Here is a 55638-nt window from a genome sequence, read left to right on the forward strand (position 1 = left end):
GTGCTCGGCGTGCTCGGTGTGCTCGGTGTGCTCGGCGTGCTCGGCGTGCTCGGCGTGCTCGGCGTGCTCGGCGTGCTCGGTGAGAGGCTCCCCGTCGCGTGCCGGGTCCAGCCGCCCACCGTCCGGCCGTCCTCGCCGGGGCGCGAGTACACGTCCAGGGTGCGGTGTCCCGTCTCGTGCGCCGCACCGACCACGATCCGCACCTGCACGTCGCCCGAGCGTGGCAGGACCAGGGGCACTTCCAGGGACAGTTCCTCGATCGCGGCACACCCGACGAAGTCGCCCACCGACAGCGCCAGGTCCAGGTAGGCCGTCGCCGGTACGACGACCGTGCCGAACACGCAGTGGTCGGCCAGCCAGTCGTGGGTCCGCAGGGACCACCGGTCGGTGAACACCACCTCGTCGGTGCCGGGGTGGTCCACCACAGCCCCCAGCAACGGATGTCCCGGAGCCGAGAGGCCGGCGGAGGCCACGTCCGCCCCGGCCGTCCCGGCCAGGAAGTCCAGCCAGTACCGCTGCCGTTGGAACGCGTACGTCGGAAGGTCCACCCGTCGGCGCGTCCCGAACAGGGCATCCCAGTCCACCTCACCGCCCCGGACGTGGAGTTGGGCCAGGCAGCCGACGAGCGCCTCCACCGCCCCGCGGTCCCGCCGCGACGACGACAGGACCACCGCGTCCTCCACACCCTCGCCGGCGAAGGCCTCCTTGGTGATGCTCGCGAGCGTCGAACCCGGCCCCACGTCGAGGAAGACGTCCGCCCCGGCCGCGCGAGCGCACTCCACCGCGTCGAAGAAGCGCACGGGCTCCCGGACGTGGTCCACCCAGTGCGCGACGGACGTCAACTCCTGGAGCGTGGCCGCGCGGCCCAGCAGGGACGAGACGACCGGGATCGACATCTCACCCGCGGAGAGCGTTCCGACCGATGCCGCGAACTCGTCCAGGATCGGGTCCATGAGCGGGGAGTGGAACGCGTGGTCGACCTCCAGCAGCTTCGCCGACCTGCCGTCGGCGACGAGGCGTTCCCGGAGTTCGTGGACCTGGTCGCGGATGCCCGACACGACGACCGACTCCGGGCCGTTGACCGCGGCGACGCCGACACGGTCGTAGCGGCCGAGCAGAGCGCTCACCTCGTCCTCCGAGGCGCGTACCGCCAGCATGGCGCCCCGCTCGTGGACCGTCTGCATGACGCGTCCGCGAGCGGCCACGAGCCTTGTCGCGCTGTCCAGGTCGAGGGCGCCGGACACGTGGGCGGCGGCGATCTCGCCGACCGAGTGACCGATCAGGTGGTCCGGTTGCCTGCAGTACCGCGCCATGAGCCGGTACAGGCCGACCTGCAGAACGAACAGCGCCGGCTGCGCGATGTCCGTTCGGTCGGCCCGGCGTTCCCCGGTCTCCCCGGAGAGCAGCACGGGCTTCAGGGCGAACGGGAGGAGCGCGTCGAAGCGTTCGCAGATCTCGTCGAGGCTCCGCGCGAAGACCGGGAAGGCGTCGTACAGCTGCCGCGCCACACCGGCCCACCGCGACCCCTGGCCCGGGAACATGAACACGACACCGCCGAGGTCCCCGGCGACACCGCGCACCACCCCGGCGGACTCCGCGCCGTCGCCGAGCGCCGCCAGACCGCTCAGCAACTCGTCCCGGCCCCGGCCCAGCACCACCGCACGGTGCTCGAACCGGGCCCGGCCCGACACCAACGACCAGCCGACGTCGACGACATCCAGATCCGCATCGGCGGCGGCGAACTCACGCAGTTTCGCCGCCTGCGCACGCAGCGCCCCCGCCGACCGCGCCGACACCACCCACGGCACCGGAGCGAGGGCCGCGCCCGGCACGTGCTCCGCGGCGTCGGACACCGCCTCTTCCGGGGGCGCCTCCTCCAGGATGAGGTGTGCGTTGGTGCCGCTGGCCCCGAAGGCGGACACCCCCGCCCGCCGGGGTCGTCCCGGGGTGCTCGGCCACTGCACGGCCCCGGTGAGCAGCTCCACCGCCCCTGCCGACCAGTCCACATGCCTGGACGGGCGGTCCACGTGCAACGTCTTGGGCATCGTCCTGTGACGCATCGCCATGATCATCTTGATGATGCCGCCGACGCCCGCAGCCGCCTGCGCATGGCCGATGTTCGACTTCAACGACCCGATCCACAGGGGCCGGTCGGGATCCCGCTCCTGCCCGTAGGTGGCGAGCACCGCCTGCGCCTCGATCGGATCGCCCAGTTTCGTACCGGTCCCATGGGCCTCCACCACGTCCACATCGCTCGCCCGCAGGCGGGAGTTGGCCAACGCCGCCCGGATCACCCGCTGCTGAGCCGGTCCGTTCGGCGCGGTCAGCCCGTTGGACGCCCCGTCCTGGTTGACCGCCGAGCCCCGGATCACCGCCCAGATCCGGCGCCCGTTGCGCCGGGCGTCCGACAGCCGCTCCAGGACCAGGACGCCGACGCCCTCCGAGAAGCCCGCGCCGTCCGCCGCGTCGGCGAACGCCTTGCACCGGCCGTCCGCCGCCAGGCCCCGCTGCCGCGACATCTCCCGGAACACCTGCGTCGTCGCCATGACGGTGACGCCCCCCGCCAGGGCAAGCCCGCACTCGCCCTGCCGCAGCGACTGCACCGCCTGGTGCACCGCCACCAACGACGACGAGCACGCGGTGTCGGTCGACACCGCCGGGCCCTCCAGGCCCAGCGCGTACGCCACGCGACCGGATGCCACGCTCAGCAGGGAACCGGTCTGCCCGTAGCCCGAGATGGCCTCGGGGGTGACGTGGTGGTTCCCGTATCCGAAGTAGGCCAGACCGGCGAAGACGCCGGTGTCGCTGCCGCGCAGGCTCCGCGGGTCGATCGCGGCTCGCTCCAGGGACTCCCACGAGGTCTCGAGCAGCAGCCGCTGCTGCGGGTCGGCGGCCAGCGCCTCACGCGGGTTGATCTGGAAGAACTCGGCGTCGAAGTCGCCCGCGTCGCGCAGGAACCCACCGGATCGCGTGTAACAGGTACCCGGCCGATCCGGGTCCGGGTCGTACAGCGCCTCCAGGTCCCAGTTGCGGTCGTCCGGGAAGTCCGACACCGCGTCCCCGCCCGCCTGCACCAGCTCCCACAGGGCCTCCGGGGACGCCACCCCGCCCGGGAAGCGGCAGGCGACACCCACCACCGCGACGGGCTCGGCGGCGGCCTCCGTCAGCTCCCGCAGCCGTCGGCGTGTCTCGACCAGCTCGATCGACGTCCGCTTGAGGTAGTCGAGAACATCGGCGTCGTTGTCGTTCGTCATCGCTCTCCCCTAGCCGAGCTCTTCGTCCAGCAGCGAGAGAAGTTCTCCAGCTGATGCCGCACTGATCCGGTCGACGATGCCGCCCGGTGATTCATGGCCCGTCATCGAACGGACTCGGCCCTGCAGGTCGCCCAGGAGCGTGGAGATGGTGGCCCTGTCGTCGTCCGCGAGGCCGAGGAACGCGTCCTCCAGCCGGGCGCCCAGTCCTTCGATCTCCTTGGCGAGGCGCTCCGCCGGGGATTGCGCGTCGGTACCGGAGTCGGGCGTGATACCCGCGTTCAGGAACTCGGCGAGGGCGCTCGGGTTCGGGTAGTCGAACGCGAGCGTGGCGGGCAGCTTCAGCCCGGTGACCTCCGCCAGCTTGTTGCGCAGCTCCAGCGCCATGAGCGAATCGATGCCCAGATCCTTGAACGCGACAGCGGGACCGACCTGCCCGGTGTCGGGGTGGCCGAGGACGATCGCGGTCTGCGCCCGGACGGCGTCGAGCAGCACCGCCTCCGCGTCGGCCCGCGGCAGCGACCTGACCTGCCGCGCGAATCCTGCCTCGGTGACCTCCCGCGTCCCGGGGCCGCCAGGTGCGGCAGGGGTCCCGGTCAGACCGCGCAGCAGCGGTGAACCCGCCTGGCCGGCACTCGGTGCGCCCAGTGCCGCGAGGTTCAGCCGTGCGGGCACCAGCACCGGCTCCTCCCGGGCGATCGCCGCGTCGAAGAGCGCGAGCCCTTCCTGCGACGACATCGGCTGCACGCCCTGCCGTCGCAGACGCACGATGTCCGCCGCGCCGAGGCCGGCGCCCATCTCACCGCGTTCCGCCCAGTAGCCCCAGCACAGCGAGCCGGCCGCCAGCCCCTGGGCGCGGCGGGCCTCCGCGAGGCCGTTGAGGAACGCGTTGGCCGCCGCGTAGTTGGCCTGCCCCGCCGTCCCGAGCAGACTCGCGATCGAGGAGAACAGGACGAACGCGGCCAGGTCCAGGTGCCGGGTCAGCTCGTGCAGGTACCAGGCACCGCGCGCCTTCGGTGCCAGGACCGAGTCCACGCGGTCCTCGGTCAACGCCTCGACGACCCCGTCGTCCAGTACGGCCGCGCAGTGGATCACCGCCGTCAGCGGGTGCTCGTCGGGCACCGCGGCGATCAGCTCGGCGACGGACTCACGGCTCGTGACGTCGCAGGCCACGATGTCGACCCGTGCTCCCGCCGCGGTCAGTTCCTTCCGCAGCCCCGGCGCCGCCGGAGCCGCCGGCCCTCGTCTGCCGGCCAGCACCAGTCGGCGTACCCCGTGCCGCTCCACGAGGTGGCGGGCCAGCATCGCCCCCAAGCCGCTCGTACCTCCCGTGATCAGCACCGTCCCGGAGCCCAGCGCGGGAACGCCCTCGGTGCGCCCGGGGGACGCGCCGGCGGACGGGCCGTGGGCGCGTGCCAGTCGTGGGGTGGTCACGATGCCGGCGCGGATCTTGAGCTGGGGTTCTCCGGTGTCGGCCGCCGTCGGGACGAGGGCCCAGGAGCCGGGCCGGTCGTCCGTGTCCACGAGCGTGAACCGGCCCGGGTTCTCGGTCTGCGCGGTGCGCAGGAATCCCCAGATCGCGGCCGCCGCGGGGTCGGTGCGGGGAACCTGGTCGTCATGGATCGCCTCCCGCGTCACGAAGACCAGGCGTGAGTCGGAGAACCGGTCGTCGGAGAGCCAGTCCCGCGTCCACCGCAGCACACGGTGGAGGTTCCGCTCGGCGACGGCCGGTGGGTCTTCGGCGTCCGCGCCCGCGCGGTCGACGCGGGCGATGACGACAGGGGGTATCCCCGCATCCGAGGCGGCGAGTGCCTGGAGGTCGGCGAAGACCTCCGCGCTCCGTCCCGGAGCTGCGGTGACCGCTTGGGACGCGGTGGCCGCGTCGGGTGCGGTGACCGCGTCCGCTGCTCCCAGCAGGGCGTACCGGCCTGTGGCCTGCCCGGAGGGGACCGACAGGGGCACCCAGTCCACGCGGAACAGCGAGTCCCGGTGGTCGAAGCCCAACTCGGTCAGCTTCTCGATGTCCACGGGCCGCAGGGTGAGCGACTCGACGCCGCCCACAGGTGCACCGTTCTGATCCGCGACGGTCACGGAGAGGGCGTTCTCCCCGGCGGGCGCGAGACGCACGCGCAGCGCGGTCGGCTCGGCGTCGCGCACGCGGATCCCCGTCCAGCGGAACGGCAGCCAGCCTTCGGGTCGGGTGTTGTCGACGAGCGGTCCCAGACCGATCGGGAGCAAGGCCGCGTGGAGCAGGGCCGGGTGGATCCGGAACCGGCCGGGGTCCGCGCCCTCGGGCACCGGCGGTTCCACCTCCGCGAACAGGACGTCGTCGAGGCGCCACACGCCCTTCAGGCCGCGGAACCGGGGCCCGTGGCCGAACCCGAGGGCGGCCAATCTGGCGTACTCGTCCTCGAAGGGCACGCCGACCGCACCCGCGGGGGGCCATACGACCAGGTCGTCCGGCCGACGGATTCCTCCGGCGTCGGACCCGACGGCCCCGACGGCGTTCCGCGTCCACCCGAGTTCGCCCTCGCCCCGTGAGTGCACGCTGACCGCACGCCTGCCGTCGATCACGACACGGATCTCGCGGTCAGCCGTTCGGGACAGCACCAGCGGTGTCTCCAGCGTGAGTTCCTCGACGACGTCACACCCGACCCTGCTCGCCGCCCACACCGCCATCTCCACCAACACCGTGGCCGGCACCACCACGGCGCCGTGGACCACCTGGTCGGTGAGCCACGGGTGGCGCCGCGCCGACAGGCGCCCGCTGCCCACGACTCCACCGCGCTCTCCGTCGCCGGGCACATCGATCACGGCATCGAGCAGCGGGTGGTCCGACGTGCTTCGGGCGGTGCTCCCGGCGGTGGTCTCCTCGGGGGTGTCGAGCCAGTAGCGCTGCCGCTGGAAGGCGTACGTGGGCAACTCGACCCACCGGCCGTCCCCGCCCGGCAGGGCCGCCTCCCACCTCACCGCGACGCCCGCCACGAAGGCCTCGGCAGCCGACCGGTACAACCGTGCCGGCCCGCCGTCACCGCGGCGGAGCGAACCCACCACCACCCTGGCGGCACCGGGGGTGGTGTCGAGCATCTCCTGGATGTTGACCGTGAGCAGGGGGTGCGGGCTGACCTCGATGAACGCGCCGTGCTGCCGGTCGAGGAGACTCCGCATGGCGGCTTCGAACCGGACCGGTTCCCGCATGTTGCGGAACCAGTAGGCCGCGTCCAGCTCCGCGGTGTCGATCAGCCCGCCGGTCACCGTCGAGTAGAAGGCCACCGGCGAGGAGACGGGGGTGATCCCGCCCAGTTCGTCCCGGAGCGTCCTCGAACCGGTCCATCAGGGGGGAGTGCCCGGGGACGCTCGCCGGGATCCACCGCGCGCGAACGCCCTCGGCCTCACACGCCGCGACCAGCTCCCTGACCGCCGAGGCCTCACCCGAGACCGTCGTCGAGTACGGTCCGTTGACCGCGGCGATCACGGCCCGGGATCCCGTCCGCTCCAGCAGGTCCCGCACCCGGCCTTCGGTCGCCACGATCCCGGCCATGCCGCCGTCCTGGCCGGCCGTGGCCAGCAGCCGGGAGCGCAGGGCGACGATCCTCGCCGCGTCCGGCAGCGTCAGGGCGCCCCCGACGCAGGCCGCGGCGATCTCACCCTGGGAGTGACCGATCACGGCGTCCGGGGTCACCCCCAGCGAACCCCACACCCGCGCCAGCGACACCATCACCGCGAACAGCACGGGCTGGACGACGTCGATCCGATCCAGGTCCGCCGCCTCCGGCCCCCCGCGCACCGTGTCGATCAACGACCAGGACACCCATGGCTCCAGCGCCTGCGCGCACGCGCGCACCTGATCGGCGAACACCGGGCACGAGTCCCACAACTCGCGTCCCATGCCGACCCATTGACCCCCCTGGCCCGAGAACACGAACACCGTCCTGCCCACCGGCCCCGCGACGCCGGAGACCACACCGGCGGGAGGCCTGCTCCCCTCGGCGACGGCGGTCAGGCCGGCGAGCAGCTCATCCCGGTCGGCGCCGATGACCACGTGGCGGTGTTCGAACAGCGATCGCGTCGACACCAGGGCATGCCCCACCCCCGCGACGGGCAGGTCCGCGTCCGCGGCCACACTGTCGCGCAGCCGCCGCGCCTGCTCCCGCAACGCCTGGGCGGACCGCGCAGACAGCACCCACGGCACCGCCCCGGGGACACCGGTGGACAGCCGTCCGGCCGCCGGGTCGACGGCCGCACGGGCCAGGGCGTCCTCCGCCTCGGGCGCCTGCTCCAGGACGAGGTGCGCGTTCGTGCCGCTGACCCCGAAGGACGACACGCCCGCGCGCCGGGGCCGCCCCGGTGCACCGGGCCACTCCCTGGCCTCGGTCAGCAGTTCCACCGCACCGGCCGACCAGTCGACGTGCGGGGTGGGACGGTCCACGTGCAGGGTCCTGGGCAGCACTCCGTGCCGCATCGCCATGATCATCTTGATGATCCCGCCGACGCCCGCCGCCGCCTGCGTGTGGCCGATGTTCGACTTCAGCGAGCCCAACCACAGCGGGCTGCCGGGATCCCGGTGCTGCCCGTACGTCGCCAGCAGTGCCTCCGCCTCGATGGGGTCGCCCAGCTTCGTGCCGGTCCCGTGCGCCTCCACCGCGTCCACGTCGCCGAGCGAGAGCCCGGCATCGGCCACGGCTGCTCGGACGACCCGCTGCTGCGCCAGTTCGCTCGGCGCGGTCAGCCCGTTGGACGCCCCGTCCTGGTTGACCGCCGAGCCCCGGATCACGGCCAGGATCCGGCGCCCGTTGCGCCGCGCGTCCGTCAACCGCTCAAGGACCAGTACGCCCGCGCCCTCGCCCCAGCCGGTCCCGTCGGCCGCCTCCGCGAACGACTTGCACCGCCCGTCCGCCGACAGCCCCCGCTGCCGGGCCACCTCGACGAACAGTCCCGGAGTCGGCAGCACCGACACCCCGCCGGCCAGCGCCAGCGCGCACTCGCCGGACCGCAGGGACCGTACGGCCTGGTGGACGGCGACCAGCGACGACGAGCACGCGGTGTCCACCGACACCGCGGGCCCTTCCAGACCCAGCACGTACGCCACCCGGCCCGAGGCCACGCTGGTGTACGTCCCCGCGATCCCGAAGCCCTCCACCTCGCCGGCCGCCCCGCCGCCCATCCGGGGGCCGTAGTCGACCGCGTAGATCCCGGTGAACACCCCGGTCGCCGAACCCCGTAACCCGACCGGGTCGATGCCGGCCCGTTCCAGCGCCTCCCACGACGTCTCCAGCATCAGCCGCTGCTGCGGATCCATCGCCAGCGCCTCTCGCGGGCTGATGCCGAAGAACGGCGCGTCGAACTCCGCGAGATCATGCAGGAAGCCGCCCGAGCGTGTGTACGTCTTCCCGTGCGCCTCGGGATCAGGGTCGTACAGGGCCTCCACGTCCCACCCGCGGTCCAGGGGGAAGCCGCCCATCGCGTCCACACCGCCGGACACCACGCTCCACAGTCCTTCGGGGGACGACGCCCCACCCGGGAAGCGACACCCCATACCCACGACCGCGACGGGCTCGCGAGCCGACTCCTCCAGTTCGTGCACCCGCCGGCGCAGGCTCTGCGCGTCGCCGACGGCGCGCTGCAAATAGGACCGGAGCTTGTCGACGTCCTCCACCAGGGCCTCCCCGAACTGTTGCTTGGACGAACAGGTGGTGCTACATGTAGCCGCGCTCGATCAACTCGTACAATTCGTCATCACTGCGACTTTCCGCGGCCGTTTCCGCCACCGGCTCCGGGGCGGCGTGCTCCTGCGGCCCCACGAGGGAGAAGAGGTGGCGGCCGAGCTTCTGCGGCGTGGGGTACGTGAACGCGACGGTGGCCGAAAGCCGCACACCGGCGGCCGCGGTGAGCCGGTTGCGCAGCCGCACAGCCATCGAGGAGTCGAACCCGAGGTCCTTGAAGGTGTCGGCCGACCGTGCCGCGAGGTCAGGGCCCGTCAGACCCGGGCTCTTCCTGCTCAGCACCGCCGCCGTCTCGGCGCACACGAGCCGCAGGACCGAGGATTCCGAGTCCAGGTCCGCTGCCCCGCCGTCGGCGACGGCGGGCCGGTGCGGGCCCTGTTCGGCCGTATCCGCAGGGAAGTCCGTGCCGGCGTCGTCGGGTGCCGTGAGCCAGTAGCGCCGCCGTTGGAACGGATAGGTGGGCAGGTCGATCCGGCGCGGCCGTCCGGCGGCGAACAGCGCCTCCCAGTCCACCGGTACACCGCGCACGTGCAGCTCGGCCGACGACTCCAGGACCCTGCTCATGCTTCCGTCGTCCTTGTGCAGGGTGCCCACCACCACCGGCGAGGCCGCCAGCGCGTCGGCGGTCTCCGCCATCGCCACCCCGAGCACCGGATGCGGACTGACTTCCACGAACACACCACCGCGGGCACGCATCAGGTGCTCGACGACCTCGCCGAAACGCACCGTCGAACTCAGATTGTCGTACCAGTACGAGCCGTCGAGCACGTGTGTGTCGAGCGGTCCCCCGGTCACCGTGGAGTGGAACTCCACCGCCGACCTCCTCGGCGTGAGGCCCGAGGTGGCCGCGAGCAGACGAGCACGGATGCGTTCGACGTGGTGGGAGTGCGACGCGTAGTCCACCTTGACCCGTCTCACCCGGACACCGTCCTCGACCGCCGTCGCGGCGAACCGGTCCAGCGCCTCGTCGTCCCCCGAGACCACCACGGACGAGGGCCCGTTGACCGCGGCCATGGAGAGCCGCCCGGACCACTGCCGCAACCGGTCCCGAACCCATGCGGGAGACGCGGACACCGCACTCATCCCGCCCGAGCCGGCCAGATCGGTCAGGGCCCGGCTGCGCACGGCGACGACCCTCGCCGCGTCCTCGAGCGAGAGCGCACCGGACACGTACGCCGCGGCGATCTCGCCCTGCGAATGCCCCACCACGGCGTCGGGGACTACGCCCAGCGACCGCCACACCCGCGCCAGGGACACCATCACCGCGAACAGCACCGGCTGCACCACATCCACCCGGTCCAGCGACGCGGCCGACTCCGCACCGGTCACCACGTCCACCGGTGACCAGTCCACCCACGGCTCCAACGCCTTCGCACACGCGTCGATCGCGCGCGCGAAAGACCTCCGACTCCGCGTACAGCTGCCTGCCCATGCCCAGCCACTGCGACCCCTGGCCGGGGAACACGAAGACGACCGGGCCCACCGGCCCCGCGGCCACCCCGCGAACCGCCCGCTCCGCGTCACCGCCCGCCGCCACCAGGTCGAGACCGGCCAGCAACTCCGCACGGCCACCGCTCAGCACCACCGCCCGGTGCTCGAACAACGACCGCGTCGACATCAGCGAGTACCCCACATCGGCCGCCGACAGCGACGCGTCCGCGGCCACGACATCCCGCAACCGTGCCGCCTGCTCCCGCAGGGCCGGCTCCGACCGTGCCGACAGCACCGCAGGCAGTAGCGCGGACCCACCCGCGGAGGTCGGGTCGCCGCCGTCGGCGGGAGGTTGCTGCCGCTCCCGCGGTGCCTGTTCGAGGATCACGTGCGCGTTGGTGCCGCCCATGCCGAACGCCGACACCCCTGCCCGGCGCGGCCGGCCGGGCGTGCTAGGCCAGGGCCGCGCGGCGCGCAGGACCTCGAAGTCCTCGTGGAAGTCGGGGACGGCCGGGTTCGGCGACCGGAAGTTCAGGCTCGGAACCAGGTGGCCGCGATCCAGGCAGAGCGCGGCCTTCACGAAGCCGACGACTCCCGCGGCCGGTTCCAGGTGCCCGACATTCGTCTTCACCGAGCCGATCACCAGCGGGCGGCTCCGGCCGGTTTCCCGGAACACCTCGCGCAGGCCGGACAGTTCGGCCGGATCGCCGAGTCGGGTGCCGGTGCCGTGGGCCTCGACGTAGTCGACGCCGTCGAACGGAACAGCCGCGCGTTCGAGAGCGGACAGCACCGTCGCCGCCTGTGCGGTGGGGCTGGGATCCGGCATCCGGCTGGTCGCGCCACCACTGCCGACTCCCCAGCCGCGCACCACCGCGTAGATGTGGTCGCCGTCGGCGACGGCGAGGTCGAGCCGCTTCAGCAGGACGAACGCACCGCCCTCTCCCCGGACGAACCCGTTGGCCCGTTCGTCGAAGGTGAAGCAGCGGCCGTCGGGCGACAGGGCGCCCAGATTGGCCAGGCCGAGTCCTTGTTCCGGGTCGACGATCAGTTCCACGCCGCCCGCGATCGCCATGTCGACGGCGCCGCTGCGGATGCGGTCGCACGTCAGCGCCAACGACACGAGCGAGGAGGACTGGCCCGAGTCCGCGCAGAGACTCATGCCGCGGACGTCGAACAGGCTCGAGATCCGGTTCGCGATCAACGCACCGCTCGATCCGAGCGCGGCGTAGTGGTCGTCCCGGTCGCTGCCGGACAGCTTGCGCAGCAGTTCGTACCCGGAGGGCGCGGCGCCGACCACGACGTCGACCTCACGGCCCGCGAGGGCGGTCGCCGGTATCCGGGCGTCCTCCACGGCCTCCCAGGCCAGCTCCAGCCCCAGCCGCTGCACGGGGTCCATGGCGGCCGCCTCCGCCGGACCCGTGCCGAAGAACGCGGCGTCGAAGGCGTCGATGGAGTCGAAGAACGAACCCGAGTTCAGGGTGGCGGCGTCCGGGTGGGACGGGTGGCTCGAGTCGGCCGCCCGCTGCCCGGGAAACTTCCCGACGGTCGACTTCCCGTCGAGCAGCAGGCGCCAGAACTCCCCCACGTCGTGCACACCGGGGAAGCGGCACGACATCCCGATGACGGCGATGTCGGTGGCTGCGGCACTCATACGAATCCCTTTCGGTTCCCTCGGCGTACCGCACTCGGGGGCTGCACCGCCGTCACCGCCAAGAGGTCAGCGACTTCCGCAGCCCGTCCGGCGCGTGCATGAAGTCGTAGCGGCCGCCGTCGACGACTCGGATGTCGACCGCGTCCGAGTACTGGCGCCATCCCTCGAGCTGGTCGAGGCTCACGTCGGGGTCCTCCCGCCAGTGCAGGACGACGATGGGGCACGACACCACGACCGGCTCCGCCCGCCGGTATCTGCCCGCGGCGGCGTGATCACGGAGCAGCAGGGCCATGCCCATGTCGATCATGTCCGACCGCGGCTCGATCCCCCGGCCGCGGAGGAAGGACTCCAGCCCGGCGCGCAGTTCGGACTCGCTCATGGTGAGCATCGGGTCGCCCGAGGCGTGGTGCGGTGCCGGCTGGCCCGACACCAGGAGGCAGTCCGGCTGGGGCAGCCCCCGTTCGGCGAGCAGCACCACCGTCTCGAACGCGGGCAGCGCACCCGCGCAGTGCCCGAAGAACGCGAACGGCCGGTCGAGCAGCGGCATCAGCGGCGGGACCAGGCCGGCGGCGAGGTCCTCGTAGGTGCCGTAGTGGGGTTCGGCCATCCGGTTCTCACGTCCGGGGAACTGCACCGGGCAGACTTCGACGCCGTCGATCGCGGCCGGCCAGGCGCTGAAGGCCGAGGCCCCGGACCCGGAGAAGGGGAAGCAGAAGATCCGGGCGGGGTGACCGGTGGACGGCGGCCGGACGAACCACGGCGACGTGGCGGTGGTGGAGCCGGATGTCATGGCGTCTTTCGTTTCTGGGCGACGATGGGGAGGTGGGTCAGCCCGGCGATGAAGTACGACCGCAGGTGCTGCGGTTCGCCGGCGAGGTCGATCGACCCGAACCGCCGGGTCAGCTCCTCGAAGAAGATGCGCAGGGTCATCCGGGCCAGCGGGGCCCCGACACAGAAGTGCGATCCGAACCCGAACGCGACCTGACGCTTGGCGCCGCTGCGCGTGATGTCGAACTGGTGGGGGTCGGGGAACCGGGACTCGTCCCGGTTGGCCGACCCGATCCAGGCGACGACCGCCCCACGGGCCGGGATGGTGCCCCCGGCGATCCGGACGTCGTCCACCGCGTACCGCATGAAGTTACAGGCGGCCGATGTCCAGCGCAGTCCCTCCTCGACCAGGTTCGGGACGAGCGAGGGGTCGGCCTGCGCCTTCTCGAACTGCTCCGGCCGCTCGATGAGCGCCTGCACCGTGCCCGAGACGGTGTGCGGCGTCGTCACGTTGGCGCCCAGCAGGATGCTGTAGCCGTCGAGGGCGATCTCCTCGTCGGTCAGCGGCGCGTCGTCCACCCGGACGCTCATGAGGTGGTCGAGCAGGCTTCCGTCCTCGTCTCCGGCCGACCGCCGCCGTTTCACCCACTCGGTGACGTAGGTGACCAGCTCGTGGTGGGCGATGGCCAGCGTCGCGGCTTCGCTGCCGTGCTGGAAGTGCGGGTCCGAGGGCGCCGTCACCATCGCGGTCAGTTGCACGAGTTCGTCCCAGTCCCGCTCCGGGATGCCCAGCAGCGGGCCCGTGACGATCGCCGGGAGGAGCAGTGCGTGCTCGGCCAGGTCGAAGGTGTCACCGTCGAGCGCCGGTTCGAGGAAGCGCACGACCGCCTGCCGGATGCGGTCCTCCCAGGAGGCCACCGCCCGCGCGGTGAGCCTGGCGCCGATCGCCCTGCGGACCTGGGTGTGCCGCGGCGGGTCCGTGGATGTCAGCAGCTTGCCGGCCGCGACGTCGTCCACCCCGAGGTGGGTGACCACGGTGCCGCGCTCGGAGGTGAACTCACGGTGGTCGCCGAGGACGCGGCAGACGTCGTCGTAGCGGGTCACCGACCAGAACTCGCGGCCGTCCGGCAGTACCTGGTGGTGCAGAGGCGCCTTCGCCCGCATCACGTCCCAGATCGGGTGCGGATCGCCCGAGGTGTAGAGATCCAGGTCGAACAGGTCGACACGGTCGAGGTCGATGTCGTGTGCGGCACCCGGCGTCAACCTCACGTCCCCGTCCTCCCCTGCTCGATCAGTTCGGCGACCCGGGCCGGGGTCTGCGCCAGGTAGAAGGCGCGCACGGAAAGCCGGACACCGTAGTCCTGGGACACCCGGTCAATGATCTTGATGCCGATCAGCGAATTGCCGCCGAGCGCGAAGAAGTCGTCGTCCGGCCCGACGTCGCAACCGTGAAGGTGTTCCGCCCACAGCGCCGATATCCCCCGCACGAGTGCCGCGGGCGCGCTCGAAGGCGCGGCCTGCCGGTCTGACGCCTCGTCCTGTCCGCCTCGCTGGTGGACCTGCGGCGACGATTCCATTGCCAGCCTTTCCTTCCTGACGGCCACTGGGTCCTTTCCGTTGTCCCGCCGCGGGACAAGCCATTTCGAGAATGACCGGAACGACTGTCTCGTCTTTTTCTCGGATACGAGACGACGCTGAAGCTCGACTGCGGATATGCGCACCCCAGGAGTCATCGCGACGCCAAGGTAAATGGCCGGGGAAAGCCCGTGCAAGAGATGACGGTGCGGTCGCCCGCCGGGCACCGATTGTCCCGCCGACAGGACAGTGACGAGGCCCCGCTCGGAGGCGTCCACCGACACCGCCAGGCGGTGCGCCGACCCGGCTCCGACCGCCGGGGACGCGCCGGCGGACGCGTGCGCACACCTGTGTCGAGCGGCCCGAGGGCCACGGGACCGGACCGGCCGGAAGAAGCGGGACGACACCGCGCCGACGCTCGCCGCCTTCGTCGTCCACGGCGAATTCCGTGCACGGTCACGTCATTTCCATCGCATCTCCGAAGAGTTATGGTGACGACCGGGATCAACACCCGGAAGCTTCCGGGTGTGTCCGACAATGATGCACTGGAGGGGATTTTCCTTGCTTAAGTCGCGACGGCTTGCGGTGCTGCCCATCGACTCGTACGACCTGGATTCCGAGTTGTCCATCGTGGACCGCCACGAGTACGGAGGCGAATATGACACCTTCACCTTCGGGTCCTGGTCGTCCCATGTGCTGGCCAACGGCAGCGGCGCCGATTCCGACACCGCGTTCCGTCCCCATGACGGCCGTCTGACCCTCACTGAACTGGGAAAGCAGCTGCCGGGCATCATGTCCCTCGTGACCGAGCATTTCCCTCTGGACCGGTTGCAGTGGGTGCGTGTCTTCAGTCTCCGTGACGGAATCATCTCCCCGCACGTGGACTTCCTCGAATTCGCCGAGGCCGGCACCAGGTTGCAGATTCCGTTGCGCACCAGTGAGGAATCGCTCCATTCCGAGAACGACATCGTCTATCACCTCCGCCGCGGTGAGGTGTGGAAGATCCACGCGACGGACCCCCATTCCGCACTCAGCACCGCCGAGACTCCGCGGCTCTCCCTCTGTCTCGACTTCTCGGACGCCGAGGAGCCCATCGCGATCCGCGACGACATTCCCGCGACGGAGCCGGTCCGCATCATGGAACGGCCCGAGATCACCGAGGCGGAACTCGAAGAACTCCTGGCCTCCGGCCGGGACCTGACGCCGGCCACCATGCGGTCCCGGTTCCGTCGCTTCGCCTCACTCCACTTCGAGCGGCGCGCGCATGCCGCGGCGGCGTTCGACTGGTTCGAAGAGGCCGCGCGGCGTACCGGGGACGCCGGGATGGTCGCGAAGGCCCAGGCCTTCCGCGCGTACTGCATCGAGAAGCGGCGCGACGGGGAGTCCTTCGACTGGTGACGGGCCACGGCCGGGCCACCGTGCTCACGAGCCGGTCGGGAGGTGACCTCCCCGCCCCGCGAGGGCGTCGTGACGCCGGCGGCCGTGAGGTTCCGGCGGACAGCGGCCCACGGGCGGCGAGTCGGCCCGGCCTCCCGCGTCGCCACGCGGCCGGCGAGCGGGGAGCCGGGAGCCGGGAGCCGGGAGCCGGGAGCCGGGAGCGGCAAACGGGGAGTGGAGAGCGGAGATTCGTCTCCCCCGGAACTCCTCCGGGTCGCCCGCCCGAACGAACCGCCACACCGTCGGCCGGCCGACGGCCACCGCTGGTGAGCGGTGCGCCATCGGCGGCGCGGCTGCGGTCAGCTCTTGACGGTGCCTTCGCGCAAGCGGTCGATCATGTGCCGAGTCGTCTCGATCGGGCTCTCCTCGGGAAGGTCCCGGGAACTCGGCGAGAGCCCCTCGTTGAGCGCGGCCACCTTGGCGCCCCACTCCTCCTGGCCGGCGAAGGGGATCGTCTCGCCCTCCTGGTAATCGGGGAACGGCCGGTAGCTGTTGAGGTCGTTGGTGTCGGCTCCGCGTACGAGCAGGGGGTCGAGGTAGATCCCTTCGCTGTGGATCCGCGTGGTCGTCGAGATGTAGCCGATGTCGAGACCGCACCGCCGCTTGGCGGAGGTGTTCGCCTCCGAGCAGTGCAGCAGATGGGGATGGTGGATCGAGACGTCGCCCGGCTGGAGTTCGATCTCGACGATTCCCCGCTTGTCCGCCCACTCCCGGACCAGGTTCTCGTCGGAGGCGGAGAACAGCATGTTGTCCTCCTCCGTACGGAGCGACGGTTTGTGCAGGGGCAGTTCGTGGCTTCCGGGGATCATCCGCAGGCAGCCGTTCTCCGTGGTGCTCTCGTCGACGGCCAGCCACACCGTCAGCGCCTCCATCGGACTCAGCGACCAGTACGCGCCGTCCTGGTGCCACAACACGGGCTGTCCGTTGTACGGCGGCTTGCAGATGTAGTGCGCGGTGAAGCAGGCCACATCCGGGCCGAGGAAGAACTCCGCGATGTCCACCAGGCGGCGGTCCGAGACCAGACGTGCCCAGAAGGCGTCGTTGCGGATCAGGGGGTGGTGGAAGTGCTCGGGACGCAGATCCGGGTATTTACGGGTGAGCCAGTCGACATGGGCGCGCGCTTCCTCCAGGAGATCCGGTGGCACGACGTTGCGGATGATGGAGAAGCCCTGCTCGGCGTATTCCGCCGCGGCCCTCTCCAGAACGCCATCGCCGAATGTGTTCATGCGCCAGCTCCTTCTCAGGTGTCAGGTACTGCTTGCCGTGCGGAACGAGTTCGTGGAGCCGCCGCGGCGTACCGTCTGCCAGCTCCTGGAGTTCAGCCCCGGACACGAAGAATTGGTCCAACGAGGATGTCGACGCGGCATCGCCCTGATGCACAGCCGCTGCCGGCCGCGCAGACGGCCGGCGCCCCGGTTCTTTTCCCGGTGGAATTCGCTGCCAGTGGCTCGTCCGCGTGGACGGATCAACGCTTGCGCCCGACAGCGGTCCGCGGGCCGGGTCACGCCGGCCGGTCGCAGCAGCACGCCCCGGGCCTCTTCGCGGTTTCCCCAGCAGTTCAACACTCTGTCCGCCGCACGAAAGAGTGTCAACGTCCCAACGGCCTGTTCAACGCGCGTTCCCAGGCGGCGTGAGATGAGTGGGGCGCCCGGGTTCTCGGCGTCGCGCTGTCCCGCCGACGGGACATATTCGGCAGGCCCCGGAACGCGCCGGACTTCGGTCGCGCTCGACTACACGACACTCTACGGAACTTCGACCGGAGGTCTATTATGAGGGCCGCCTGCGAGGCAGCCTTCGAGTGCCGGTACCGGGCGCTGTTCGACGCGGCCGCCGATGCCGCCTGACTCCTATCTGCCTCTGCGCGGGCCGCGGCGCCACGACAGCCCGCACGGAGCACCGCCCCACATGGCCGACACCAGCTCCGGGCTGCGTTGTCCGGCGGATGAGGATGACGTGACTATGGCCGTACAACCAGCGCCGATCCGACTGAGCCTCACCGATCTGCACGAGTCGGTCGACGATCCCGCGCTCACCTCCATGACGCTGCTCAACGAGCTGGCGGGAAGGTATCCGGAAGCAATATCCTTTTCTGCGGGCCGCCCGTTCGAAGGCTTCTACGACGTCGATGACCTGTCACGCCACCTCACGACGTTCAGAGGTTATCTCGAAGACGAAATAGGTCTTCCCATGGAGCAGGTGCGGCGCACGTTTTTCCAGTACGGCCGCACAAAGGGCTTCATCCACGAACTCATAGCCCGCCAACTCGAGGTCGACGAAGGCCTGACGGTCGACCCGGAGAGCATCGTGGTGACCACCGGCTGCCAGGAGGCCATGGTGCTCCTGCTGCGTGCGCTCGTCCGGGACGAGCGCGACGTCATCCTGGCCGCGACGCCCAACTACGTCGGATTCATCGGCGCGGCACGGGTGGCCGGCGCCCCCCTGCGGTCCGTCCGGGAGGACGAGGGCGGCATCGATCTGGAGGACCTGGAGCGGCAGATAGCGGCGGCACGGCGGGAGGGACTGCGGCCACGCGCCTGCTACGTCGTCCCTGACTTCGCCAACCCGAGCGGCGCCACCATGGCGTTGGCGGACCGGATCGCACTGCTGGAGCTGGCGAGACGGGAGCAGGTTCTCGTCATCGAGGACAACCCCTACTCGGTCTTCTGCGCCGGCGACTCCCGGCTGCCCATGCTCAAGGCCCTGGACGAGCATCGTCAGGTGATCCACCTCGGATCGTTCGCGAAGTCCGCCTTCGCCGGTGCCCGCGTGGGTTACGTCATCGCGGACCAGCCCGTGACGTCGGACGGAGCCTCCTCCGCGGCTCCCGTGCTCCTCGCCGACCACCTCGCCAAGCTGAAGAGCATGGTGACCCTCAACACCTCGACCGTCGCGCAGGCGGTCATCGGCGGGTATCTCATCGAGAACGGGTGCAGTCTCACACGCGCCACCGCGCGCGAGGCCGAGGTCTACCGCCGGAATCTGGCGGCCACCCTGGACAGCCTGAACTCGGTCTTCGCACCGATGCCGGGCATGCCGCACGGCGTCTCGTGGAACGCGCCGACGGGCGGGATGTTCGTCGTCATCACTCTGCCGTTCCCGGCGGACGACGACATGCTCGAGTACTCGGCCTCCAAGTTCGGCGTCCTGTGGACCCCCATGTACCACTTCTACGCGGGCACTTCCGGGTTCCACCAGGCCCGGCTCTCGTTCAGCGTGCTCACTCCCGAGCAGATCACCCTGGGCGTCGAGCGGCTCGGGAAACTCGTCCAGGACCAGCGCGGCAAGCGGCTGATGCCCGGGGCGCCCGACTCCCCGCGATAGGACGCGGGTTCCGCCCCCGTGGCCGACGCCGGCCGCGAGCCCATGGGGGCCGTACGTCGCACGGCCGTGGGTCGGTACCGGGCATGCCACGAACTCGCACGAGGACGGCCCCCCGGACGCGGCGCGTTCGGGGGCAGTCCTCGTGTGTCGCCGGTCAGGTCCTCACAGGCGCACCGGAAGGGCGTCGAGCAGCCGCGCGCCGCCGGGCGTGGCTTCGGTGTACCTCAACTCGTCGCGGCCGACGGTGATCTCCAGGCTGTCGCGCTGGAGCAACAGGTGGTCGAGCGCTATCTCGCCTTCGAGGTTCGCGAGCGCCGCACCGGTGCAGTAGTGCGGGCCCGCGCCGAAGGCGAGGTGGCTCTCCCCGCGCTTGAGCACACGCTCCACGTCGCACCGTTCGGGTTCGGGGAAGACGCGCGGGTCGTGATTGGCGGACAACAGAGAGCCCGTCAGGGCATCGCCCTTGCGGATCGAGACCCCGGCGAACTCCATGTCCTCGGTCGCGTACCGCGGCCCGGCTGCCGGGACGGGGTTCGCGACCCGCATCAACTCGTCGATGGCGTGCGGCAGGGCATCCGGCCTGGCGCGCAGCAGGGCCAGCTGGTCCGGATTGTCGAAGAGGGCGAGAACCGCGTTCGGAATGAAGTGGGACGTGGAGTGGTGCCCGTTGTTCACCACCAGGAGCACCATCGAGATGATCTCGGCCTCGCTGAGCCGGTCCCCGTCCTCGTCGCTCGTCTGCACCAGGGCGGAGATCATGTCGTCCGCGGGCTCGGCCCGGCGTCGCACGATGAGCTTCTTGACGTAGTCGACCATGCCCTGGGCGCTCGTGGCGAGGTCGGCGTCGGCGTCCGCGTAGTCGTTCATCCACTTCCGCACCTGCGGCTGATCGGCCTCGTCGATGCCGATGAGTTCGCAGATGACGGTTCCGGTCAACGGTGAGGAGTAGTCCTCGATGAGGTCGCCCGACCCCTTCTGGGCCAGGGCGTCGAGGAGCCGGGCCGAGATCTCCTCGATGCGGGGCCGCAGCGCCTTGATGCGCCGGACGGTGAACGCCGGCGTCACGAGACGGCGTTGCCGGGCGTGGTCCTGGCCGTCCTTGAGCATCATGTTGGCCGCGACGTAGTCCCGGAACTCGTCCGGCAGGTCGAGGGACGCGACCATCTGGTCCACCACGCTGAACCCTTGGTGGCCCGGCACGTTGCTGTAGTCCACCACGAGCCGCGGGTCGCTCAACGCGGCCTTGATGTCTTCGTTCCGGGTGATCAGCCAGACCGGGGGCCCACCGGGAAACCCGACGCGGACGAGCGGAGACCGCTCCCGCAGGCGCGCGTAGGAGGCGATGGGGTCGTCCGCGAATTCGGGGTTCATCAGGCTGACGATCGGCTCAGTCATAATCGCCGTCTCCTTAACGTCCTTGTCGGACGATCGAAAAGCTCGGTCGGATGCCATGAGGTGTGACGCGGGTTCGTGGCGGCTCGCAGGCTCTCCGGTGCGACGCCCACACGGTGCTCCCGCGCCCAGGGCCTGTCGTTGGATCACGCCGCAGACGCGGGGCCTGGCACGCACACCGCGCTGAACAGCACCGTAGATTTCCTGCAGCCCGATCCGAACGACAGGCCCTAGCGTCCGCGGGCGCATTCCGCCTCGATCACGTCCAGCACCTCCCGGGCGTGATCGACCAGGTACATGTGGTCGCCGGGGAACTCCGCATAACTGAACTCACCCGTGGTGGCCTTGCGCCACTCCTGCGCCTGTTCCGCGGTGGCCAGGCCGTCGGAGCTGCCCCTGATCGAGCAGATCGGCACCGGCACCGGCTCGTCGGTACTCGGCACGTAGTTCTCGTGCATCTCGCAGTCGGCCTGCAGAACGGGGAGGATGAGTTCGCGCATCTCCGGGTGGTCGAGAGCCTCGTGGCGGAACCCGGCGAACTCCTCGACCCGGGCGAGGAACTCCTCGTCGGGGAGCCCCGTCGCGCGCCTCTCGCGCTGTGTCCACGGCCCCGGCGAGCCACTGACGACCAGCCGCTCGACGTGCACGCCGCGCGCGCTCAGCAGATGCGTCAGCTCGTACGCCAGCACAGCGCCGAGGCTGTGCCCGAACAGCACGGCCCGTGTCCCTTCGCCGAGGTCGGCGACGATGTCGTCGACCGAGTTCTCGGCCGCTTCGACGGCATTGCGGTACGGCGTCTCCAGAAGCCGCTTCTCCCTGCCGGGCAGCTCGACCGGGACCACCCGCCACCGGCCGGCGGCCAGGGCCCGCCAGGGGTGGAAGAACGAAGGTCCAGCTCCGGCGAACGGCACGCACACCAGCGCGGTCCGCTGCCGGTCCTCCGCGGACACACCGGGTTCCCTCACCCCGACCAACTCCCCTCGTCGATGTCACGGTGTCCGCTCCGGACACGCCGGGTCCGGCGACAGTCACCGCGCGAGCCGGCGGGCGATGACCCGCATGATCTGGCCTGCCGGCTTGGGCATGTGCAGGTCGTGGTGCGAGGCGTCCACGTCGTGCTCCTCGATGGCACCGAGGACGTGCGGCCGCCAGTCGGGGCCCCAGGACGACACGCCCTCGGTCTTGTCCAGCTTCGCGTTGAAATACAGCAGGTCGCCGCGGTAGACCGGCGATTCGAAGTCGCCCATCTTGTTGAGGTTGTTGGCCCCCACCTTCGACATGGTGTCCAGGAAGCTGTCCATGTTGCCGGTGTTCATGAACTGACCGAAGACCTCCTCGACATCCGCCCGGTACAGCGCCGGCGTCCTGCCGGACACCTGCTTGAACCCGCTCTCCGGACGGTCGGTCGCCGGCTGGGCATCCAGGACGGCCACCAGGTCGACCCGGTGCCCGCGCCGGTCCAGCTCCACCGCGACGGCGTGCGCGAGCGGGCCGCCGTAGGACCAGCCGACCAGGTTGAAGGGCCCCTCCGGCTGGATCTCGAGGATCCGGGCGAGGTAGTCGTCGACCATCTCCGCCACCGACCCGGCCAGCGGGTCCCTGGCGTTGGAGCCACGGGACTGCAGGGCGTAGGCCGGCCGGTCCTGCACGTACGGCACGAACGTGAAGTACGCCCAGCCGAGGCCGCCCCCGCCGTGGAAGAACCACACCGGCGGCTTGCCCGTACCGGGATCCCGGTTCAGCGGCAGCACGACCTCGAACGAGCCGGCGTGGTCGTCGGGGATGCCGCCGATCAGCACGAGCGCGGCCAGCTCGGCCACCGTCGGGTACTGGATGATCGTCCTGAGGGGCATGTCGATCCCGAACTGCTTGCGGATACGTGCGCTGAGCCGGGTGGCCAGCAGCGAGTGCCCGCCGAGCACGAAGAAGTCGTCCTCGATACCGACCCGCTCCAGGCCGAGCAACTCGCTGAAGAGGGCACACAGCTTCTCCTCGTGGGAGTTGCGCGGCTCTCCGCTGCTGACGGTCGTCGTGTGCTCCGACGGCAGCGCCCGCCGGTCGAGTTTGCCGGCCGGGTTCAACGGAATCTCCGAGAGCGGCACCACGGCGGCCGGGACCATGTAGTCCGGAAGTCGGCCACGCAGGTACTCGGGCAGCTCGGCCAGCAGCGGACCGATCGACTTGGCGAGAGCGGGGGCGTTCGCCCGGATCCGCCCGGCCGCACCGCCGGGAACGAACCCTCCGCAGACGGTCCGCCGCTCGGGCAGCAGCACCGCGTCGAAGCTGTGGACGGCCTCGCCCGACCAGGTGACGACCGCTTCGTGACCCTGTCGCCGAGCCCACGCGGCGAGGTCCTCCGGGTCGACCGGCCTGCCGGAGGGGGCCTCGGCACTCAGGACACCGGCCGAGATCGCCGCGGCGGCCTCCTCCACCAGCCGCGCGTTGGGTATCCCGGTCACGCGTACCGGGCCGCCCGCCCGGTCCACACGGCCGCTCAGCCCGGCCAGGTCGGACACCTCCCGGCCCCACGGCACCGCGGGCACCCCGGTCAGGTCGAGCACGTCGGCCGGCTCCTTGTGCAGGACGACCTCGTAGCGGTGCCGGGTCAGCTCGTTGTGCGCCTGGCCCGGCTTCAGCCGGATGTCGACCCCGACGGGGCGGTCCGCCGCCCACTCGGCGAACCACTCCGGGGGCGACCACCAGCTCGCGCTCGGCCAGCAGCGCCTGCTCCACCAACGCCCGCACCTCGTCGTGCGAGGCGTGGGGCTGCGCCGTACGCTTCTCCGCGGTCGTCAGCAGCCGCAGTGTCGCGGCGTTGCGGACGTCGCCGACGATCAGCCGGCCGCCCGGCGCGAGGAGTTCCATCAGCTCGCACAGCACCCGGTCCAGGTACTCCGCGCTCGGGAAGTACTGTGCCACCGAGTTGAGCACCACCGTGTCGAACCCGGCGCGGGGCAGCCCGGAGACGTCGTCGGCCGCCTGGGCGCTCAGCCGGACCCGATCACCGTGACCGGCCTTCTCGGCCTGGGTCCCGACCCGCTCCACCACCGTGGCCGAGATGTCCGTGCCCCAGTACTCCTCGACCTCACCGACGATCCTGGCGAGGAGCAGGCCGGAACCCACACCGACCTCCAGCACCCGCCGCGGCGCGAACCGCAGCACCTGTGCCACCGCCGCGTCCCGCCACTCCCGCATCTGTTCGAGCGGGATCGGTTCACCGTCGTACACCGACTTCCACAGCTGGAAGTCCTCGCCCCACGCCTCCTCGCCGGAATCGGCGTAGCTTTCGTCGTAGACGTGGCGCCACTCGTCCACCTGGGCGCCGGCGTCGGCCACCGCGGCGTCCGGATCCGGCACCACGTAGGCGACCAGGCGCTGATCGCCCTTCTGGTCCTCGCGCACCACGACCGCCGCCTGGGCCACACCGGGATGCCCGGTCAGCACATGCTCGATCTCACCCAGCTCGATACGGAACCCGCGGACCTTGACCTGGAAGTCGGTCCGGCCGATGTACTCGACCTGCCCGTCCTTGTTCCACCGCACCAGGTCCCCGGTGCGGTACATCCGGGTCCCCGGCGCGCCGTAGGGGCAGGCCACGAACCGTTCCGCGGTCAGGCCGGTCTGCCCGAGGTAGCCCCGTGCCAGACAGGCGCCGGCCAGGTACAGCTCACCGGCGACCCCGGGCGCGACCGGGCGCAGCGCCGCGTCGAGGACGTACACCTGGTTGTTCCAGATCGGCGCGCCGATCGGCACCCGGTCGGCACCCGGTACGTGCTGCCATCCCGTGACCTCGACGGTCGCCTCGGTGGGGCCGTAGAGGTTGTGCGCGCCGCAGCCGGGCAGCAGGTCGACGAACCGGTTGGCCAGGGCGGCCGGGAACGCCTCGGCCGCGACCTCGATCCAGCGCAGGCTGGTGCAGTGCTTGGCGAGGGGTTCGGCGACGAACGCCGCCAGCAGGGAGGGCACGAAGAACGCGCCGGTCACGTGCTCCCGCTGGATCAGCTCGGCCAGGTAGGCCGGATCGCGATGCCCGTCGGCTCGTGCGACGACGACGGAAGCACCCATCTGCAGGTTGGCGAACATCTCCGGCACCGACGCGTCGAAGCTCGCCGACGTGCTCACCAGCATCCGGTCCTCGACCGTGACGTCGAAGTGCGACAGCCCCCACTTCACCCGGTTCATGATCGACCGGTGCGACACCGGCACACCCTTGGGACCGCCGGTGGAACCGGAGGTGTAGATGACGTAGGCGACGTGGTCCGGCGACAGCGCTCGTTCCGGGTCCGTGTCCGGGTACCCGGACACGTCCGGCGCTGTCCCGTCGAGCACCAGCAGTGGCTTCGCGCTCTCCAGCACGTGCCGCACCCGGTCCTCGGGCAGGTCGGTGTCGATCGGCACGTAGGCCGCCCCCGCCTTGACCACCGCGTGGACCGCCACCAGCAGGTCGACGGAACGCGGGATGCGTACCGCGACCAGTTGTTCGGGGCCCGCGCCCCGCTCGACCAGCCAGTGCGCCAGCCGGTTGGCGCGCCGGTTGAACTCCGCGTACGTCAGCGTCTCGTCCTCGCCGATCACCGCGACGCGGTCCGGGTCGCGCCGCACCTGGGCCTCGAACGCGGCCGGCAGGGTGCCCGCGGGCACCGGATGCGCCGTGTCGTTGACCCGCCGCACGAGCCAGTCCCGCTCCTGTGCCGACAGCACCTCGATCCCGCGGACCGGTGACCGCGGGTCGGCGACCAGTTGCTCCAGCACCCGCGTGAACCGTGCGGCGATCGACTCGGCCGTGTCCCGGTCGAACAGCTGGGTCGAGTACTGGAGGTCACCGCGCAGCGCCCCCGACTCGTCCATGGTGATGCTGAAGAACAGGTCGGACAGGGCGGTCTGCGTCAGGTACTGCTGGAACTCCACCTTGAGTCCGGCGAGTTCGAAGTCCTGCTTCGCGAAGTTCTGCCAGGCGAACATCACCTGGAACAGCGGCTGGTAGGCCGCGGAGCGGTCGGGATTGATCCGCTCGACCAGCGTCTCGAACGGCACGTCCTGGTGCTCGTAGGCGGCCAGTGCCTTCTCCCGCACCTGCGCGAGCAGGTCGGTGAACGACGGGTCGCCGGACAGATCCACCCGCAGCACCTGGGTGTTGACGAAGAACCCGACCAGATCGGCGAGCGCCTCGTCGGTCCGCCCGGCGATCGGACCGCCGATCGTCACGTCCTCCCCACCGCCCAGCTTGCCGAGCAGTACGCCCAGCGCGGCCTGCAGGACCATCGACATGGTCATCCCGCGCTCGTCGGCCAGCTTCTGGAGCCCGGCCGCCACCTCCGGCGCCACCACGACATCGACCGCGTCGCCCTGCGAACTCCGTTCCGCGGGCCGTGGGCGGTCCAGCGGCAGGTTCAGCGGCTGCGGCACCCCGGCCAGCTCGGCGTGCCAGTACTCGACCTGCGCCGCGGCCAGACTGCCCGGGTCGTCCACGTCGCCGAGCAGCTCGCGCTGCCACAGCGCGTAGTCCTTGTACTGCACGGGCAACGGCTCCCACCCCGGCGCCCGACCGTCCCGGCGGGCGGTGTAGGCGGACGACAGGTCCCGGGCCAGGGGCCCACCCGAGACGCCGTCCGAGGCGATGTGGTGGATGACCAGGACCAGGACGTGTTCCTCGGGTGAGCAGCGGAACAGGGTCGCCCGCAACGGGATCTCGGCCGCGAGGTCGAACCGGTGCGCGATGACCTTGTCGACCGCGTCGGACAGGTCTTCGGGGGCCACCTCGACCACCGGTACCTGCACCAGCGCCTCCGCCGCCGACAGGATCCGCTGGTGCGGCTCGTCGTCGTCGTCCGTCACGTACGTGGTGCGCAGCGTCTCGTGCCGGTCGACCACGTCGCGGATCGCCGCGACGAGGGCGGCCCGGTCCAGTGGCCCGGTCAGCCGGAACGCCGGGGAGATGTTGTAGGTCTCCGCGCCTCCCTCCATCTGGTGCGTGAGCCACATACGGCGTTGCGCGAACGAAAGCGGAATCACTGGTTTCACTCCTCGGCGAACATCTTGCGGAGATTGGGGCGAAGGGGAACAGCCGATTCCTCCGACCACGCGGCGAGCGCGGACACCGTCGGCAGGTCGAAGATCTTGCGGATGGGTATCTCTCTCCCCATCTCGGCGCGGGCGCGGCTGATCAGCCGGGTGGCGAGCAGGGAGTGCCCGCCGAGCGTGAAGAAGTTGTCGTCGATGCCGACCCGGTCCACGCCGAGCACCTCGGCGAACAGCTTGGCCAGAGCCTCCTCACGGGCGGTACGGGGCGCCCGGAAGGGGGTCGTGGGGGTGAGGTCGGGGACGGGGAGGGCCTTGAGGTCGAGCTTGCCGTTGGGTGACAGGGGCAGCCGGTCGAGCGGTACGCAGACGGCGGGGACCATGTAGTCGGGCAGCCGCTCGGCCAGGTGGACGTCCAGTTCGGCCTGGCCCGGGGTGCTCCGGCCAGGAGCGGGGACGAGGTAGGCGGCCAGGTAGGGGGTGGTGTCACCGGTCTGCCGGGTCACTACGGCGGCCTGGGCGATGTGGGGATGGGACGTCAGGGCGGCCTCCACCTCGCCGGGTTCGACGCGGTAGCCACGGATCTTGACCTGGGTGTCGATGCGGCCCAGGTGGTGCAGCTCGCCGTCGGGGGTGAGGCGGGCGAGGTCGCCGGTGCGGTACATGCGGGTGCCGGGAGGCCCGTAGGGGTCGGGGACGAACCGGTCGGCGGTCATGGCGGCCTGGCCGTGGTAGCCGCGTCCGGCCCCGGCCAGGTACAGCTCGCCCGGTGTTCCCGGGGGCAGCAGGGCCAGCCCGGGGCTGAGGACGTAGGCACGCACGCCGGGGAAGGGCCGTCCGATGGGCACACCGTCGGTGTACGGCTCGTCGGGGTCGAGGAGATGGCCGGTGGCGTAGAACGTCTCGCTGGGGCCGTAGCTGTTGATGACGCGGGCCCGCGGCCAGAGCGTGCGGACCCGCTCGGCCAGGGCCGGGGTCAGCACCTCCCCGGAGATGTTCAGTGCCGTGGGGCTGATGCGGTCGGCGAGCTGGTCGACGAGTTCGGCGAAGGCCGACGGCACCGAGCAGACGACGTCGACGTCCCAGGTCTCGCGTTCGGCCAGCTCCAGCACGTCGCGCACGATCTCGACGCTGCCACCCGTGGTGAGCGCGGAGAACGTCTCGAAGGTGGCGACGTCGAAGCCGAACGAGGCGGCGACCAGCACGCGCCGGCCGGCCTCCATGCCGGCCTGCGCGACCAGGGCGGCCACGGCGTTGACGACGGTGGCCTGGGTGACGCCCACGCCCTTGGGCACGCCGGTGGAACCGGAGGTGTAGATGACGTAGGCGAGGTTCTCGGGCCCGGCCTTCGGCCTTGCCGCCGCCTCCGCGGCCACCGGGGTGTCCCTGGTGGCCGGTGCCAGGAGGTCGACCTCGTCGAGGACGAGGACCGGGATGTCGGTGGCGGGGACGAGCCGGCGGGTGCCGGCGTCCGCCAGGACCAGGTGCGGCCGGGCGGTGGGCAGGACGTGCGGGAGGCGGGCGGCGGCGTAGGCGGGGTCGACGGGCAGATAGGCCCCGCCCGCCCTGAGCACGCCGAGGAGGGCCACGACCGTGTTCGCGGTACGCGGCAGGACCACGCTCACCACGGTCTCCGGGCCCACCCCGCGCCGGGCCAGCTCTGCCGCGAGCCGCTCGGCGCGGGCGTCCAGCTCCGCGTACGTGAGCGACTCGCCCTCGGCGACCACGGCGACCGCGTCCGGGGTCCGCGCCGCCTGCGCCTCGACGAGCCCGCTGAGTGTGGCGTCCGAGGCCGCGTCGTCGAATCCGGCGAGGAGCCGGTCACGTTCGGCCGGCTCCAGGGCGTCGACCTGCGCGACCTTCAGGTCGGGGGTGGTCAGTTGGCGCAGGACGCGGACGAGGCGGGCCGCGTACGTCTCCACCGTCTCCCGGTCGAAGGCACCCGGCGCGTACTGGATGGTGAACTGCAGGTGCGGGTCGGCCGCCGCGATCAGGCACAGCGGATAGTGGTTGCCCGCGGACGGGCGGAGGCCGGTGAAGGCGATGCCGCCCGCGGCGTCGGTGGCGGCGCTGAGGCCCTCCCGGTCGACCGGGTACGACTCGAAGACGACCAGCGTGTCGAAGAGGGTCTGCAGGCCGACGGACCGCTGGATCTCGGTGAGCCCGTGGTGGTGGTGCTCCACGAGGCCGGCCTGCCGGCTCTGGAGGCGGGTCAGGACCTCGGCGAGGGTGTCGCCGGGGGCGTGGGCGACGCGTACCGGAACCGTGTTGATGAACATGCCGACCATCGACTCCACGTCCGTCACCCCCGGCGGGCGCCCGGAGACGGTCGCGCCGAACACCACGTCCTGGCGGCCGGTGAGCTGGCCGAGCAACAGCGCCCAGGCGCCCTGCACCAGGCTGTTGAGGGTGATGCCCAACTCCGCCGCCCGCCGGTCGAGTTCGCGCGCCTCGTCGAGCGGGAGCGCGAAGTCGATCTGGTCGCGGCCTTCGTCGTCCGCGCCCGTGAAGTCGGGAGCGAGCAGGGTCGGCTCCTCGATCCCCTCGAGTTCGGCCGCCCAGGCCCGGGCCGCCTCGTCCCGGTCCTGCCGGGCGAGCCAGGAGAGGAAGTCGCCGTAGTCGCGGGTCGCGGGCAGTCCGGCCGGGTCGCCGTCGGAGGCGTAGAGCAGCAGCAGGTCCCGCATGAGCAAGGGGGTCGACCAGCCGTCGTAGAGCGTGTGGTGGGCGGTGAGGACGAGTTCGGGCCGGTCGGGTTCGAGGACGGCGAGTGCCAGCCGGATCAGCGGTGGCTCGTCCGCGTCGAAGTGGGTGGCCCGGTCCTGCTCCAGGAAGCTCTCGAACGCCTCGGTCCGCTCCGTCTCCTCGGCCGCGGTCAGGTCGAGGTGCCGCCAGGGCAGGGTCACCGCCTCCGGCACCACCTGCACGAGATCGCCGTCCGCGCGGTCGACGAACGCCGCGCGGAGGCTGGGATAGCGCTCCAGCAGGGCCTGTCCGGCCCGGCGCATCCGTTCCGGATCGACCCGGCCGGAGAGGTGGAACACCAGCTGTATGTGGTACGGGTCGAACGACGCCGCTGCCAGCTTCGCGTGGAAGAGGATGCCGGACTGTGCCGGGGTCGTCGGCCACACCTTGGCCAGCTTGCCGAAGCGGGCCTCCCAGGTGTCGATCTCCTCCTGGCGTACGTCGACCAGGGGCACGTCGCTCGGGGTCAGTCCGCCGGCGCCGGGTGTCGTGGCGTGGCGGGCCAGGGCGCTCAGCGCCTCGACCCACAGCCCGGCCAGCTCGCTCACCTCGTCGCGGGAGAGCACGCCGGTGGGGAAGCCGAAGTAGGCGGTCAGCTCCTGTCCGTCGGCCGGGCCGGTGGCCACCGCGTTGATCTCCAGGGCCGACAGCACCGGCATGTCCGCGTCCGGCGCGGCGATCAGGTCCGGGTGCGTGGTGTCCGGGGCCCAGCCCAGGTCGCGCAGGTCCTCGGGGATGTCCGCGCGAGACCTGCCGAGGTAGTTGAACCCGATGCTCGGCCGGCGCTGTCCGGCCAGCGCGGCGGCCGTCTCCGGATTGAGGTGGCGCAGCAGGCCGTAGCCGAGACCGCTGTCCGGCACGGCCCGCAACTGCTCCTTGACGGCCTTGATCGCCCGGCCGGCGGCCGGACCGCCGGCGAACGCGTCCGCCACGTCCACGCCCGCCACGTCGAGGCGGACCGGGAACATCGCGGTGAACCATCCGACCGTGCCCGACAGGTCCGCGCCGGGCACCAGGTGCTCTTCCCGGCCGTGGCCCTCCAGCCGGACGAGCGTCGAGGAGCATGAGACGCCCCGCGTCCGGCGCCAGCGGACCAGCGCCAGTGCCAGCCCGGCGAGGAGACCGTCGTCGACGCCGCCACCGAACACGGCGGGCACCCGGGTCAGCAGCGTTTCCGTGACGTCCGTCGGCACCTGGACGCGCACCGTGTCCACGGTGGCCGCGACATCCCGCGTGCGGTCCGGCTCCCGTGCTCCCAGCACCGGTTCGTCCCCGCCGAGCATCCGCTGCCACACGGGCAGCTCCGCCACCCGCTCGGGGGTGGCCGCCTCCTCGGCCAGGGCGTGCGCCCACCGGCGCAACGAGGTACCCGGCGGCGCCGGTTGCGGGGCGCGTCCGTCGCGGACCCGCTGCCAGGCGGCGACCAGGTCGGGGACCAGGATCCGCCACGACACCCCGTCGACGACCAGATGGTGCAGCACCAGCAGCAGCCGGTCCGCCTCGTTGTTGGAGGTGAACCACACGCACTGCGCCATGACGCCCGCGTCCGGGTCCAGCCGGCCCGCCGCCGCGTCCAGCTCGGCCTTCACATCGGCGTCGCCGTAGGGGACTTCCCGCACCAGCGCCGCGGCGTCCACACTGCCGGCCGGCTCCATCCGCAGGCCCGGCCGCGTCCGGTCGAGCCGGGAGCGCAGCACGTCGTGCCGGTCCAGGACCGTCTGCAGGGCCGCGAGGAGTTCCGCACGGTCGATGTCCTGGGGCAGGGTGAGCAGCGCGGACATGCAGAACCGGCCGATGCCCCCGCCCAGTTCGAGGACGTGCGCCGCCGCCGGCGGCAGCGGAGCCCAGCCGACCCCGCCCCCCGGCAGCTCGGCCAGCGTCACCCGTTCCTCCGCGTCCCGCTCCTCGACCAGTTCCGCGAGCCGGGCGCCGTGCGGTGCTCGAAGATCTCCCGTGTGCTGACCGCGACGCCGCGCGTCTTGGCGCGCGCGGCGACCTGGATGGACCGGATGCTGTCCCCGCCGCCGGCGAAGAAGTCGTCGTCGATGCCCACCCGCCGGACGTCGAGCACATCGGCGTACACCTCGGCCAGGACCCGCTCGGCGTCGCTGCGCGGAGCCCGGTACTCCCCGCGGGCGAACACCGGCTCGGGCAGCGCGGCCCGGTCCAGCTTTCCGCTCACGGTCAGCGGCAGCCGGTCGAGGACCACGAACAGGGCGGGCACCATGTAGTCCGGCAGTCGCTCGGCCACGAACCGCCGCAGCTCCGCGACCGGAACACGGGCGTCCGCACCGGCATCGCCGTCGGTGGCGCCGGGGCCCGCGGGCGCCACGTAGCCGACGAGCCGGGTGTTGCCGTGGTGGTCCTCGCGCGCCGTGACCACCGCCTGGCCGACCGCGGGATGCCGGGCGAGGACCGTCTCGATCTCGGTCGGCTCGACACGGATGCCGTTGACCTTGACCTGCCCGTCGGCTCGTCCCACGTACCTCAGCCGGCCGTCCTCGTCCCACCGGGCCAGGTCACCGGTGCGGTACATGCGTGTCCCGGCCGGGCCGAAGGGACAGGCGACGAAGCGCTCCGCGGTGGCCGCGCCGCTTCGGTGGTAGCCCCGGGCGAGGAGACCCGCCACGTACAGTTCGCCGATCACACCGGGCGGGACCGGGGTCAGTTCCGGGCCCAGAACGTGGGCGCGCATGTTCGCGAGCGGCTGTCCGACCGGTATCGCGCCGTTTTCGGTCCCTTGCCGCTCCAGCGTGAAGGTGGAGGCGTAGAAGCTCTCGGTCTGTCCGTAGGCGTTGATGACGCGCACCCCGGGCAGGGCGTCCCGGACCTTGCGGACCAGATCGGCCGAGAGCGCCTCACCGGCGAAGACGACGGTCTCCACGTCGAGTTCGAGGCTGCCCGGTTCATCGGTGGCGACCTGGTCGAGCAGGGCGGAGAACACCGCCGGTACGGCACTGATGGTCGCCCCCGACCACCGTTCACGCTCGGCCAGTTCGAGTACGTCGCGGACGATCTCGACGCTCGCTCCGGTGGTGAGCGCCGTGAAGATCTCGAAGACGGAGACGTCGAAGTTCACCGAGGTCGCGGCGAGCATCCGGGACCCCGCCCCGACATGCGCCACCCGACGCAGATCGCGCACGCCGTTGACCACGGCGGCATGGGTGATGCCGACGCCCTTGGGAGTCCCGGTCGATCCCGAGGTGAACATCACGTAGGCCAGGTTGTCCGGTCCGACACGGACATCGGGGGCTTCGGGGACGGGGCCGTGGAGGCGCGAGCCGTCGAGGTTCAGGTCATCGTGGCTCGGGTCAGCGAGGTTCAGGTCATCGTGGCTCGGGTCAGCGAGGTTCAGGTCATCGAGGTGGAGTACCGGCACTCGGCACTCCGGCAGAGCCGCCGCCGTCTCCCCGTCGGTCAGCACCAGTGCCGGACCGGCCGTGGTGAGCAGGAGGTCCACGCGCGCGGCCGGGGAGGCGGGGTCGATCGGCAGGTAGGCACCGCCGGCCTTGAGGACGGCGAGGAGAGCGACCACCAGGTCCGCCGACCGCGGCAGCGCCACGGCCACCAGGACATCCGGGCCGACCCCTCGTGCGCGCAGTGCGGCGGCCAGCCGGCCGGCTCGGGCGTCCAACTCCCCGTACGACAAGGAGGTCCGCCCGGACACCACCGCCGTCGCGTCCGGCGTCCGCGTCACCTGAGCGGCGACCAGCTCCGGCAGCGTCGCCGCGGGCACGGGGACCGTCGTCTCGTTCAGCTCTGCCAGCCGGTCCCGTTCGGCACCGGTGAGCAGGTCCACCCCGCCGAGCCGGGTCCCCGGATCGGCGACGACCTGCCGCAGCACGCGCACATAGCGGTCGACGAGGCTCTCGGCCGTTGCGTGGTCGAACAGGTCCGTCGCGTACTCCAGCCGGCCGTGGGCCCGCCCGGACCGGTCCGGGACGATGTTGAAGAACAGGTCGAACTTGGCGGTGTCGGTACCCACCGGGACGGGGGTGACCCGCAGACCCGGCAGCTCGATCTCCGACCACGGGAACTGCCAGGCCAGCATCGTCTGGAAGAGCGGCTGGTAGGCGGTGGTGCGGTCCGGGTCGAGCAGTTCCACCAGGTGCTCGAACGGGACGTCCTGGTTGTCGTACGCGGCAAGGGCCCTGTCGCGCACCTGCTCCAGCAGCTCGCCGAACGACGGGTTCCCCGACAGGTCGACGCGCAGCACCCAGGTGTTGGCGAAGAACCCGACGAGGTCCTCGAGTTGCGCGTCGGGGCGCCCCTCGATCGGGCCGCCGATCGTCAGGTCGTCGCCGGCGCCGAGGTGGTGCAGGAGCACCGCCAGCGCGGCCTGGGCGACCATCGGCGCCGTGGCCCCGCGGTTCGCGGCCAGTTTCCCGATGCCGGCCAGCAACTCGGGCTCCAGCTCGATGTCGACATGACCGCCGCGGTGGCTGGCCGCCGTCGGCCGCGGCCGGTCCAGCGGCAACTGCACCGGCTGCGGAACGCCAGCCAGTTCCTCGCGCCAGTGGGCGAGTTGGGTCGCGGCGATGCTCTCGGGGTCGGTCTCGTCACCCAGCACCTGCCGCTGCCAGAGCGTGTAGTCCTTGTACTGCACAGCGAGCGGCTTCCAGCCCGGCGCGCTCCCCTGCCGGCGAGCCGTGTAGGCCGATGTCAGATCCCGCAGGAACGGCGCCATCGACGCCCCGTCCGCGGCGATGTGGTGGAACACGAACACCAGCACGTGCTCCTGCGGGGAGAGACGGAACACGGTGGTCCGCAGGGGGAGTTCCGTGTCCAGGTCGAACCCCTCGCCCACGGCCTCGCGCATCGCGGCGTCCAGCGCCTCCGCGGCCACGTCGACGACCCGCCACCCGGGGGCCGCCTCCTGCGGAGGCAGGACCTGCTGCTCCGGCGTGCCGTCCGCGTTCTCGACGACCAGGGTGCGCAGGCTCTCGTGCCGGGTGACGACATCCGTCACCGCCGCGGCCAGGGCCGCCGTGTCCAGGGGGCCGTCCAGACGCAGCACGAACGGGATGTTGTAGGTCGCGGACGGCCCTTCCAGACGGTGGAGGAACCACAGCCGACGCTGGGCGAAGGACAACGGGATCATCGACGCTACTCCTAAACGTTCATCTGTCGCAGTTGGGGCCGCTTCGACGTGTTCGACTTAGCAATCCGGGCCGCCAGTTGGGCGACGGTCGGGTTGCGGAACACCGTCGTGACCTTCACGTCGACGTCCAGTTCGTTGCGTATGCGGCCGATCAGCCGGGTGGCCAGCAGCGAATGCCCGCCGTGGTCGAAGAAGTCGACGTCGATGCCGACCTCCCGCACGCCGAGCAGCTCGGCGAACAGCCGGCACAGGACTTCCTCGTTGTGGTCGCGCGGGCCTCGTCCGGCGGAGGCTTCGGTCTGGTCCGGTGCGGGGAGCGCGTTGCGGTCGAGCTTCCCGCTCGGTGTCGTGGGGAACTCGGCGAGCGGCACGATCGCCGAGGGGACCATGTACTCCGGCAGGTGTTCCCGGACCAGGTCCGTCAGCGCCGTGGGATCCAGCTCGGCCGTCTCCGCCTCGCGGTGGACCGGCACCACGTACGCGACCAGCCGCTGGTCGTCGGTGCCGTCCTCCCGCACCACGACCACCGCGCCGTCGACATCGGCGTGCGCGGTCAGCGCCGACTCCACCTCGCCCAGCTCGATGCGGAACCCGCGGACCTTGACCTGGAAGTCGGTCCGGCCGATGTACTCGACCTGGCCGTCCCGGTTCCACCGCACGGCATCGCCGGTGCGGTACATCCGGGTTCCCGGCGCGCCGTAGGGGCAGGCCACGAACCGCTCCGCGGTCAGGCCGGTCCGTCCGAGGTAGCCCCTCGCCAGTCCGGTGCCGGCGAGGTACAGCTCGCCGTCGACGCCGGGCGGGACCGGGCGCAGAGCGGAGTCGAGGACGTAGACCTGGGTGTTCCAGATCGGCGTGCCGATCGGCACCCGGTCCGCTCCCGGCACGTGCTGCCAGCCCGTGACCTCCACCGACGCCTCGGTGGGCCCGTAGAGGTTGTGTGCGCCGCAGCCGGGCAGCAGGTCGACGAACCGGTTGGCCAGGGCGGCGGGGAAGGCCTCGCCCGCGACCTCGATCCAGCGCAGGCTGGTGCATTCCTTGGCCGAGGGCTCGGCGACGAACGCCTCGAGCAGGGAGGGCACGAAGTCCGCGCCGGTCACCCGCTCGCGCCGGATCAGCTCGGCCAGGTAGGCCGGGTCCCGGCGCCCGTCCGGGCGCGCCACGACCACGGCCGCCCCGACCTGCAACGGGGCGAACAGCTCCGGCACCGATACGTCGAAGCTCGCCGACGTGCTCAGCAGCACCCGGTCCTCGACGCCGACGTCGAAGTGCGCCAGCCCCCACTTCAGCCGGTTCATGATCGACCGGTGCGACACCTGCACACCCTTGGGGCCGCCGGTGGAGCCCGACGTGTAGATGACGTAGGCGGCATGGTCGGGCGACAGCGCGCGCCGCGGGTTCGCCTCCGAGCAGCCGGACGCGTCCGGCAGTGTCCCGTCGAGCACCAGGAGCGGCTTCGCGCTGTCGAGCACGTGCCGTACCCGGTCCTCGGGCAGGTCGGGGTCGATCGGCAGGTAGGCCGCACCGGCCTTGACCACCGCGTGGACCGCCACCATCAGGTCGACGGAACGCGGGATGCGTACCGCGACCAACTGCTCGGGCCCGGCGCCCTGTTGGATCAGCCAGTGCGCCAGTTGGTTGGCGCGCCGGTTGAACTCCCGGTAGGTCAGCCTCTCCTGCTCGGCGATCAGGGCGACACGGCCCGGGTCACGCTCGACCTGGGCCTCGAACGCGGCCGGCAGGGTGTCCGCGGGCACCGGGTGGGCGGTGTCGTTGACCCGTCGCACCAACCGGTCCCGCTCCTCGGCCGACAGCACCTCCACGGTGCCGACCTGTGTCGTCGGGTCTTCGAGCAGCTGGTCGAGCACGCGGACGAGCCGGGCGGCGATCTCCTCGGCCGCCTCGCGGTCGTACAGGTTGTCCTGGTAGTCGAGCGAGAGCCGCAGATAGGGGTCGGAGGCGTTGAGGGTGAGCGCGTAGTGCGAGCCGGCGAACGGCCGGATGGCGTCGATCGTGAAGCCCGCCGAGGCGTTCGCGTCGACGATGCCCTCGCGGTCGATCGGGTAGTTCTCGAAGACGACGATCGTGTCGAACAGGGCGGGCAGCCCGACGCCGCGCTGGATGTCGGCCAGCCCGTAGTAGTGGTGGTCGAGCAGGGAGACCTGCCGGTTCTGCAGATCGGTGATGAGGTCGCCCATGCTGTGGTCCGGTCGGCACAAGGCCCTGATCGGCAGGGTGTTGATGAACAGGCCCACCATTTCGTCCGAGCCGGTCAGGTCCGCCGGGCGGCCGTTGACGACGGCTCCGAACACCACGTCCTGCTGCCCGGTCAGCTTGGACAGGAGGATCGCCCAGGCGCCCTGCAGCAGCGTGTTCAGCGTGACTCCGAGCTGCGCGGCGCGCCGGGCGAGTTCGCGGCCCTTGTCGATCGACAGCGGTACCTCGACGCGTCCGAGGGCGGACGCCTCCCCCTTGAGGCGGGTGTCCGGGGCCACCAGCGTCGGCTGGTCGAATCCGGCGAGTTCGGCCTTCCACCGCGCCGCCGACGCCTCGCGGTCCTGCTGGGACAGCCAGGCCAGGTAGTCGCCGTAGCTTCGGGCCGGAGCAAGCTCGCGGGTCCCGGCGTACAGCCGGATCAGGTCCGTGATCACCACCGGTGAGGACCAGCCGTCGAACAGGGTGTGGTGCGCGGTGACGATGAGCTTCGCCTGCCGCGGCCCGCAGGTGAGCAGTGCCAGGCGGAGCAACGGTGGCCGGGTGGGGTCTAGTTGGTCGGCCCGGTCGTCGGCGAGGGCCTTGTCGAGCGCCGCGTCCTGCTCGGCCTCGCTCCGACCGGTCAGATCGATGTGCCGCCAGGGTACGACGACGTGTTCCGCCACGACCTGCACCGGATCGCCGCCGGCCGTGCTCAGGAACGCGGAGCGCAGGTTCGGATGGCGGTCGAGGAGCGCCTGTCCGGCCGACCGCACGCGCGCCGGGTCCACGTGCCCGGACAGGTGCAGCACGAACTGCATGTGGTAGACGTCGAAAGAGCCGTCGGCGAGCGCGGCCTGGAACTGGATGCCGGACTGCCCGGGGGCCTGCGGCCACACCTCGACCAGGCGGCCGTAGCGCTCCTCCCAGGTCTCGATCTCGTCCTGCTCCACCGTGACCAGCGGGGCGTCCGAGGGGGTGAGCCCGCCGGTCAGCGGACGTGCGGCGTGCGCGGCCAGGCCGTGCAGCACCTCGACCCACAGCTCGGCCAGTTCGGAGGCCCGCTCGCGGGACAGCACCCCGGTGGGGAACATGAAGGCCGCCTGCAACCGGGTGCCTTCGGCGGTGTCCGTGACGACCGAGTTGACCTCGAGGGCGGACAGCGCTGGCAGGTCCGGGTCGGGCGCCGGGATCAGCTCGGTGGACCAGGACGCCGGACCCCACCCGTCCGCGCGCAGGTGCTCGGGCACGTCGGCGTCGGAGATCCGGCCGAGGTAGTTGAACCCGATCTGCGGCACCGGGTGCTCGGCGAGCTGCCGGGCCGTCTCCGGGTTCAGGTGGCGCAGCAGTCCGTACCCCATGCCCTTGTCCGGGATCCCGCGCAGTTGCTCCTTGACCAGCTTGACCGCCTTCCCGGCCGCGGGACCGCCCGCGAGCACGTCGGCCAGGTCCACCCCGCTCACGTCGACCCGGGCCGGGTACATGCTGGTGAACCATCCGACGGTGCGGGAGAGGTCGGCCCCGGGGACCACGTCCTCCTCGCGGCCGTGCCCCTCCAGCCGGACCAGGGTCGAGCGGTCCGCACCGCGCCACCGGTCGACCGCCAGGGCGAGCGCGGCGAGCAGCACGTCGGTCCCGGTGGCCCTGAACGCCGCGGGAAGTCTCGTCAGCACCGCCTCGGTGACGTCGGCGGGCAGTGCCACCCGCACGCTGTCGACGGTGGACATCACATCCACCGCCGGGTCGAACGCCCGCGTCCCCAGCGGGGGGTTCGGTGCGGCGAGCAGGTCCCGCCAGTACGGCAGTTCCGCCTCCCGCTCCGGGGTGAGGGCCTCGGTGCACAGGGCCGAGACCCAGCGGCGGGCCGACGTGCCGACCGCGGGCAGCCCGGGCGCTCGCCCGACCGGATCCGCTGCCAGGCCTCGGCGAGGTCCGACATGAGGATGCGCCAGGAGACTCCGTCCACGACCAGGTGGTGGAGCACCACGAGCAGCCTGCCCTCGCCCGGCTCCCCCTCGTCCGACTCGGCGGCGAACCAGACGAAGTCCGCCATGGTTCCGGCCTCCGGGTCGAGTCGCCCGGCCGCCTCGTCCAGCTCCGCCTTCGCCGACTCCAGCGAGGACGGCTCCTCCCACCGTCCGTCGCAGGGGACCCGGCGGATCAGGTCCGCCGCCCGCACGGTGCCCGGCGGACGCACGACGAGGGACGGCTCGTCGCCGCGGACCAGCCGCGCGCGCAGGAGGTCGTGCCGGTCGAGCACGGCGTCCAGTGTCGCGGCGAGCCCGCTCGCGTCGATGTCCGCCGGCAGCTCCAGCGCCATCGCCATGGCGAACCGGTTCGTTCCGCCGCCGGACTCGAGCACGTGCCGCGCCACCGGCGGCAGGGGCATCGGGCCGATGCCACCGCCCGCTTCCTCCGCGAGCACCGGATGCCGGTCCCCGCGGGCGGAGGCCACCTCGGCCAGCCGGGCCGCGGTGCGGCACTCGAAGATCTCCCGCGTGGTGAGGTCCAGGCCCCGGGCCCGGGCCCGCGCCACCACCTGGATCGACCTCAGGCTGTCCCCGCCCACCGCGAAGAAGTCGTCGTCGACACCGACCCGCTCCACACCGAGCACGTCCGCGTACGCCGCGGTGACGATCACCTCGGCCTCGGTGCGCGGCTCCCGGTAGGCCTCGCCCATGAACTCCGGTTCGGGCAGCGCCGAGCGGTCCAGCTTGCCGGTCGGCCCGAGGGGCAGCCGGCCGAGAACGACGAACACCGACGGGACCATGTAGTCGGGCAACCGTGCGGCGACGAACCTGCGCAGTTCGGCGGCCGAGACCCCGGACTGCACATCCACGTCGCCGATGCCACCGGCGCCGTCGTCACCGACCGCTCCCTCGCCGGTGTGCACCACGTACGCGACGAGCCGCCGCCCGCCGGCGGGCACCTCCCGGCTGACCACCACCGCCTGGCTGATCCCGGGGTGCAGCGTGCACGCCGCTTCGACCTCGGCGGTCTCGATGCGGAAGCCGCGCACCTTCACCTGGCCGTCGGCCCTGCCGACGCACTCCAGCTGACCGCGCGCGTTCCAGCGGGCCAGGTCGCCCGTGCGGTACATCCGCTCGCCCGCGGAGCCGAACGGGTTCGCCACATAGCGCTCGGCGGTCATGGCCGGGCGGCCGTGGTAGCCGCGGCCGAGGCAGGTCCCCGCCACGTACAGCTCGCCGATCACGCCCTGCGGCACCGGGGCGAGCCCCGGTCCGAGGACGTAGGCACGCATGTTCCCCAGCGGGGTTCCGATCGGCGCGATGTCGTTCTCCGCCCACTCCTCGGACGCCGCGAGGGAGAACGTGGTGGCGTAGAAACTCTCGCTCTGTCCGTAGGAGTTGACGACCTGCACACCGGGCAGGGCCTCGCGCACCTGCCTCACCAGCCGCGCCGGGAGCACATCGCCCGCGAAGACGACCGTGCGCACGTCGGTCGTCTCGGCCAGGTGGTCCACCAGTTCCCCGAGCACCGAGGGAACCGCGCTGATCACGTGGCCGTTCCAGTTGTCGCGCTCGCCGAGCGCCAGCAGGTTCGGCACCACCTCGGCCGTGCCGCCGGTGGTCAGCGTGGACAGCAGTTCGAAGACCGAGACGTCGAAGTTCACCGAGGTGCCGGCCAGCATCCGCCACCCGGGCGCGCGTCCAGCACGCGCACCAGCTCCCGTACCCCGTTGACGACGTTGCGGTGGGTGATCGCCGCGCCCTTCGGCTTGCCCGTGGAGCCGGAGGTGTACATGACGTACGCCAGGTTGTCCGGAGCCAGGGGCGAGATCCGGCCCGCTTCGTCCAGCGGCCCCTCGGACGCGTCCCAGTCGGCGCGGTGGTCGAGGTGGACGGCCGAGATGTCGTCGTGCGGCAGGTCCTGCCACGTCCGGGAGTCGGTGACCGCGAAACGCGGAGCCGCTTCGGACAGCACGCTCTCCGCTCGCCCGCCCAGATACTGCGGGTCCATCGGCAGGTATCCGGCGCCCGACTTGAGGATCCCGAGCAGGCCGACCACCAGGTCCTCGGTGCGCGGCAGGGCGAGGACCACCAGGTCCTCCGGTCCGGCACCACGCCGGACCAGCTCCCGTGCGACGCCGTTCGCCCGGTCGTCCAGCTCCCGGTAGGTCAGCGTCCGGTCGTCGCACACGATCGCCGGGGCGTCCGGCGTCCTGGCGACCTGGCTCTCGAACAGCTCCGGGATCGTCAGCTCGGACACCGTGGTGGCGTTGTCGTTGAACCGGACGAGCAACCGGTCCCGCTCGCCCGCGTCGAGCACGTCGATGCCGCCGACCCTGCGCCCCGGTTCGGCCACGAGTCGGCCCAGCACGCGGACGAACCGGTTCGCGATTCCCTCGACGGTGTCCTTGTCGAACAGGTCGGCGACGTACTCCAGTCGGCACTCCGCCCCGCCCGAGCCGTTCGGGATCATGTCGAAGAACAGGTCGAACTTGGCTGTTTTGGTCTCGAGCCTCTCGGCGCGGACGTCGAGGCCGGGGATCTCCAGGTCCGGCACGGGCGGCTGCCAGGAGAGCATCACCTGGAAGAACGGGTGGTACGCGGTGGACCGGTCCGGGTTCAGCAGCTCCACCAGCCGCTCGAACGGCATCTCCTGGTTGTCGTAGGCGGCGAGGGCCCGGTTCCGCACCCGGTTGAGCAGTTGGCCGAAGCTCGGGTTCCCGGAGAGGTCGACGCGCAGGACCCAGGTGTTGACGAAGAACCCGATGAGGTCCCGCAGTTCCTCATCGGTGCGACCCGCGATCGGTGCGCCGATGGGCACGTCGTCACCGCAGCCGAGGTGGTGCAGGAGGACCGCCAGCGCGGAGTGCATGACCATCGAGACCGTGGTGTCCTCCTGCGAGGCCAGCTTCTCCACGGACCGGAGCAGGTCGGGACCGATGGAGAACCGGACCAGATCGCCGCGGTGGCTCATCGTCCTCGGGCGCGGGCGGTCGGTGGGTACGGCAAGCGGCTGGGCCAGATCGGCCAAGGTCTCGCGCCAGTACGCCAGTTGTCCCGCCGCCAGGCTGTCCGGATCGGACTCGTCACCGAGGACGTCGCGCTGCCACAGCGAGTAGTCCGCGTACTGCACCGGGAGCGGCTCCCACGCCGGGGCCCTGCCCTGTGCGCGGGCCGCGTAGGCCGTGGTGAGATCGCGGAACAGCGGTCCGAAGGACTCCCCGTCCACCGCGATGTGGTGCGCGACGAGCACCAGGGTGTGCTCGCTCGGTCCGCTCCGCACCAGCCTGGCGCGGATCGGCACGTCGGCGGCCAGGTCGAAGGCCTGGGTGGCCACCTCGTCGACCGCCGCCGCCCTGTCCTCCTCGTTCGTGACCTCGACGACCGGCAGGCCGAACGGCTTGTGGCCGAGTGACAGCACCTGCTGGTACGGGACGCCGTCGTCGTCCTCGACGATCACCGTGCGCAGGACCTCGTGCCGGTCGATGACGTCGCGGAGCGCCGACTCCAGCGCGGTCACGCTCAGTTCGCCGGTCAGCCGCAGGGCGAAAGCGCCGTTGTAGGTCGGTGAGGGGCCTTCGAACCGGTCCACGAACCACAGCCGACGCTGCGCGAACGACAACGGGATCATTGTTTCTCCAAAATCGGCGGAGCCACCTGGGAGCGAGCCGTCACTCAGCTCTGATCGAGCAGCGTCAGGAGTTCGGTGTTGTAGAAGTCGTCGATGGAGCAGGCGCCCGACAGCGTCGAGAAGTAGCGGTCGATCAGCTCCTGGTGGCCGACCAGTTTCCGGAGGAAGTCGGCCCGCCCCTCGGGCTTCAACTCGGCCACGTTGAGCGCGCCCTGGTAGAAGCCGGAGAAGTCGTCGTCCAGGTCGTCCTCGTAGCGCCGCAGCGCCGCTTCGAGCGCCGCGTCGTCGTGCAACTGCTCCCCGACATGGCCGGTGAGCGACCGGGCCTGGAGGAAGGCGTCGGTGATGCCGCGGGCGGTGATGGAGTCCTTGTGGTGCACCGCGTCACCGATCAGCGCCCATCCGGGCCCGTAGGCCTTGCGGAAGTAGTTCTCCTGGTGCCCGGTGCCGTACAGCTGCTCCACGCGCCTGCCCGCGTTCATCCGCTCGTACAACTCGGGCGCCGTCGTGCGCACGGCCTCCAGGTAGGCGGGTTCCACCGCGGTGCGGACGTCGGAGAACTCGTCCTGCGGGAAGTAGGTCATCACCAGCGTGAGGTCGTCGTTGGTGGGAATGACGCCGATCCAGCGGCCCTGCCGCTCGTACAGCTCGAAGTGCGCGGGAACGCCGGCCCAGTAGCTGTAGTACGTGCAGGTCATCCGCGGGTGCTCGACGACGTTGCGCGCGCCGGCCTTGCGGGCCACCAGCGATCGCATGCCGTCCGCGCCGACGACCAGCCGCGCCCGGTCCGTCGCCCCGGCGCCGCCCGGTGTCGTGTACCGCACCCCGACGACCCGGCCCTCCTCGAACACCAGATCGGTGACCGCGCAGGACTCCCGGAACTCCACTCCGGCCGCCACGGCACCGCCCGCGAGGATCGGGTCGAGCACGAAGCGCCTCGGCGCGTACGTGGTCCGCTGGCCGTCGACGGGCAGGGAGAAGCCGTCCAGGCGGACACCGGGCGCCTCGTAGCTCTGGTGGTCGATCGGCCGGCAGCCCGCGTCGCGCAGCTCGTCGAGCAGCCCCCACTGCTTGAGCAGGGCCACGCCCGGTTGGTGGATGTAGTGCGAGGACAGCGTGTCCTGCGGGAACCGCGCTTTCTCCAGGAGCAGGACGCGATATCCCTGCCGCGCGAAAAGCATGGCCGTCGGCGAACCCGCACAACGGGCACCTATGACAATCACGTCGTACATGGCGCCTCTCTTGCCAATGGGACTGTTGACCTATTGGGCTGTTCGGCTGCGGGGCTATGGCGTTACCGCACCCAGGGATTCGATGTACGCGGAAATCGACGCCACCGTCGGGTTGAGGAACATCTGGTCCATCGGGACCTCGGCGCCCAACTCCTCGACGAACGCACCCTGAATCCTGGCCATGATCACGGACTGGCCGCCCAGGGCGAAGAAGTTGTCGTCGACCGAAATGTCGTCGCGCTGGAGTTCCCGGCACCAGATGAGGCGCACGCTGTCGGCAATCATCACATTCCTCTCGGTGGCCACCAGGGCCTGTCGACTATGCCGTCGTGCCGATACCGGCGAACCGGTTCCGGCACGCCTCGACGAGTGCCGCGCGGTCGACCTTTCCGTGCGGGCTCAACGGAATCCGCGGGATGGTGAGGAACCGGGCCGGCACCATGTTCCGCGGCAGCGTCTCCAGGAGACGGCCGCGCACGTCGTCCTCGGCGAGATCGCCGCCCGCCGGGACGAGGAACGCGACCAGCTCGGCGTCGCCGGAGTCGGTGTACGTGATCACCACGGCGGCCTCCCGGACCCCGGCCAGCCTGCCGAGCGCCCGCTCGATGTCGGTGGGGTCGATGCGCATGCCCCGCACCTTCACCTGGGCGTCCATCCGCCCGGTGACGACCAGTTCGCCGGCCTCGGTGACCGTTCCGCGGTCACCGGTGCGGTAGAGCCTGCGCGGCGCGCCGTCGACCACGATCGTCGTGAACCTCTCGTTCTCCGGTCCGGTGCCGTTGAGGTAACCCGCGCCGACGCCGGTCCCGGAGATGCAGATCTCGCCGTACTCCCCGGCCGCGACCGCGCGCATCTGCTCGTCGAGGAGGTGGATGTCGGTGTTGTGGGCGGGCCTGCCGACGGGCGCGATGTCCTGTTCGCCGGGCCAGTACTCGGCGAGGTCGTACGACGTGGCGACATCCGTGCACTCGGCGACGCCGTACTGGTGCAGGAGGGTGCACGTGTTGCCCTCGCGCCGCGCCCAGTCCGCGATCCGTTCGACCTTCAGCGGTTCCCCGCCGAACAGCACGTAGTCGAGCCGGGCGAGCGCCTCACCTCCGCGTGCGGTCTCCCAGTCCACCAACAGGTACAGCGTGCTGGAGGCGCAGTGCACCGTGCGTATGTCGTGCTCGGTCAGCATGCGGTAGGCCATCAGCGCGTCGAAGTTCCGGCTCGCCATCAGGTACTGGGTGGCGCCGCAGAACAGCGGCGCCATCAGACTGCGCTGGGAGAGGTCGAACCCGAACGCGCTGACGACCAGGTTGTTCGACCCGCTGTGCAGCCGGTACTGGAGGGTCAGCCAGTTCAGCAGATTGAACCAGCCCTCGTGCAGCACCGCGGTCAGCTTCGGCGTACCGGTCGACCCGGACGTGAAGACCGCGTAGCACACGTCGTCCCCGGCGACCCGGACTTCCGGAGCCGTCACCGGGCGCCCGGCCAGCTGATCGGACATCTGCTCGAGATCGATCACCTCGACGGCCACCGACCCGACCAGCGCGGCCGTCGCCGGGGAGGCCACGATCAGCGCGAGATCGGGGATCTGCCCCAGCAGCAGTCGGAGTCTCGCCGACGGGTAGGCCGGGTCGAGCGGTACGTAGGCCGCGCCTGCCTTCAGCGTGCCGAGGATGGCGACGATCATGTCGATCGAGTAGTCGAGGCAGACCCCGACCTTCGCACCTCGGCCGTGTCCGCACGCCGTGAGGAAGTGCGCGAACTGGTTCGCCTTCGCGTCCAGCTCCGCGTACGTCACCTGCCGGCCGGCGCAGAAGACGGCGATGGCGTCGGGGGTGGCCGCCGCATGCGCCTCGAACCGCTGGTGGACGGCGGGCGCCGGGGGCAGCTCGACCCGCTTTCCCTGAAGGATCATCAACTGACTCCGATGTGAGAGGTGTCGGTCGGGCGAGCCGCCGGCGCACCACGGCGAACCGGGCTCGGTCGGCACCTCTAGGCGGTACGCCGGTCGTCGGCGGCGTCGAGCACCTGGGCCACCCACTTGTCGACGGGCAGACCGTGCGCGGCGGCGACCTGCGAGTAGTGGTCAAGCTGGGCGGCGGACAGTTCGATGGTGAGGGTGGTGGCCTTCCGGCACTCGTCGGCGCCCGCCGGCTCGGCGGGCCGGGGCGTCTCCTGCTTCTCGTCGCCGCCGCTCGGGGGGATGTCCGCAGGGTGGCTCTGCTCGGCCAGGCCGGCGCGGACCGCCCTGCGGAGTTCGTTGCGCGACCACTTGCGCTGTTCGGCTTCGCGCAGCCAGTAGTCCTGCTCCGGTGGCGAGAGGCGGGTCACCTCGGCGTGGTGGGCGAAGCTGAGGCTGTCCCGCCTGCGGTGGTGATCGAACCGCCGTGCCACCCAGGCGTAGTTGCGCAGGGTCTGGTAGTCGAGCCCGGTGCGCTCGATGGCCTCCCGGTAGCGCCGCAGCCCGTACGTGGTCTCCCCGAAGATCAACCAGTCGCCGAGCCACCACGCCGAGGAGTTCGTGAGTTCGCGCAGGCTGGCCCCGATACGTTCCCAGGACCGCTCCGACAGGCCCTGCGGGAAGACCATCCCGGACTTCCGCACCGTTGCCTGTTTCCCCACGAAGGACAGTTCCACATCGCGCTGCGCGGGCTTGCCGCTGGTGCCCACCGGCCCCGCCTTGTAGCTGCTCGCGGTCCTCACCGGACGCTCCCCCACTTCGTCTTCGAACCAGAGTCTCTGCCTGGGCGTACACCGATCGCCCGACCGGGCACCGGCCGGCGATCACCGGTGTTCAGCCCGTCGCCATGGCCTCCCGCAGGCTCTTCGGGCGCAGGTCGCTCCAGTTCCGTTCCACGTACTCCAGGCACTCGGCCTTGGCCGCCTCGCCGAAGACCACCCGCCAGCCCGCGGGCACCTCGACGAACACCGGCCACAGGGAGTGCTGGTCCTCGTCGTTGACCACCACGTGGAAGCGGCCGTCCTCGTCATCGAAAGGGTTCGTACTCAACTGCCCACCGTCCTTGACCGTCAGGGGGTGACCCGGCGTGGGAAATCGCCGGGCCGAGTTCGAAAAAATGGGGGCACCGGGGCGGATTCGCCGATGGGCGCCGTCCCGTCGACAGGACACCCGGCATCCGCAGCGCCCCGGTAATTCCGACGCCAACTTAGATCTCGACCGCCGACGCCACAAGGTTCGATCAGCGACGCCACGAGCGCGCCGAGAGGCTGACCTCCCGGTCGTCCGCCCGAACCTGTATTCCCCTGGGGTTGTTGTGCCACCATGGCCGACCAGCGGCCCATGGAGAGGTCGTGGGTGGGCCGTCGAGGGGCCGCAGAAGGACCGGGGAAGGGCCGTGGAAGGCCCGTGGAAGGGCCGCTCGAATTCGGTTCGGTAATCCTTCACCGGCCGAGGCGGTCAAGAGCGCCCGCGGTCGAATACGAGCCTGCATGGACGGCCCGCCAGGGCCTGTTCTCCCGAGTGCGGAAGACATCGGACGAGCGCCACTCCCGCCGAACACCGTCGCGCAGCGGCGACCGCGATCGCGCCGCAACGAGGGCAAAGGAATTGCTGATGGACGCACTGGCCGAAGCCGTGCTCGCATGTACTTCGCCCGGCGGACCGTCCGGGGAGGCGGTGCCGGGCCGGTGTCCGGCCGCGTCGCCGCACGAGGCGCCGGTCACGGTCCTCGCCTGCCACGGGAAACCGCGCCACGAGGGGCTGACGCGATGATGCCCGACGTCGGTGGCGGGCCCGCGCCGCCGTCCGCGACCGCCCGCGCGTGAACACCGACGCCGCGTCGCCGCCCGTGCTTCCCGCGTCCGGCCGCCGGGGCGTGATCCGCCTGCGACGGGAGGGTCCTCGGAGGGTTCCGCGCGGCACCACGACAGAAAGCCCATCGACGAACCATCGACGAACCTACGACTGGTGATCCATGGTCCTGCAGGCAGAAACCGAGTACGGAACAGATCCGGACGACGACACGCGACGGTCGCTGTTGCGCCACATGCTGGTGGCCAGAGGCGTCGACGAGGAGGCCCGTCAGCTCCAGAAGCAGGGCGCGCTCGATCTCTGGCTGTCCTGCCAGGGACAGGAGGCCGCGCAGGTGGGCTCCGCACTCGCCGTGGGCCCGACCGCCACCGTCTTTCCCAGTTACCGCGAGCACGCGGTCGCCCTCCTGCGTGGCGTGACACCGGACGAGCTGGTAGCGCAGTGGGCCGGCCGCACGTTCTGCGGGTGGGACCCGCGCCGGCTGCGGTTCTTCCCCTACACCCTGGTCCTGGCCGCACAGACGCTGCACGGCGTCGGCTATGCGATCGGACAGCGGTTGCAGGGCCGGGACGACTTGGTCGTCGTGTACATGGGTGACGGCGCCACCAGCGAGGGCGACATGTCGGAGGCGCTGAACCTCGCCGCCGTCGAGTCGGCGTCCGTGCTCTTCATCTGCCAGAACAACGGCTGGGCCATCTCGAAACCGGCCGGGGAGCAGATGCGCACCTCGGTGGCGGAGCGCGCCCGGGGCTTCGGCATCGAGTCCGTCCGGGTCCCCGGTCAGGACCCGGAGACCGTCTTCTCGGCCTGTTCCCGGGCCGCCGCCCATGTCCGCGCGGAGCGTGCGCCCTGTCTCGTCGAGATCCCCGTGGGGCGCATCCACGGCCACTCGACCTCCGACGCCCAGGAGGTGTACCGCGACCACGAGGACATCGCGCGGGCCAGGGCCGCGGACCCGGTGACCGCCTACGCCGCCCGGCTGGGCGGCCTGGGCCTGGTGGACACCGCGTGGCTCGACGCCGTCGACGCGGAAGTGCGGGAGCTGCGGGAGCGGTTGATGAAGGAGTACGTGTGATGAGCGCCGTACGGTCCGCCGCCCTGGCGGAGTCGATCAACGCGACCCTCGCGGACCTGCTCGAACAGGATCCGAGACTGCTGCTGCTCGGCGAGGACATCGGACGTCTGGGGGGCGTGTTCCGGGTGACTCGGGGGCTGCGGGAACGCTTCGGCGCGGAGCGGGTGCGCGACTCACTGCTGGCCGAGTCCACCATCGTCGGCCAGGCCGTCGGCATGGCGATGAGCGGCCTGGTGCCGGTGTGCGAGATCCAGTTCGACGGATTCACCTATCCCGCGGTGAACCAGCTGGTGACGCAGGCGGCCCGGATCGGCGACCGGTGGAACGGACAGGTCAGCCCGAGCCTGGTGGTGCGGATCCCGACCGGCGGCGGCGTCCGGGGCGTCGAACACCACAGCGAGTCCAACGAGGCGCTCTTCGCCCGCGTCCCGGGGATCTCGGTGGCGTGTCCCTCCACGGGTGAGGACGCCGATCAGATCCTGCGGTACGCCGTGACACTCGGTTCGCCCGTGGTGATGTACGAGCCGATCCGTCTGTACTGGCGGCGGAACACGCCCGCCCGGGACCCCGAGCCCGCGAGGTCACCGACCGCGGCCCGGATCGTGCGGCGGGGCACGGACCTCACGATCGCCACGTTCGGCGCGGTCACCCACGAGGTGCTGGAAGCGGCGTACGCGCTCAGCCCCGAAGTCGACGTCGAGGTGGTGGATCTGCGCTGGGTGGCCCCGCTCGACATGAACACCGTCCTGGAGTCCGTCGCCCGCACCGGTCGGCTCCTCGTCGTGCACGAGGGGTCGAAGGACGTCGGCATCGGTGCCGAGGTCGCCGCGTCGGTGGCCGAGCACGCCTTCGACGCGCTTCGGGGCCCGGTCCGCCGGCTGGCGCCGGACCGCCGCGCCTACCCCCCGGCGGACTTCGAGAAGGACTACCTGATCGGTGTGCGGGAGATCAAGGACGAGGTGCTGGTGATGACGAAGTGAGCGGCTCCCCCGTGGACATGCGGGTTCCGGGCTTCGGCCACGGCCTCGGCGAGGCCCTGCTGGTCGAGTGGGTCGTCGGTGTCGGCGACCGGGTCGAGCGCGGGGACGTCATCGCGATCGTCGAGACCGACAAGGCCAGCACGGAGATCGTGGCGGAGCACGGCGGACGGGTCACGGCCCACACCGCGACGCCCGGCACGGTCCTCAGGTCCGGCGAGGTGCTGTACCGGTTGGCGGCCGACCCGCCTCCCCACGCCCCGAGATCCGAAGATCCAGTCACCTGAGATCCAGTCACCTGAACGGAACGGAGAACCACATGAGCGAGATCAGCGACATCGAAAGCCGTATCACGGACACCATGCTGGCCAAACTGCGCGAGCGCGACCCGTCGTTGGGCCCCGACGACCTCACCCGGCCGGTCGCCGACCTCGACCTCGACTCCCTCGACCTGGTCGAGCTGCACCAGCAGCTGGAGCGCGAGCTGCAGGTCAAGGGCGACCTCCAGGAGACCGCGGGCTTCGCCTTCCTGGACGACTTCAGCACCTATTTCGTGAAGCTGGCGAACCGGGAATGAGCGCGGGCATCGTCGACATCGCCACCGCGAAGCCGGGCCGGACGGTCGACAACGACCACTTCGCGGCGATCGGTCTCACCGACGAGTGGATCCGGCGCCGCAGCGGCATCGCTGCCCGCTCCTGGCTGCCGGACGAGACCCCGCTCGCGGAGGTGGCGGCGGAGGCCTGCGCGCCGATCGTGACCAGGATGGACGACCCCTCCTCGATCGGCGCCCTGGTCGTCGTCAGCACCTCGGTGCGGCAGCGCGTCCCGGGGGTCGCGCAGAAGGTGGCGGAACTTGCCGGGCTGGGGCCCTCGGTGCTGGCCTTCGACATGAACGCGGCCTGCTGCGGCTTCGTCTACGGGCTGGTCACCGGGCTCTCGCTCTGCGCCGCCGGACAGGCGCGGTCGGTCCTGGTGTGCTCGGTGGAGGCCATGTCCCGGCTCGTGGACCGCAACGACCGGCAGACGGCGTGCATCTTCGCCGACGGCTCCGCGGCCGTCCTGGTGGAGGACCGCGCGGAGTTCGCCGGCTTCCGCCAGATCGCCGGCTGCGACGGCTCCCAGGAGGCGCTCATGCGGGAGACCGACGCGGGCGGCATCCACCTCGACGGGATGCAGGTGTACGACCGTGCCGTGCGCCGGATGGCGGAGTCGGCGCAGTACCTCTTCGACCACGGCTCCGCGCCGACCGTCCTGGTCGGCCACCAGGCGAACGGCCGCATCCTGGAACAGGTCCGCGAGTTCACCGCCCATCTCGGCGTGCCCTTCGTGAACCGGATCGAGAACTCCGGGAACACGTCGTCCGCGTCGATCCCGCTGGCGTTCGCCGAGGAGCTGAACGCCGGTTCCCTCCCCGCCGCCGGCCGGCTGGGGGCCGTGGCCTACGGCGCCGGTGAGGCGTGGGGCGGTGTCTCGGTGGACTACCGGGTTCCCCACCCCGCCCCCTGACCGAGCCGGTGACGGGGAACGTACTCGACAAGAGGAGGCTGTCATCTACTCACCAGAAGCCTGGGTCCTGCGCTCCGGCGCGGTGACCGGTCCGCACGACGGCGGACTCGGCGGCGCGCTGCAACGTGATCTGTTCACCTTCGGCCCGCTGGAAGAGGGTGAGGCGCTGGTGGAGCCGATCCTCGGCTCCTGGGAGGCCAACGTCGACCACGCGCTGGCCCGTTCACCGATCGACGTGTGCAGCAGCCGCGGCGAGGACACGGTGGTCGTCGGCAACATGGGCGTGGTGCGCGTGCTCAAGGTGAACGCGGGCAGCCGCCGTGACGTGCAGGTCCGGGAAGGGGACCTGTGTCTGCTCATGCCGTTCGGCAAGCTCGACCGCTTCGGCTACGCCGAACTCGCCTACGCCTACGACGCTCCCGACACCATCGGCCTGCTCGCCAAGCGGTCGAAGATGGACGTACGGGTGCTGCTGCCGATCCCGGACGGCACGGTGTACTCGCTGCCCCAGTGGGCCACGTACGGGCGGTACTTCACCGCCTGGGACAACTGGCAGAAGGCGTACGGATGCTGGCGGACGCAGGTCACCGACGACGATCCGGCGAACCACCTGGTGTTCGGGTGGGGAGGCGGCGTGGCCTTCGCCGAACTGATGCTGGCCAAGCGCGCCGGGTTCCGGGTGGCGATGACGGCTGGCTCGGACGAGCGGGTCGCCTTCCTGCGCGAGAACGGCATCACTGCGGTGGACCGCCGCCGGTTCCCCGACCTCTCGCTTCCGACCCGGCAGGAACGCACCGACCGGGAGCGGCACCAGCGGCGACGCAAGGCGGTGGAGGAGTTCCTGGGCGTCGTCCGGGACCTCAGCGACGGGCACGGGGTCGCGATCTTCGTCGACAACATCGGCCAGCCCCTGTACGACGTCACCCTGACGGCCCTGGCCCGCGCGGGGGTCGTCACCACGTGCGGATGGAAGGCGGGGATGCGCCTGTCACATCTGCGGGGGGCCGAGTCCATCAGCCGGCACATCCATGTGAACACGCACGTGTGGCGGCTGCAGGACTCACCCGGCATCCGGGACTTCCAGGAGGCCGAGGGCTGGATCGCGCCGAAGGGGGCGGACGTGATCTACGAGTTCGACCAGGTGCCCGAGCTGGCCGACGACTACGCGAACGGCAGGATCGGGTCGTACTTCCCGATGTACCGGGTGAACCCGCTCTGACCGGCCCGACCGGAGACGACGGTGCGGCAGGGCAACACGGACGGACACCTTGCGAAGGGCGACATGACAGCGGAACTGCTCAAGCGCGTACGAGACTTCACTGCGGCCGAGCTGATCGGGAAGGACCAGCACTTCGACAGCCTGCCGGAACAGCCCACCGCCGAGGCGTCCCGGCTGCACGCCGCCGGCCTCGCCAACTGGTGGATACCCCAGCAGTACGGAGGCGACGGCGTCTCCTTTGCGGACAGCGTCGACGTGGTGTCCGAACTCGCCTACGGTGACGCCGGTTTCGCCTTCAGCGCCTTCCTGCCCGTGCTGGGCACCCTCATGCTCCAGCACTTCGGCGAGGAGGAACTGGCCCGCCCGGCGCTGGAAAGGCTGGCGTCCGAGGGCGGCCGCGTCGCCGTGCTCGGCAGTGAGGAGGAGGCCGGCAGCGAGCTGGTCAGAACCGCCACGACCTTCCGCACGGAAGGCGACAGGCTGGTACTGACGGGCGACAAGTACTTCTCCACCAACACGGACGCGGCCGACCTGCTGATGGTGCTCGCCCGGTCGTCCGACGACGAGGCGGACTTCGCCGTCATCGCGGTGCCGCGCGACACACCCGGTGTCGAGATGGTCAAGCGCTGGGATCTCCTGGGCGTCCGGAGCACCGGCACCTACCGGGTACGGCTCGACGGCTGCTCCGTCCCGGCCACCCACCGCCTGCGCGGCAACGGGCTGCGCGTACTCGAGGCGGTCCTGAACGCGAGCCGCATACTGATCGCCGCCTCCGCGGTGGGAATCGCCCGGCGGATCCGGGACCTGTCGATGGAGTACGCGGCGGCGAAGAGACTCAGGGGCGCCCCGCTCGCCGAGAACGCCGTGTTCGCCGGGAAGCTCGGGCAGATGGAGGCGCTGATCGACGTCATGCGCAACCAGTGCCGGGCCGCCGCGGCCGAACTCGACGGCGTCCTGGCGGCGGCCGACGGCGGTGGAACCGGTCTCCACCGGGTCGGCACCCTGCGCTCCGCACTGGCCGCGAAGCTCTACTGCGGCCAGGCGGGATGGGACGTGGCCTCGGCCGGTTCCGAGATGTTCGGCGGCCTCGGTTACACGCAGGACCACCGATCGGCAAACTGGTGCGCGACATGCGCTATGTCGCCATCATCGAGGGCGGCGAGGACATCATGCGTGACCTGCTCTACGCCCGCTACGTGCTCCCCGCCCGCAAACGGCGGTGAGTCGCCCGGAAGGAGGTCCTGCCACGGTGGCCGGACCTCCCTCCGCTCCCGACGGGCAAGGCGTGCCGGTCACCTGCCCGGTGTCCCGGCACCCCCCGGTCTTCGCACTTGGAACCCGCGGCATACGGGGAACCCGTGGCCGACGCGGCCGCCTTCCGCCGGCACCACCACACCGGCGGCCGGCGCGCACCCGCATGGCGCGTCTCCACGTCCGCAGGCCACCCCGCGTTCAGCGCGTCACCTCTTCCGCCGGGCGAGCCGGTACGAGCGACTTCCGCCGGGCGAGCCGGTACGAGCGACTCCGCCGGGCGAGCCGGTACGAGCGACGTGGCCCCTTCCGCAGCCGCGAGAGCCCGGTACGAGCGGCCCCCGCCCCCTTCCGGCAGCCGCGTGGCCACCCGCTCGTCGCGCCGATGACCTATTCCTCCATGCCCCCGCCGCGCGTCCCGTTCCGGCACCGCGGGGCCTGCCCCCGCCCAGGCGGGCCGCCCTCACGCGCCACTTCGATGGCATCACATGACGCAAGTGGCACCAGATGGCGCCATCCGGTGCCATCTCGGCCGCCAAACGGAGCATAGGCCCGCATGACGCCGCACCGGGCCAGGCAGCCCCCGCCACTTTCCGCAGTTCGGGCGGCCATTCACAAGCTCCGCACGCCAGGGGCGCCATCCACACTTGCATGCGGCGCCACAGTGGTGCCATCATGACGGCATGGACCTGACCCCGTATGTCGACACCCTCCGCCGCGAACTCGCGGTGGCCGCCGAAGCCGGCGGGGAAGATGCCCGTGAGCTGGCCGAGAGGCTCACGGCTCCTCTGGAGTCGGCGACCCGGCTGACCCTGCTCAACGTGCTCTCCGCCGCGATGGACGAGATCACGCGCGAGCTGGCCCCCGGCTCGGTCGACGTACGGCTGCGCGGACTGGAGCCCGACTTCGTGGTGACACCACCGCCCGTCGGCGGTGGCGTCACGGAGCCGGCCGAGCCCGTCGAACACCTCAGGACACAGGAGCCCGCCGACGGTGACGAGAGCGGCACCGCCCGCGTCAATCTGCGCCTGCCGGCCCACCTCAAGTCACGTGCCGAGGAGGCCGCGCGCCGCGAGGGCCTGTCGGTCAACGCCTGGCTCGTGCGCACCGTGTCGGCCGCGGTCGACGGCGGCGCGCGGCAGCGCACGACGGAGCAGACCCGCACCGTCGGACAGAGCATCAAGGGCTGGGTGCGCTAGCCGCGTCCGCCCCCGCACCACTCTTCACCGGCACCACGTCCCACCAGCGACAACGGTCCAACGACTCACGAGGACGGTACAGCCATGCCTTCTTTCGACACTCCCGAACCGATTTCGGCCACCGCCCACGTGTACTCCGGTTCCATCCGGTTCGCCGCGGGCGACCGCCTCGACACCGTCGTCGAGGTGCACCCCCGCGACACGAAGCGGGACCAGGACGTGCGGGCGGCCGACCAGACCGAGGTCACGTACGTGAGCGGCGTGCTGACCGTCCGGACGCCCAAGGCGAACCTCATCGGGCGCTCCGGCACCGTCGACGTCACGGTCGAACTGCCCACGGGCTCGCGCATCGACATGACCGGCGCCGGGACCCAGGTGCTCGGCGAGGGCCGGCTCGGCGAGGTCCGGGTGAAGACCTCGGCCGGTGACGTCCGCCTCGACACCACCGGGCCGCTCCAGCTGACCGCCTCCCACGGCTCGATCGTCGTCGACCGGGTCGAGGGCATGGCCGAGATCACCACCAGCTCCGGCAGCATGCGCGTCGGCACCATCGACGGGCCCGCCGTCCTGAAGAACTCGCACGGCACCACGACCGTCGGCACCGCGATCGGCGACCTCCGGGTGAGTGGTTCCAACGGCGCCATCGACATCGCGCGGGCCGAGAGCTCGGTCGTCGCCACCAACGCCCACGGCACCCTGCGCGTCGCCGAAGTCGCCCGCGGCACCATCCAGTTGGAGACGGCCAACGGCTCCATCGAGATCGGCATCCGCGAGGGCACCGCCGCCTGGCTCGACGTCAGTTCCGAACGCGGCCAGGTGCGCAACACGCTCGCCGACGCCGAGCCCCCGGAGCAGTCCGAGGACACCGTCGAGGTCCGCGCCAGGACCCGCTGGGGCAACATCGACGTGCGCCGCGCCCGGGGCTGAACACCGGCACCGCCAACCCCGCCCAGTCCCCGTCACTTCAGACCTCGAAACGGAGGGCTTCATGCCTTCATCTGTCATGCCCACGCCCATTCAGGGGGACGGCACACCGCCTCCCGCCGCCATCTCCGCCATCGGGCTGCGCAAGTCCTACGGCGACAAGGTCGTGCTCGACGGCATCGACCTGCGTATCCCGGCCGGGACCGTGTTCGCGTTGCTCGGTCCGAACGGGGCCGGCAAGACGACCGCCGTGAAGATCCTGTCCACGCTCATCACCGCGGACGC

The 55638-nt window shown here is 71.3% G+C and carries 29 protein-coding genes and 4 pseudogenes; 12 read left to right on the forward strand and 21 right to left on the reverse strand.

Annotated features, from left to right (window positions below):
* The 8 genes and pseudogenes from BM536_RS37870 to BM536_RS37895 all read right to left on the reverse strand — a co-directional run.
* A partial coding sequence (locus BM536_RS37870) for a type I polyketide synthase (protein WP_143651121.1) occupies positions 1–3254 on the reverse strand: 3254 nt, incomplete at its 3' end.
* Positions 3255–3263: 9 nt separating this feature from the next.
* Positions 3264–4952, reverse strand: a complete 1689-nt coding sequence (locus BM536_RS45150) for a type I polyketide synthase (RefSeq protein WP_425444727.1) — start codon at positions 4950–4952, stop codon at positions 3264–3266.
* 195 nt (positions 4953–5147) lie between these two features.
* Positions 5148–8907, reverse strand: a pseudogene (locus BM536_RS45155) (type I polyketide synthase); the annotation flags it as partial.
* 40 nt (positions 8908–8947) lie between these two features.
* On the reverse strand, positions 8948–10327 hold the full coding sequence (locus BM536_RS43650; protein WP_245874004.1) for an acyltransferase domain-containing protein: 1380 nt from the start codon (positions 10325–10327) through the stop codon (positions 8948–8950).
* Between the two features lie 67 nt (positions 10328–10394).
* Positions 10395–12056 (reverse strand): annotated as a pseudogene (locus tag BM536_RS43655) (beta-ketoacyl synthase N-terminal-like domain-containing protein); the annotation flags it as partial.
* A gap of 52 nt (positions 12057–12108) precedes the next feature.
* On the reverse strand, positions 12109–12846 hold the full coding sequence (locus tag BM536_RS37885; protein WP_073491949.1) for a thioesterase II family protein: 738 nt from the start codon (positions 12844–12846) through the stop codon (positions 12109–12111).
* Positions 12843–14093 carry a cytochrome P450 gene (locus tag BM536_RS37890; protein WP_073491948.1) on the reverse strand — a complete coding sequence of 417 codons (1251 nt, stop codon included), beginning with the start codon at positions 14091–14093 and terminating at the stop codon, positions 12843–12845. The genes BM536_RS37885 and BM536_RS37890 overlap by 4 nt, the downstream gene beginning before the upstream one ends.
* The gene (locus tag BM536_RS37895) at positions 14090–14428 is read right to left on the reverse strand and encodes a phosphopantetheine-binding protein (RefSeq protein ID WP_245874005.1); all 339 of its coding nucleotides are present in this window, start codon (positions 14426–14428) and stop codon (positions 14090–14092) included. The genes BM536_RS37890 and BM536_RS37895 overlap by 4 nt, the downstream gene beginning before the upstream one ends.
* Before the next feature lie 508 nt (positions 14429–14936).
* Between BM536_RS37895 and BM536_RS37900 the strand changes: the two genes are divergently transcribed.
* Positions 14937–15797 (forward strand): putative nonproteinogenic amino acid hydroxylase, encoded by an 861-nt coding sequence (locus BM536_RS37900; RefSeq protein WP_079274923.1) that lies wholly within the window; start codon positions 14937–14939, stop codon positions 15795–15797.
* 338 nt (positions 15798–16135) lie between these two features.
* Here BM536_RS37900 and BM536_RS37905 read toward each other — a convergent pair whose 3' ends face one another.
* A complete protein-coding gene (locus tag BM536_RS37905) occupies positions 16136–17062 on the reverse strand; it encodes a phytanoyl-CoA dioxygenase family protein (RefSeq protein ID WP_073491945.1) in 927 nt (308 codons plus the stop codon).
* Between the two features lie 733 nt (positions 17063–17795).
* Here BM536_RS37905 and BM536_RS37910 point away from each other — a divergent pair.
* On the forward strand, positions 17796–19157 hold the full coding sequence (locus BM536_RS37910) for an aminotransferase-like domain-containing protein (RefSeq protein ID WP_073491944.1): 1362 nt from the start codon (positions 17796–17798) through the stop codon (positions 19155–19157).
* Positions 19158–19319: 162 nt separating this feature from the next.
* Here the strand turns inward: BM536_RS37910 and BM536_RS37915 are convergent, their stop codons facing one another.
* From BM536_RS37915 to BM536_RS37960, 12 genes and pseudogenes are all read right to left on the reverse strand, one after another.
* Positions 19320–20552, reverse strand: coding sequence for a cytochrome P450 family protein (locus tag BM536_RS37915; RefSeq protein ID WP_158086590.1), 1233 nt, complete (start codon positions 20550–20552; stop codon positions 19320–19322).
* A gap of 227 nt (positions 20553–20779) precedes the next feature.
* Complete coding sequence (locus tag BM536_RS37920; protein WP_073491943.1) at positions 20780–21499, reverse strand: thioesterase II family protein; 720 nt, start codon at positions 21497–21499, stop codon at positions 20780–20782.
* Positions 21500–21577: 78 nt separating this feature from the next.
* The gene (locus tag BM536_RS41530) at positions 21578–23110 is read right to left on the reverse strand and encodes an alpha/beta fold hydrolase (RefSeq protein WP_245874006.1); all 1533 of its coding nucleotides are present in this window, start codon (positions 23108–23110) and stop codon (positions 21578–21580) included.
* 241 nt (positions 23111–23351) lie between these two features.
* Positions 23352–26531 (reverse strand): annotated as a pseudogene (locus BM536_RS41535) (amino acid adenylation domain-containing protein); the annotation flags it as partial.
* A gap of 35 nt (positions 26532–26566) precedes the next feature.
* Complete coding sequence (locus BM536_RS43670) at positions 26567–31192, reverse strand: non-ribosomal peptide synthetase (protein ID WP_245874008.1); 4626 nt, start codon at positions 31190–31192, stop codon at positions 26567–26569.
* The gene (locus tag BM536_RS43675) at positions 31189–34410 is read right to left on the reverse strand and encodes a non-ribosomal peptide synthetase (RefSeq protein ID WP_245874009.1); all 3222 of its coding nucleotides are present in this window, start codon (positions 34408–34410) and stop codon (positions 31189–31191) included. Before BM536_RS43675 ends, BM536_RS43670 begins: the two co-directional genes overlap by 4 nt.
* Before the next feature lie 11 nt (positions 34411–34421).
* Positions 34422–42204, reverse strand: a pseudogene (locus BM536_RS45160) (amino acid adenylation domain-containing protein).
* Between the two features lie 44 nt (positions 42205–42248).
* On the reverse strand, positions 42249–43436 hold the full coding sequence (locus tag BM536_RS37940; protein WP_073491942.1) for an NAD(P)/FAD-dependent oxidoreductase: 1188 nt from the start codon (positions 43434–43436) through the stop codon (positions 42249–42251).
* A gap of 54 nt (positions 43437–43490) precedes the next feature.
* The gene (locus BM536_RS37945) at positions 43491–43721 is read right to left on the reverse strand and encodes a phosphopantetheine-binding protein (protein ID WP_073491955.1); all 231 of its coding nucleotides are present in this window, start codon (positions 43719–43721) and stop codon (positions 43491–43493) included.
* Positions 43722–43755: 34 nt separating this feature from the next.
* The gene (locus BM536_RS37950) at positions 43756–45342 is read right to left on the reverse strand and encodes an amino acid adenylation domain-containing protein (protein ID WP_073491941.1); all 1587 of its coding nucleotides are present in this window, start codon (positions 45340–45342) and stop codon (positions 43756–43758) included.
* Between the two features lie 77 nt (positions 45343–45419).
* Positions 45420–46130, reverse strand: coding sequence for an LmbU family transcriptional regulator (locus BM536_RS37955; protein ID WP_073491940.1), 711 nt, complete (start codon positions 46128–46130; stop codon positions 45420–45422).
* Between the two features lie 91 nt (positions 46131–46221).
* Positions 46222–46437, reverse strand: coding sequence for an MbtH family protein (locus BM536_RS37960; protein WP_073491939.1), 216 nt, complete (start codon positions 46435–46437; stop codon positions 46222–46224).
* Positions 46438–47362: 925 nt separating this feature from the next.
* Between BM536_RS37960 and BM536_RS37965 the strand changes: the two genes are divergently transcribed.
* The 10 genes from BM536_RS37965 to BM536_RS38010 all read left to right on the forward strand — a co-directional run.
* Positions 47363–48274: a thiamine pyrophosphate-dependent dehydrogenase E1 component subunit alpha gene (locus tag BM536_RS37965; protein ID WP_245874010.1), complete on the forward strand. Its 912-nt coding sequence runs from the start codon at positions 47363–47365 to the stop codon at positions 48272–48274.
* Complete coding sequence (locus BM536_RS37970; protein ID WP_073491938.1) at positions 48274–49254, forward strand: alpha-ketoacid dehydrogenase subunit beta; 981 nt, start codon at positions 48274–48276, stop codon at positions 49252–49254. Before BM536_RS37965 ends, BM536_RS37970 begins: the two co-directional genes overlap by 1 nt.
* Complete coding sequence (locus BM536_RS37975; RefSeq protein WP_245874011.1) at positions 49251–49538, forward strand: biotin/lipoyl-containing protein; 288 nt, start codon at positions 49251–49253, stop codon at positions 49536–49538. Before BM536_RS37970 ends, BM536_RS37975 begins: the two co-directional genes overlap by 4 nt.
* Positions 49539–49570: 32 nt before the next feature.
* A complete protein-coding gene (locus BM536_RS37980) occupies positions 49571–49828 on the forward strand; it encodes a phosphopantetheine-binding protein (protein ID WP_245874012.1) in 258 nt (85 codons plus the stop codon).
* Positions 49825–50760 carry a ketoacyl-ACP synthase III gene (locus BM536_RS37985; protein WP_073491937.1) on the forward strand — a complete coding sequence of 312 codons (936 nt, stop codon included), beginning with the start codon at positions 49825–49827 and terminating at the stop codon, positions 50758–50760. Before BM536_RS37980 ends, BM536_RS37985 begins: the two co-directional genes overlap by 4 nt.
* 82 nt (positions 50761–50842) lie before the next feature.
* Positions 50843–51979 carry a zinc-binding dehydrogenase gene (locus BM536_RS37990; RefSeq protein WP_079274920.1) on the forward strand — a complete coding sequence of 379 codons (1137 nt, stop codon included), beginning with the start codon at positions 50843–50845 and terminating at the stop codon, positions 51977–51979.
* 63 nt (positions 51980–52042) lie between these two features.
* Positions 52043–53722: an acyl-CoA dehydrogenase family protein gene (locus BM536_RS37995; RefSeq protein ID WP_211363021.1), complete on the forward strand. Its 1680-nt coding sequence runs from the start codon at positions 52043–52045 to the stop codon at positions 53720–53722.
* A gap of 191 nt (positions 53723–53913) precedes the next feature.
* Entirely contained in the window at positions 53914–54429 is a 516-nt protein-coding gene (locus BM536_RS38000; RefSeq protein WP_073491936.1) for a toxin-antitoxin system HicB family antitoxin, read from the forward strand.
* A gap of 84 nt (positions 54430–54513) precedes the next feature.
* The gene (locus BM536_RS38005; protein WP_073491935.1) at positions 54514–55356 is read left to right on the forward strand and encodes a DUF4097 family beta strand repeat-containing protein; all 843 of its coding nucleotides are present in this window, start codon (positions 54514–54516) and stop codon (positions 55354–55356) included.
* Between the two features lie 61 nt (positions 55357–55417).
* A partial coding sequence (locus BM536_RS38010; RefSeq protein ID WP_425444726.1) for an ATP-binding cassette domain-containing protein occupies positions 55418–55638 on the forward strand: 221 nt, incomplete at its 3' end.

The organism is Streptomyces phaeoluteigriseus, from assembly GCF_001896135.2.
Lineage (GTDB): Bacteria > Actinomycetota > Actinomycetes > Streptomycetales > Streptomycetaceae > Streptomyces > Streptomyces phaeoluteigriseus.

Coding starts and splice junctions, on each gene's coding strand:
- BM536_RS37885 (WP_073491949.1), bottom strand. CDS start 12,846: ATGACATCCGGCTCCACCACCGCCACGTCGCCGTGGTTCGTCCGGCCG.
- BM536_RS37900 (WP_079274923.1), top strand. CDS start 14,937: ATGATGCACTGGAGGGGATTTTCCTTGCTTAAGTCGCGACGGCTTGCG.
- BM536_RS37905 (WP_073491945.1), bottom strand. CDS start 17,062: ATGAACACATTCGGCGATGGCGTTCTGGAGAGGGCCGCGGCGGAATAC.
- BM536_RS37910 (WP_073491944.1), top strand. CDS start 17,796: ATGGCCGTACAACCAGCGCCGATCCGACTGAGCCTCACCGATCTGCAC.
- BM536_RS37915 (WP_158086590.1), bottom strand. CDS start 20,552: ATGACTGAGCCGATCGTCAGCCTGATGAACCCCGAATTCGCGGACGAC.
- BM536_RS43675 (WP_245874009.1), bottom strand. CDS start 34,410: ATGATCCCGTTGTCCTTCGCCCAGCGTCGGCTGTGGTTCCTCCACCGT.
- BM536_RS37940 (WP_073491942.1), bottom strand. CDS start 43,436: ATGTACGACGTGATTGTCATAGGTGCCCGTTGTGCGGGTTCGCCGACG.
- BM536_RS37945 (WP_073491955.1), bottom strand. CDS start 43,721: ATGATTGCCGACAGCGTGCGCCTCATCTGGTGCCGGGAACTCCAGCGC.
- BM536_RS37950 (WP_073491941.1), bottom strand. CDS start 45,342: ATGATCCTTCAGGGAAAGCGGGTCGAGCTGCCCCCGGCGCCCGCCGTC.
- BM536_RS37965 (WP_245874010.1), top strand. CDS start 47,363: ATGGTCCTGCAGGCAGAAACCGAGTACGGAACAGATCCGGACGACGAC.
- BM536_RS37970 (WP_073491938.1), top strand. CDS start 48,274: ATGAGCGCCGTACGGTCCGCCGCCCTGGCGGAGTCGATCAACGCGACC.
- BM536_RS37980 (WP_245874012.1), top strand. CDS start 49,571: ATGAGCGAGATCAGCGACATCGAAAGCCGTATCACGGACACCATGCTG.
- BM536_RS37985 (WP_073491937.1), top strand. CDS start 49,825: ATGAGCGCGGGCATCGTCGACATCGCCACCGCGAAGCCGGGCCGGACG.
- BM536_RS37995 (WP_211363021.1), top strand. CDS start 52,043: ATGACAGCGGAACTGCTCAAGCGCGTACGAGACTTCACTGCGGCCGAG.
- BM536_RS38000 (WP_073491936.1), top strand. CDS start 53,914: ATGGACCTGACCCCGTATGTCGACACCCTCCGCCGCGAACTCGCGGTG.
- BM536_RS38005 (WP_073491935.1), top strand. CDS start 54,514: ATGCCTTCTTTCGACACTCCCGAACCGATTTCGGCCACCGCCCACGTG.